General features: G+C 74.9%; 54 protein-coding genes (1 of these 54 only partly in view). 26 read left to right on the forward strand and 28 right to left on the reverse strand.

Annotated elements, in window-relative coordinates:
* Positions 1-138: 138 nt before the first annotated feature.
* Positions 139-1,128: an NAD(P)H-quinone oxidoreductase gene (locus tag BLW63_RS21900; RefSeq protein ID WP_091160981.1), complete on the forward strand. Its 990-nt coding sequence runs from the start codon at positions 139-141 to the stop codon at positions 1,126-1,128.
* Between the two features lie 78 nt (positions 1,129-1,206).
* On the opposite strand, the gene BLW63_RS21905 is transcribed toward BLW63_RS21900, so the two are convergent.
* Positions 1,207-2,430, reverse strand: a complete 1,224-nt coding sequence (locus BLW63_RS21905; protein WP_091160982.1) for a cysteine desulfurase-like protein — start codon at positions 2,428-2,430, stop codon at positions 1,207-1,209.
* A gap of 88 nt (positions 2,431-2,518) precedes the next feature.
* Here BLW63_RS21905 and BLW63_RS21910 point away from each other — a divergent pair, with 88 nt between their 5' ends.
* Both BLW63_RS21910 and BLW63_RS21915 read left to right on the forward strand, forming a co-directional pair.
* Positions 2,519-3,082: a bacterial proteasome activator family protein gene (locus BLW63_RS21910; RefSeq protein ID WP_091160984.1), complete on the forward strand. Its 564-nt coding sequence runs from the start codon at positions 2,519-2,521 to the stop codon at positions 3,080-3,082.
* Positions 3,083-3,387: 305 nt separating this feature from the next.
* Complete coding sequence (locus BLW63_RS21915; RefSeq protein ID WP_091160985.1) at positions 3,388-3,666, forward strand: DUF4190 domain-containing protein; 279 nt, start codon at positions 3,388-3,390, stop codon at positions 3,664-3,666.
* 62 nt (positions 3,667-3,728) lie between these two features.
* Here BLW63_RS21915 and BLW63_RS21920 read toward each other — a convergent pair whose 3' ends face one another.
* The 5 genes from BLW63_RS21920 to BLW63_RS21940 are packed head-to-tail and all read right to left on the reverse strand — an operon-like array spanning position 3,729 to position 8,743.
* Positions 3,729-4,088, reverse strand: coding sequence for a glycerol dehydratase reactivase beta/small subunit family protein (locus tag BLW63_RS21920; RefSeq protein ID WP_091160986.1), 360 nt, complete (start codon positions 4,086-4,088; stop codon positions 3,729-3,731).
* The gene (locus BLW63_RS21925; RefSeq protein WP_091160987.1) at positions 4,073-5,968 is read right to left on the reverse strand and encodes a diol dehydratase reactivase subunit alpha; all 1,896 of its coding nucleotides are present in this window, start codon (positions 5,966-5,968) and stop codon (positions 4,073-4,075) included. The genes BLW63_RS21920 and BLW63_RS21925 overlap by 16 nt, the downstream gene beginning before the upstream one ends.
* Before the next feature lies 1 nt (position 5,969).
* Positions 5,970-6,563 carry a propanediol/glycerol family dehydratase medium subunit gene (locus BLW63_RS21930; protein ID WP_091160988.1) on the reverse strand — a complete coding sequence of 198 codons (594 nt, stop codon included), beginning with the start codon at positions 6,561-6,563 and terminating at the stop codon, positions 5,970-5,972.
* Positions 6,564-6,566: 3 nt separating this feature from the next.
* Positions 6,567-8,261, reverse strand: coding sequence for a propanediol/glycerol family dehydratase large subunit (locus BLW63_RS21935; RefSeq protein ID WP_091160989.1), 1,695 nt, complete (start codon positions 8,259-8,261; stop codon positions 6,567-6,569).
* 35 nt (positions 8,262-8,296) lie between these two features.
* On the reverse strand, positions 8,297-8,743 hold the full coding sequence (locus BLW63_RS21940; protein WP_091160990.1) for a diol dehydratase small subunit: 447 nt from the start codon (positions 8,741-8,743) through the stop codon (positions 8,297-8,299).
* A gap of 269 nt (positions 8,744-9,012) precedes the next feature.
* On the opposite strand from BLW63_RS21940, the gene BLW63_RS21945 reads away from it, so the two are divergent.
* Positions 9,013-10,533 carry a GAF domain-containing protein gene (locus BLW63_RS21945; RefSeq protein WP_091160991.1) on the forward strand — a complete coding sequence of 507 codons (1,521 nt, stop codon included), beginning with the start codon at positions 9,013-9,015 and terminating at the stop codon, positions 10,531-10,533.
* A gap of 96 nt (positions 10,534-10,629) precedes the next feature.
* On the opposite strand, the gene BLW63_RS21950 is transcribed toward BLW63_RS21945, so the two are convergent.
* From BLW63_RS21950 to BLW63_RS28680, 4 genes are read right to left on the reverse strand one after another with little or no spacing between them, the layout of a single operon-like run.
* Positions 10,630-11,433, reverse strand: coding sequence for an HAD family hydrolase (locus tag BLW63_RS21950; RefSeq protein WP_091160992.1), 804 nt, complete (start codon positions 11,431-11,433; stop codon positions 10,630-10,632).
* Complete coding sequence (locus BLW63_RS21955) at positions 11,426-12,352, reverse strand: HAD family hydrolase (protein WP_091160993.1); 927 nt, start codon at positions 12,350-12,352, stop codon at positions 11,426-11,428. Before BLW63_RS21955 ends, BLW63_RS21950 begins: the two co-directional genes overlap by 8 nt.
* Entirely contained in the window at positions 12,342-13,649 is a 1,308-nt protein-coding gene (gene serS / locus BLW63_RS21960) for a serine--tRNA ligase (RefSeq protein ID WP_091160994.1), read from the reverse strand. Before serS ends, BLW63_RS21955 begins: the two co-directional genes overlap by 11 nt.
* Positions 13,646-13,774: a hypothetical protein gene (locus BLW63_RS28680; RefSeq protein WP_280140561.1), complete on the reverse strand. Its 129-nt coding sequence runs from the start codon at positions 13,772-13,774 to the stop codon at positions 13,646-13,648. Before BLW63_RS28680 ends, serS begins: the two co-directional genes overlap by 4 nt.
* A 3-nt stretch (positions 13,775-13,777) precedes the next feature.
* Between BLW63_RS28680 and BLW63_RS21965 the strand changes: the two genes are divergently transcribed.
* From BLW63_RS21965 to BLW63_RS21975, 3 genes are all read left to right on the forward strand, one after another.
* Positions 13,778-16,306: a GuaB1 family IMP dehydrogenase-related protein gene (locus tag BLW63_RS21965; protein WP_091160995.1), complete on the forward strand. Its 2,529-nt coding sequence runs from the start codon at positions 13,778-13,780 to the stop codon at positions 16,304-16,306.
* Positions 16,303-16,650 carry a metallopeptidase family protein gene (locus tag BLW63_RS21970; protein ID WP_091160997.1) on the forward strand — a complete coding sequence of 116 codons (348 nt, stop codon included), beginning with the start codon at positions 16,303-16,305 and terminating at the stop codon, positions 16,648-16,650. The genes BLW63_RS21965 and BLW63_RS21970 overlap by 4 nt, the downstream gene beginning before the upstream one ends.
* 142 nt (positions 16,651-16,792) lie before the next feature.
* The gene (locus BLW63_RS21975; RefSeq protein WP_244522729.1) at positions 16,793-17,119 is read left to right on the forward strand and encodes a GroES family chaperonin; all 327 of its coding nucleotides are present in this window, start codon (positions 16,793-16,795) and stop codon (positions 17,117-17,119) included.
* A 28-nt stretch (positions 17,120-17,147) separates the two neighbouring features.
* Here the strand turns inward: BLW63_RS21975 and BLW63_RS21980 are convergent, their stop codons facing one another.
* Positions 17,148-17,606 carry a MarR family winged helix-turn-helix transcriptional regulator gene (locus tag BLW63_RS21980; protein ID WP_091160999.1) on the reverse strand — a complete coding sequence of 153 codons (459 nt, stop codon included), beginning with the start codon at positions 17,604-17,606 and terminating at the stop codon, positions 17,148-17,150.
* 84 nt (positions 17,607-17,690) lie between these two features.
* Here BLW63_RS21980 and BLW63_RS21985 point away from each other — a divergent pair, with 84 nt between their 5' ends.
* On the forward strand, positions 17,691-19,790 hold the full coding sequence (locus BLW63_RS21985; protein WP_091161002.1) for an MMPL family transporter: 2,100 nt from the start codon (positions 17,691-17,693) through the stop codon (positions 19,788-19,790).
* Between the two features lie 80 nt (positions 19,791-19,870).
* On the opposite strand, the gene pheA is transcribed toward BLW63_RS21985, so the two are convergent.
* On the reverse strand, positions 19,871-20,806 hold the full coding sequence (pheA, locus tag BLW63_RS21990; RefSeq protein WP_091161005.1) for a prephenate dehydratase: 936 nt from the start codon (positions 20,804-20,806) through the stop codon (positions 19,871-19,873).
* A gap of 100 nt (positions 20,807-20,906) precedes the next feature.
* Between pheA and BLW63_RS21995 the strand changes: the two genes are divergently transcribed.
* Positions 20,907-22,562: a GGDEF domain-containing protein gene (locus BLW63_RS21995; protein WP_091161101.1), complete on the forward strand. Its 1,656-nt coding sequence runs from the start codon at positions 20,907-20,909 to the stop codon at positions 22,560-22,562.
* A 104-nt stretch (positions 22,563-22,666) separates the two neighbouring features.
* Positions 22,667-25,399, forward strand: coding sequence for a diguanylate cyclase domain-containing protein (locus BLW63_RS22000; RefSeq protein WP_244522730.1), 2,733 nt, complete (start codon positions 22,667-22,669; stop codon positions 25,397-25,399).
* An 82-nt stretch (positions 25,400-25,481) separates the two neighbouring features.
* On the opposite strand, the gene BLW63_RS22005 is transcribed toward BLW63_RS22000, so the two are convergent.
* Complete coding sequence (locus BLW63_RS22005) at positions 25,482-25,955, reverse strand: VOC family protein (protein ID WP_091161010.1); 474 nt, start codon at positions 25,953-25,955, stop codon at positions 25,482-25,484.
* Positions 25,956-25,982: 27 nt separating this feature from the next.
* Between BLW63_RS22005 and BLW63_RS22010 the strand changes: the two genes are divergently transcribed.
* On the forward strand, positions 25,983-26,831 hold the full coding sequence (locus BLW63_RS22010) for a helix-turn-helix domain-containing protein (RefSeq protein WP_091161013.1): 849 nt from the start codon (positions 25,983-25,985) through the stop codon (positions 26,829-26,831).
* Between the two features lie 7 nt (positions 26,832-26,838).
* On the opposite strand, the gene yczR is transcribed toward BLW63_RS22010, so the two are convergent.
* Positions 26,839-28,269 carry a MocR-like transcription factor YczR gene (gene yczR / locus BLW63_RS22015; RefSeq protein ID WP_091161015.1) on the reverse strand — a complete coding sequence of 477 codons (1,431 nt, stop codon included), beginning with the start codon at positions 28,267-28,269 and terminating at the stop codon, positions 26,839-26,841.
* Positions 28,270-28,327: 58 nt separating this feature from the next.
* Here yczR and yczE point away from each other — a divergent pair, with 58 nt between their 5' ends.
* Positions 28,328-28,954: a membrane protein YczE gene (yczE, locus tag BLW63_RS22020; protein WP_091161018.1), complete on the forward strand. Its 627-nt coding sequence runs from the start codon at positions 28,328-28,330 to the stop codon at positions 28,952-28,954.
* Here the strand turns inward: yczE and BLW63_RS22025 are convergent.
* On the reverse strand, positions 28,947-30,095 hold the full coding sequence (locus BLW63_RS22025; RefSeq protein ID WP_244522731.1) for an MFS transporter: 1,149 nt from the start codon (positions 30,093-30,095) through the stop codon (positions 28,947-28,949). The two genes, yczE and BLW63_RS22025, sit on opposite strands and share 8 nt — an antisense overlap.
* 276 nt (positions 30,096-30,371) lie before the next feature.
* On the opposite strand from BLW63_RS22025, the gene BLW63_RS22030 reads away from it, so the two are divergent.
* The 5 genes from BLW63_RS22030 to BLW63_RS22050 all read left to right on the forward strand — a co-directional run bounded on the left by BLW63_RS22030 (position 30,372) and on the right by BLW63_RS22050 (position 33,898).
* Complete coding sequence (locus BLW63_RS22030) at positions 30,372-30,971, forward strand: TMEM165/GDT1 family protein (protein WP_091161020.1); 600 nt, start codon at positions 30,372-30,374, stop codon at positions 30,969-30,971.
* A 153-nt stretch (positions 30,972-31,124) separates the two neighbouring features.
* On the forward strand, positions 31,125-31,505 hold the full coding sequence (locus BLW63_RS22035; protein WP_091161022.1) for a hypothetical protein: 381 nt from the start codon (positions 31,125-31,127) through the stop codon (positions 31,503-31,505).
* Positions 31,506-31,547: 42 nt separating this feature from the next.
* Positions 31,548-32,510: an ABC transporter ATP-binding protein gene (locus BLW63_RS22040; protein WP_091161025.1), complete on the forward strand. Its 963-nt coding sequence runs from the start codon at positions 31,548-31,550 to the stop codon at positions 32,508-32,510.
* 29 nt (positions 32,511-32,539) lie between these two features.
* Positions 32,540-33,373 (forward strand): ABC transporter permease, encoded by an 834-nt coding sequence (locus BLW63_RS22045; RefSeq protein ID WP_170856912.1) that lies wholly within the window; start codon positions 32,540-32,542, stop codon positions 33,371-33,373.
* A 78-nt stretch (positions 33,374-33,451) separates the two neighbouring features.
* On the forward strand, positions 33,452-33,898 hold the full coding sequence (locus BLW63_RS22050) for a YdeI/OmpD-associated family protein (RefSeq protein ID WP_091161027.1): 447 nt from the start codon (positions 33,452-33,454) through the stop codon (positions 33,896-33,898).
* 93 nt (positions 33,899-33,991) lie between these two features.
* Here BLW63_RS22050 and BLW63_RS22055 read toward each other — a convergent pair whose 3' ends face one another.
* Together BLW63_RS22055 and BLW63_RS22060 are read right to left on the reverse strand one after the other, a co-directional pair.
* Positions 33,992-34,897 (reverse strand): haloalkane dehalogenase, encoded by a 906-nt coding sequence (locus tag BLW63_RS22055; RefSeq protein WP_091161030.1) that lies wholly within the window; start codon positions 34,895-34,897, stop codon positions 33,992-33,994.
* A gap of 11 nt (positions 34,898-34,908) precedes the next feature.
* Positions 34,909-35,520 (reverse strand): DinB family protein, encoded by a 612-nt coding sequence (locus BLW63_RS22060; protein WP_091161033.1) that lies wholly within the window; start codon positions 35,518-35,520, stop codon positions 34,909-34,911.
* Positions 35,521-35,611: 91 nt separating this feature from the next.
* Between BLW63_RS22060 and BLW63_RS22065 the strand changes: the two genes are divergently transcribed.
* Together BLW63_RS22065 and BLW63_RS22070 are read left to right on the forward strand one after the other, a co-directional pair.
* A complete protein-coding gene (locus BLW63_RS22065; RefSeq protein WP_211517230.1) occupies positions 35,612-36,367 on the forward strand; it encodes a MerR family transcriptional regulator in 756 nt (251 codons plus the stop codon).
* A 200-nt stretch (positions 36,368-36,567) separates the two neighbouring features.
* Positions 36,568-36,792: a hypothetical protein gene (locus tag BLW63_RS22070; RefSeq protein ID WP_091161038.1), complete on the forward strand. Its 225-nt coding sequence runs from the start codon at positions 36,568-36,570 to the stop codon at positions 36,790-36,792.
* Here the strand turns inward: BLW63_RS22070 and BLW63_RS22075 are convergent.
* A complete protein-coding gene (locus BLW63_RS22075; RefSeq protein ID WP_091161041.1) occupies positions 36,767-37,372 on the reverse strand; it encodes a hypothetical protein in 606 nt (201 codons plus the stop codon). The genes BLW63_RS22070 and BLW63_RS22075 overlap by 26 nt on opposite strands.
* A 2-nt stretch (positions 37,373-37,374) precedes the next feature.
* Entirely contained in the window at positions 37,375-38,142 is a 768-nt protein-coding gene (locus tag BLW63_RS22080; protein WP_091161043.1) for an SDR family oxidoreductase, read from the reverse strand.
* Between the two features lie 95 nt (positions 38,143-38,237).
* Between BLW63_RS22080 and BLW63_RS22085 the strand changes: the two genes are divergently transcribed.
* From BLW63_RS22085 to BLW63_RS22095, 3 genes are read left to right on the forward strand one after another with little or no spacing between them, the layout of a single operon-like run.
* Positions 38,238-39,458, forward strand: coding sequence for an arginine deiminase (locus BLW63_RS22085; protein WP_091161045.1), 1,221 nt, complete (start codon positions 38,238-38,240; stop codon positions 39,456-39,458).
* A gap of 59 nt (positions 39,459-39,517) precedes the next feature.
* A complete protein-coding gene (locus BLW63_RS22090; RefSeq protein ID WP_091161047.1) occupies positions 39,518-39,844 on the forward strand; it encodes a DMT family transporter in 327 nt (108 codons plus the stop codon).
* Between the two features lie 2 nt (positions 39,845-39,846).
* A complete protein-coding gene (locus BLW63_RS22095) occupies positions 39,847-40,452 on the forward strand; it encodes a TetR/AcrR family transcriptional regulator (RefSeq protein ID WP_170856913.1) in 606 nt (201 codons plus the stop codon).
* Here the strand turns inward: BLW63_RS22095 and araA are convergent.
* From araA to BLW63_RS22135, 8 genes are all read right to left on the reverse strand, one after another.
* Positions 40,449-41,957 (reverse strand): L-arabinose isomerase, encoded by a 1,509-nt coding sequence (gene araA / locus BLW63_RS22100; protein ID WP_091161052.1) that lies wholly within the window; start codon positions 41,955-41,957, stop codon positions 40,449-40,451. The two genes, BLW63_RS22095 and araA, sit on opposite strands and share 4 nt — an antisense overlap.
* Positions 41,958-41,971: 14 nt before the next feature.
* Positions 41,972-42,652: an L-ribulose-5-phosphate 4-epimerase gene (locus tag BLW63_RS22105; RefSeq protein ID WP_091161054.1), complete on the reverse strand. Its 681-nt coding sequence runs from the start codon at positions 42,650-42,652 to the stop codon at positions 41,972-41,974.
* The gene (locus tag BLW63_RS22110) at positions 42,649-44,313 is read right to left on the reverse strand and encodes a xylulokinase (protein WP_091161056.1); all 1,665 of its coding nucleotides are present in this window, start codon (positions 44,311-44,313) and stop codon (positions 42,649-42,651) included. The genes BLW63_RS22105 and BLW63_RS22110 overlap by 4 nt, the downstream gene beginning before the upstream one ends.
* Positions 44,314-44,569: 256 nt before the next feature.
* Positions 44,570-45,622 carry a LacI family DNA-binding transcriptional regulator gene (locus BLW63_RS22115; protein ID WP_244522732.1) on the reverse strand — a complete coding sequence of 351 codons (1,053 nt, stop codon included), beginning with the start codon at positions 45,620-45,622 and terminating at the stop codon, positions 44,570-44,572.
* Between the two features lie 92 nt (positions 45,623-45,714).
* Positions 45,715-46,980 (reverse strand): multiple monosaccharide ABC transporter permease, encoded by a 1,266-nt coding sequence (gene mmsB / locus BLW63_RS22120; protein WP_091161058.1) that lies wholly within the window; start codon positions 46,978-46,980, stop codon positions 45,715-45,717.
* A complete protein-coding gene (mmsA, locus tag BLW63_RS22125; protein ID WP_091161060.1) occupies positions 46,977-48,515 on the reverse strand; it encodes a multiple monosaccharide ABC transporter ATP-binding protein in 1,539 nt (512 codons plus the stop codon). The genes mmsB and mmsA overlap by 4 nt, the downstream gene beginning before the upstream one ends.
* A gap of 166 nt (positions 48,516-48,681) precedes the next feature.
* Entirely contained in the window at positions 48,682-49,833 is a 1,152-nt protein-coding gene (gene chvE / locus BLW63_RS22130) for a multiple monosaccharide ABC transporter substrate-binding protein (protein WP_091161062.1), read from the reverse strand.
* Positions 49,834-50,154: 321 nt separating this feature from the next.
* Positions 50,155-51,090 carry a DUF5926 family protein gene (locus BLW63_RS22135; RefSeq protein WP_091161064.1) on the reverse strand — a complete coding sequence of 312 codons (936 nt, stop codon included), beginning with the start codon at positions 51,088-51,090 and terminating at the stop codon, positions 50,155-50,157.
* Between the two features lie 139 nt (positions 51,091-51,229).
* Here BLW63_RS22135 and BLW63_RS22140 point away from each other — a divergent pair, with 139 nt between their 5' ends.
* The 3 genes from BLW63_RS22140 to BLW63_RS22150 all read left to right on the forward strand — a co-directional run bounded on the left by BLW63_RS22140 (position 51,230) and on the right by BLW63_RS22150 (position 55,553).
* Positions 51,230-52,441 carry a cytochrome P450 gene (locus BLW63_RS22140; protein ID WP_091161067.1) on the forward strand — a complete coding sequence of 404 codons (1,212 nt, stop codon included), beginning with the start codon at positions 51,230-51,232 and terminating at the stop codon, positions 52,439-52,441.
* A 105-nt stretch (positions 52,442-52,546) separates the two neighbouring features.
* Entirely contained in the window at positions 52,547-54,193 is a 1,647-nt protein-coding gene (locus BLW63_RS22145) for a long-chain fatty acid--CoA ligase (RefSeq protein WP_244522733.1), read from the forward strand.
* A gap of 94 nt (positions 54,194-54,287) precedes the next feature.
* Positions 54,288-55,553: a glycoside hydrolase family 6 protein gene (locus BLW63_RS22150; RefSeq protein WP_211517231.1), complete on the forward strand. Its 1,266-nt coding sequence runs from the start codon at positions 54,288-54,290 to the stop codon at positions 55,551-55,553.
* A gap of 142 nt (positions 55,554-55,695) precedes the next feature.
* On the opposite strand, the gene BLW63_RS22155 is transcribed toward BLW63_RS22150, so the two are convergent.
* Positions 55,696-56,025, reverse strand: a complete 330-nt coding sequence (locus BLW63_RS22155) for a rhodanese-like domain-containing protein (protein ID WP_244522736.1) — start codon at positions 56,023-56,025, stop codon at positions 55,696-55,698.
* Positions 56,026-56,109: 84 nt separating this feature from the next.
* On the opposite strand from BLW63_RS22155, the gene BLW63_RS22160 reads away from it, so the two are divergent.
* Positions 56,110-56,262, forward strand: partial view of a PH domain-containing protein gene (locus tag BLW63_RS22160; RefSeq protein ID WP_091161070.1) — the start only. The gene runs 354 nt beyond the window's last position; the window shows 153 of its 507 coding nt (coding positions 1-153); the start codon lies at positions 56,110-56,112; its stop codon lies beyond the right edge, outside the window.

Raw genomic sequence — 56,262 nt, forward strand, 5'->3', positions numbered from 1 at the left:
AGCCCGGTGACGTGCTGGAACGGCCCCTCTGCAGGGCCCCGCCGCGAGCCCGGTGACGTGCTGGAACGGCCCCTCTGCAGGGCCCCGCCGCGAGCGTGCGAGCGGTGGGGGGCAGAGGGGTCCTTCTAGGGTCGGGCCATGCGCGCGGTAACCCTCAGCGGATCCGGTGGCCCCGAGGTGCTCGGCTGGGGCGAGGTCCCCGACCCGGTGCCGGAGCCCGGCGAGGTGGTCGTCGACGTCGTCGCGACCGCGGTCAACCGGGCCGACCTGCTCCAGCGGGCCGGCTCCTACCCGCCACCCCCGGGGGCCAGCGAGATCCTCGGTCTGGAGTGCAGCGGGGTCGTCAGCGAGGTCGGCGAGGGCGTGACCGGCTGGTCGGTCGGCGACGAGGTGTGCGCGCTGCTGTCCGGGGGCGGCTACGCCGAGCGGGTCGCCGTCCCGGCCGGGCAGCTGCTGCCCCGGCCGGCCGGGGTGGAACTGGCCACCGCGGCGGCGCTGCCCGAGGTCGTGTGCACCGTGTGGTCCAACGTCTTCATGCTCGCCGGGCTGCGCCGCGGTGACACGTTCCTGGTGCACGGCGGGTCCAGCGGCATCGGCACGATGGCCATCCAGCTGGCCGCCCGCGCCGGCGCCCGCGTGCTCACGACGGCGGGCACCCAGGCCAAACTCGACGTCTGCCGCGAGCTCGGCGCCGAGGTGGGCATCAACTACCGCGACGAGGACTTCGTCGAGCGGGTGCGGGAGGAGACCGACGGCGCGGGCGCGAACGTCGTCCTCGACAACATGGGTGCCAAGTACCTGGCGCGCAACGTCGACGCCCTGGCCACCGGCGGGCGGCTGGTCTGCATCGGGATGCAGGGCGGCACCAAGGCCGAGCTGGACCTGGGCAAGCTGATGCGCAAGCGGGCCTCGGTGCACGCCACGACGCTGCGGGCCCGGCCGGCGACCGGGCCCGGCGGCAAGGCCGAGATCGTCGCGGCGGTGCGGCACGACGTGTGGCCCGACGTCGAGCGCGGCGTCGTCCGGCCCATCGTCGACCGGCGGCTGCCGCTGTCCCGCGCCGCCGAGGCGCACCGGGTGGTCGACGCCAGCGAGCACGTCGGGAAGGTGCTGCTCATCGCCGAGTAGAAGGACCCTCCTGCCCCCCACCGCTCGCAGGCTCGCGGCGGGACCCTGCAGGAGGGCCGTTCCAGGACGTCACCTCTCTCAGCGGGGGCGCAGGGCCGCGACCGCGTCGATGAGGTACCCGACCTCCTCGGCCGTGTTGTAGTGCATCAGCCCCAGCTGGACGGCGCCGCCCTCCTCGTTGACCCCGAGCGCGTTGAACAGCTCCCGGGCCGAGAGGTCGCCGTCCCACGCGCAGATGCCGCGCCGGGACAGCTCGTGGGCCACCTGCCGCGGACGCATCCCGGCGACGGTGAACGACAGCGTGGGCGTGGTGTTCGGCGCGGAGCCGATCACCTGCACGTGGCGCATCGCGCGCAGCGCCTGGTCCAGCCAGTCGAACAGGCTGCGCTCGTAGGTGGCCACCGCCGTCATGGCGGTGCGCAGCCGCTCCCGCCGGGTGCCGGTGGCGTCCTCGCACAGCGCGGCCAGGTACTCGACGGCGGCGGTGACCCCGGCCAGCAGCTCGAAGGCGTGCCCGCCGCTCTCGAAGCGGTCGGGCACCCGGTCGGGGACCGGCGCGAGCTTCTCCGGTTCCAGGTCCACGAGCAGCCCCGGGTCGGCCACCACCGCACCCACGTGCGGGCCGCACCACATGTCGGCGGCGACGGCGAGGAAGTCCGCCCCCAGGGCCCGCAGGTCTAGCAGGCCGTGCGCGGCGGCGTGCGTGCCGTCGACGTAGACGAGCGCACCGGCCTCGTGCGCGCGCCCGGCGATCGCCGCGACCTCCGGCCGCGTGCCGATGGCGGAGCTCGCCGCCGTCACCGCGACCAGCCGGGTACGGGGGCCGAGCAGCTCGTCGTACTGCCAGTCGGGCAGCTCGCCGGTCTCGATGTCCACCTCGGCCCAGCGCACGACCACGCCGGCGCGGCCGGCCAGCTCCACCCAGGGCCGCACGTTGGCGTCGTGGTCGAGCCGGCTGACCACCACCTCGTCGCCGGGCCGCCAGGTGCGAGCCAGTGCCCGGGCGAGGGTCCAGGTCAGCCGGGAGGGGTCCGGCCCGAGGACGACGCCGGTGGGGACCCCACCGACCAGGTCGGCGACGGCGGTACGGGCGCTGGCGAGCAGCCCCTCGGCACGCGCGGACGCCGGGAACACCCCGCCCCGGTTGGCCACCGGCACCCGCATGGCCTGCGCCACCGCGTGCACGACGTTCTCGGGCAGCAGCGCGCCGGCCTGCCCCTCGGCGTGCACCAGACCGTCGGAGAGACCCGGGAAGAGGCCCCGGACGCGGGCGACGTCCAGCCGCGCCTCCCCCGGTCCCATGGCCCTCGACACTAGACGTTGCCCCTGGCGGCCGGAGGCGACCAGGGCCACCCCGGCAGGCCTCCGCGAGGCCGGGGAGGATGGGGACATGACCGCACCTGACAACGGCAGTGGACGCCCTCAGCAGGTCGTCGTCGTCGGCCCCGACGGCCGGCCCGTCGGCACGATGCCCGTACCCGACGGCGGGCCGCTGGGCGCGCGCGGCGACGACCCGGCCGGCGAGGGCGGCAGCATCGGCGAGATGGTCGAGCAGCCGGCGAAGGTCATGCGGATCGGCACGATGATCAAGCAGCTGCTCGAGGAGGTCCGCGCCGCGCCTCTGGACGACGCCAGCCGCAACCGGCTGCGCGACATCCACGCATCCTCGATCCGGGAGCTGGAGCAGGGCCTGGCCCCGGAGCTACGCGACGAGCTCGAGCGGATCACGCTGCCCTTCAGCGAGGGCGAGACGCCGTCGGACGCCGAGCTGCGCATCGCCCAGGCCCAGCTGGTCGGCTGGCTCGAGGGCGTCTTTCACGGCATCCAGACCGCGCTGTTCGCCCAGCAGATGGCCGCCCGCGCCCAGCTCGAGGAGATGCGTCGCCGCGCGCTGCCCGGCGGCTCGCAGCCGGCGCCGGGGCCGCACCCGCACGCGGGCGGCCAGTACCTGTAGCGACGACATCGTCGGCCTGCCGGCCGACACCGCGGCCAGGTGCCGTCCCCGGCTGTCGCTGAGCCCCGGACCCCCGTCCCTGCTCGGGGGAGCCTCCGGCCCCCCGCTCGCAGGAACCACACCGCAGCCAGGTGCAGCAGGCCGGCGACTGGCACGCGGTCGGTCACGGGGCGGGCACGACACGTGTGGCCGATGTCCTGACCTGGTGAACGGCCCGGTGGGGCGGTTTCGGGCGGTCCGCGGACACCCACCCGAGCCGGTCGACGGCCGGAGATCTCGGCCGTCGACCGACGCGTGGAGGACCCATGACCAGCGAGCAGACGAGCACCGCACGGACCGGGCGCACCGGCGGGTCGAACGGCCTGGCGGTCGCCTCGCTGGTGACCGGCATCGCCGGCATCCTCTTGGCCCTGCTCTTCGCCGTCGTGGGTCTGGCCCTCGGCGTGGTGGCCGTCGGCCTCGGCGCCGCGGCACGGCGCGACGGCGGACGGGGTGGCCAGGCCACGGCCGGGCTGGTGACCGGCACCATCGCCATCGTGCTCGCGATCGTCAACATGGTGGTGGCCTACAACCTGTTCACCTGAGCGGGCACGCACGCTGACGGCGCCGTCCCGCGTGGCGGCGCCGTCGGCGTGTGTGCGGGCGGTCAGACCAGCGGCAGGTGCTTGACCACCCGGGCGGCGATCCGGCCGACCCGTCGCCAGTCCGAGGAGAGCGCCTGGGCCGGCGTCGTGACCACCGGCGTCCCCTCGGGCAGCGTGCCGTGGTGCACGGCGGCGGCACCGGCCGCGTCCAGGCCGATGCCCACGCCCAGCCGGGACTCGCCGGCCGCCGCGTGGGCCAGGGCGGTGGCGTCGTCCGGGCCGGGGACCTCGGTGACGTCCGTGGGCACGCCCTCCTCCTCGACGCCGGCGCAGACCTGCCGCAGCACCACCGCCGGGGCCCCGGGGTGCCGGTACACCAGCACGGCCGGCCGCGGCCCCGGCGCCGTCAGCTGCTCCGGCACCGGGCCTCCTCCGCCACCAGGGCGGCGTGGGCGCGGACCAGACCCGATGCGACCGCGTTGCGGGGTCCCTCGGTGCCGAGCACGTTGCCCGTGCCGCAGACGATCCCGTGCGGGGCGAGGGCGTCGGCGATCATGTCCGGGATCTCGAAGTCCAGCGCCGAGCCGCCGAGCAGGACGACGAACTCCAGCGCCCGCAGGTTGCCCCCCGGCGCCACCTGGCGCAGTGCGCGCAGGGCGTTGACCACGAAGACCCGCCGTTTCGCCTCGCGGCGCACCCGCCGGACGTGGTCCAGGCCGTGCCGGGTGGGGACCGGTGCGGGACCGTCCGGGGTCAGCACCACGACCCGGGCGAAGACGTGCGGCGGCAGCGGCTGATCGACGAACTCCACCGTGCCGTCCTCGTGGCGCAGGTGGAAGAAGCTCTCCACCTTGCCGAGCGGGAACCACTTGACGCCCTCGGCCACTTCTCGGTCGCCCAGCGCCAGCTCGGAGTCGATCAGCTTGGTGACCAGCTCCCCGGCCCCGGCCACGTGGACGGCCGTGCACTCGCCCTCGCGGGTGAGCAGGGCGGCGTCCGTCGAGCCTCCGCCCAGGTCGAGGACGGCGATCGGCCGGTCGACGCCGGGCGTGGTGAGCGCACCGCCCACCGCCATCTCGCCCTCGACCCCGCCGATCCCCGCCGCGGCGCCCAGCCCCTCGGACACCAGGTCGGCGACCAACTGCATCCGGCTGCGGCTGGTCCGCACCATCGCCGCGAGCGCGACCGCGTTCTCCAGGGCCACCTCCCCGGCCAGCCCACCGCGCACCTCGGCCGGGACGAACGTGTCGACCGCGAGCACGTCACGGATGGCGATGTCGGACACCGGCACGTCCGGCTGGCCGGCGACGTCCATGACGTCGGCCATCGTGTCGCGGACCTGGGCGAGCATGCCGCCGACGTGGGTCCCGGGCTCCCCGCGCGCGTCGTCGAGGGGCTGCGCCCGGCCGACGACCTCCATGATCGCCTCCGCGCCGGCGTCGACGTCCACCCGCAGCGTCTTGCCCGCGCCGTGCAGCACCAGCTCGCCGACCGGGATGCGCCGATCGGTGACGTCCCCCGTCGGCGTGCGCACGACCACCGCCGAGCGGTTGCCGGTCAGCGCCCGGGCCACCGGGGACACCTGCCGGGTCTGGACGGGGTCCAGGTCGAAGACGGTGGCCAGGCCGTAGGAGTTGGACAGCGTCCGGATGGTCCGCCCCGGTGCGGCCACCTCGACGGCAGCCAGCATGCCCAGCGGGACCTTCTCCACGGCGGAGACCTCGTCCACCACCGGGATGGGCCGGGCGAGCCGGTTGGTGACCAGGACGGCGTCGTCCCCGGCCAGGATCGCCGCGACGACGTCCACACCGGCGGCGACGGCGGCGTTCAGCGTCGCCGCGACGTCGTCGAAGTCCCACCCGTGCGGCACGACGCACACCACCGGCTCACCGGGCTGCTGCTCTCCCAGCTCCCCGATCGACCGCGTGGTGCCGACGCCGAGACCCCCACCACCCGGGGTGGTGGGGTTGTGCCCGATCATCGTCGACTCGGTGATGATCGTCTCGGTGATCGTCTCCATGGCCAGGCCGCTGATCACCGGCGTCGCCTCGTTCAGCAGCACGGTCTCGACCTGGCCCGCGCTCCGGCCCGCGCTGGCCAGGGCGCCGCGGATCGCCTTGAGGGCGCCCTCGGTGTTGTCCGGGGTGCCCTTCACCCCGGTGGTCCGGGTCAGGTCGGTGCCCAGGTAGGTGATCGAGCCGTCGGGCGCGACGACAGCCAGGCACGCCTCGGTCGTCGAGTTGCCGATGTCGACGCCGACGACGAGCAGCCCCTCCGGCGGGGCGCCCTCGCGTGCGCCCACCTCAGCCGGCGGTGCCCGGACCGAAGACGGCCTCGACCTCCACCGGACCCCGGCCCGCCTCGATGCAGTCGAACTCCTTCAGGTGCAGCAGTGCCGCCTTCGCCTGCCAGCGGGGGCGGGCCATCTGGTCGTTGCGGGTCGGCACCGGCTGCGGGGACTCCCCCTTGGCGTACTGCGCGGCGTTCGAGCCGATCATCCGGAACACCGGGGCGTCGAGCAGCGGGGACTGCGGAAAGAGCTCCAGGTTGCTCAGCCGCGGCAGGTCCTTCTGGTGGATCATCGTCGTGCCGCGGGAGAGCACGCCCACCGAGATCCCCGACCCGGACAGCCTCGCCGCGGTGTGCGAGATAGCCGCCAGGTCCGCGGTGTCGAGCACCCGCACCAGCCGCGCCGTCACGCCCTGTTCCTCGACGCCGGCCATCAGCTGGCGGAGCACCTCGGCGTGCGGGACGTCGACGATCGTCTTGGTGAAGTGCCCGGCGAAGGCCGGGGACAGCGCGATGACGACCTCGTCGGGGCGGGTGCCGCGCCGCGCGGGACCCACCTCCCGGAGGCTGACCGTGCGTTCCGGCGCGGTCGTCGTCGGAGTGGTCATCGTTCAGCCCACCTCGGCCTCGGGGTTGGTCGACGACGTGACGTGGCGCAGCTTCTTGAGCTGCTCCCAGCGCTCGCCCTGGAGCCGGTACCCGGTGCCCGGACCGGCGTAGTCGTTGGGGTCGTTGATCGCCGACAGCGGTGTGAAGTCCGCTGTCAGGACGGCGGAGGTCTGCAGCAGGTCACCGGACACCCGCTGGCGCAGGACGGTGAGCAGGTTCTCCGCGACGTCGTGGAAGCCGGCCGACTCCAGGCCCTTGACCAGGTCCAGGCCGGTGATCTCCCGGTCCATGATGGACTGCGCGCCCTTGAGGTCGGCGAGCACGTCCCGGAGCGGGTAGTCGTTCGAGGAGTTGGCGTAGGTGGCCGCCTCGATCTCGTCGTCGGTGATCGGCGGGAGGTCGAGGTGGGCGAAGACCGCCTGCAGCGCACGGGCCGCCTTGTTGCGGGCGGCGAGGATCTCGTCCTCGCGGACGTGCCGGAGCCCCCCGTCGACCTGGAAGTCCCGCTGGATGGTGTTCCAGTCGTCGAAGTCCTCGGTGTCGAAGTTCGACCCGGCGAACATGTTGTCGGCGTTCGGGACCGACGAGTACCCCGAGCACACGAAGTCGGTGCCCGGGAGCATCTGGGGCATCGCCCGCGCCGTTCGACGCATGGCAGAGTGCGAGAACGACTGATCGTTCCCCGACGCGCACTCCAGGTCGACCATGCTGGCCACCAGGTTCTCCGCGGCCACCGCCCGGAGGCCGCCCGGCACCGCCCCGGGCACGCCGATGCAGCTGATCGAACCGTTCTGCAGCCCCTGCACCCCGGCCCCCTTGGCCATCAGGATGCAGCGGATCTCCAGGTACAGCATCGACTTGCCCTCGGCGTTGCCCATCTGCACCTCCGACCCGGTGCCCGAGGTGAAGCGCATCTTGATCCCGCGCGAGGCGTACGCCGCGGCCAGGAACGACTTGGACCACGGGGTGTCGTCCCCGTCGACGAACACCGACTCGGTGCCGTAGATCGAGATCGTCTCCGCGTAGGCGGTGATGCCGCGCATCCCGAGCTCGAGTTCGGTGGCCTCCTCCAGCGCGCACTGCGTGAGCACGCCGCCCCGGCCGACCTGGGCGCCCACCTGCAACGCGATGGCCACCAGGGGGGCGTACCGCAGGACCCCCAGGGTCGTCTCCAGCTCGGCGAACCCGCGCAGGGCTCCCTCGGCGGCGTCCGCGGCGACCTGGATCGGGTTGTCCCGGGCGCTGGTGGAGTGCCCCTGGTTCGCCGGTGTGCGCCGGGCACGCATCTTCTGCATCCCCTGCATGATCTCCACGACGTTCATCAGCTTGACGACGTCGAGGACCTTGGCCGGCGTGAGGCCGCGGGTCACCGCGAGCACCTCGTCGCGGGAGACCCCCGGGTCGATGAGCATCCGCGCGATCTGGGCCGAGGAGATGGCCATGGACGCCTCCGCCGACGCAACGTCGATCGCGTGGTTGGCGATGAAGGTGTCCATGAAGTCGAAGTCGTCACGCGACCTGCCGTCGAGCTCGACGATCCGGCCGTCCTCGACCCGCACGCTGGGCGCCGGGTCGAAGTCGCTCTCCATCGCGACCAGGCCCTTCTCGGGCCACTCCTCGACGAACCCGTCGAGGTTCACCGGGCGGCTCTCGAGGACCTCGGTGCGCGTCGAGGTGCGGGGTTTCGTGCTGGTCATGGGCGGGACGTCCCCTCTCGGTCCTGCGGAACGGGTCAGCCGACGTCGGCGGTCGGGCGGGCCAGGAGGTCGCGGCGCGCGTAGACCTCGGCGGCCTCGCGGACCAGGGCGGCACAGACCGGCGCCCCGTACGTCCCCTCCAGGCGGTCGGCCAGCTCACCGAGCTGCGCTGCCGTGGACGCCCGCGGGCGCAGCGCGTTGTACATGCCGAGGACCTCGTCGTCCGGGATGGCCGTCATCTCGGCGGCCCGGCGGAAGTTGGCGGCCAGCTGGGGACGGCCGCTGGCGTCGGCGAGCTGCGCCTGCAGCTGGAGGGTCTCGGGCGCGATCCGCAGGTCCTCGGCCGAGAGCTCACCGGAGACGACCGCGTCCATGGTCAGGGCCGTGATCGGCTTGCCGGTGGGGGTGCGCAGCAGCTCGGGACGGTTGATCGACAGGGGGTAGTCCGCAGCGGTCAGCTCGGGCGGCCGGGGGGCGCTCATCGCAGGCTCACTCCTCGGTGGGTCGGCGCATCGGGACGTCGCAGCGTCGCGCCACTGTGGCACGCGCCACGTTGCACCGACGTTGCATCGACCCGGCCGCCGTCCGGACCTCTCCACCCGGCCGGGCCGGCACCTGCCCGGCCGGGCAGGGGACCCGGTGACCTTCCCGGTGGCGGGACCGCCCGGCGCGCCTTGCTGGCCGGACGGGCATGGGTGATGATCCGCGGCAGGCCGGGGCCGCCCGCCCGGCCAGGACGCTCGGGGGTGTCATGACCCGTTCCGCCCGGCACCGGCTCCCCCGCACCGGCCGTGACCTGGCCGGTACCGACCCGGCCGCGCACGCCAGGCGGCTCGCCGAGACCTTCGACGCCGTGCTCGGCGACGGTCCGGTCCGCCGGGCGCCCCGTCCGGTCGTCTCCGCGTCCTGGGAGCGCAGCCTGGCGGCCCGCGTGGACCCCGACCGCCGCACGCCGCCGGTGGTGCACGCCCCGAACGAGCTGCGCGACATCCGATCGGCCCACCCGCTGGGCGCCGTCATGCCGCTGCTGCGGAACAGCCTGGCGGGCGTCGCCGAGGAGGCGGTGCACCTGCTGCTCGTCACCGACGCCGCGGGCCACATCCTCTGGCGGGAGGGGGCCGTCGAGCTGCTGGGCCCCGCGGACCGGGTCGGCCTGTTCCCCGGCACGGACTGGAGCGAGACCGCCATCGGGACCAACGCGATGGGCACCACGCTGGCGGTGGACGCGCCGGTTCAGATCCACTCCGCCGAGCACCTGGTCCGCACGTACCACTCGTGGACGTGCGTGGCCGCGCCGGTGCACGACCCCGACACCGGGGCGGTCCTGGGGGCGGTCGACCTCAGCGGGCCGCTGCGGGTGATGCACCCGTCGCTGGCACAGCTGGTGTCGACCACCGCGCAGCTGGCCGAGGCCGAGCTGCGGGTCCGCACGGCCGAGGCCGACCAGCGCTTCCTGCTGCGCAACGCGCCGCACCTCGCCCAGCTAAGGGGCACGGCCGGCGCGCTCGTCACCCCCACCGGCCGGGTGCTCGCCCCCGACCCGTCCGGCGGGTGGCCCGACCGCGTCGACCTGGACGGGGCGACCGACCGGGTGCTGCTGCCCGACGGCCGGGAGGTGCTGGTCGAGCCGCTCGCCGAGGGCCACCTGCTGCGGGAGCCGCAGCGCCCCTCCCGGACGACGGGCCCGTCGCGCACCTCGGCACTGGCGCTGCGGGTCACGGGCAACGGCACGCCGAGCGCGGTGCTCGACGGTCGCGCCGTCCCCCTGCCGCTGCGTGCGGCGGAGATCCTCACCGCCCTCGCCCTGCACCCGGAGGGCCTCACCGGGGAGCAGCTCGCCTACCTGCTCTACGGGGACGACGGCAACCAGACGACCGTGCGCGTGCAGATGCGCCGGCTGCGCTCGCTGCTGGGCGCCGACGTGCTGCGCACCCGCCCCTACCGGCTCGCGGGCGCGGTGGACAGCGACTTCGGGTCGGCCCGCCGGGCACTGCGCGCCGGGCAGGTCGCCGCCGCCCTGCGGACGTGCGCCGGCCCCCTGCTGCCGCGGTCGGACGCGACCGAGATCCGGCAGCTGCGCGAGGAGCTGACCGCCGGGCTGCGGTCCGCGGCGCTGGCCACCCGCGACGTGGGGGTGCTGCACGCCTTCGTCCTGCACCCCCAGGGCGAGGACGACCTCGACGCCCACGACCGGCTGCTCGCCCTGCTGCCGGCCGGGGACCCCCGGGCCGCCGGGGTGGCCCTGCGCGCGGCCCGCCTCCGCGCCGAGTGAGGAAGCGCCACCGTGATCATCGGCAGGTGGTCGTCCGACACGCCGACGGGATCAGCCACCCGCCGATGATCACGGCGCGCTGGGCGGCCGACGGTGTCACAGCGAAGCGAGGAAGGCCGCGACGCCGTCGTCCTCGTTGGTGCCGGTGACGTCCGTGGCCGCGGCGAGCAGGTCGGGGTGGGCGTGGGCCATCGCCACCGCCCGGCCACCGCCCTCGCGCACCCAGTCGAACGCGGCGATGTCGTTGGGCATGTCACCGAAGACGACGACGTCCTCGGGGCCGACGCCGTGCTCGGCAGCCACCTTGGCGATGCCGGTGGCCTTGGTGACGCCGCGCGCGGAGATCTCGGCCAGCGCGTCGGTGGAGGAGTTGGTGACCGTGGCGGTCTCCCCCACGACCCGCTCCACGAGCGCGATGAAGTCGTTCCGCGGCAGCGTCTCGTGGCGGGCCAGCAGCTTGGCCACGGGCGCGGCAACCATCTCCTCCAGCGTCGCCACCGCCACGCCGGGCGCGTCGACGTCCCACCGCGGCTGGTAGACCGGCTCGTGGCGGAACTCCAGGCCGTACTCGACGGCGAACCAGGTGTCGGGCTGGTGCCGGCGCAGCTCGGCGGTGACCTGCTGCAGCACCGCGGGCTCGAGGGCGTCCTCCTCGAGCACCTCGAAGCCGGCCAGGTCCAGCAGGACGGCGCCGTTGCAGCACACCGCCGTGCCGTGGCGCAGCACCTCGCGGATGCGGACCATCCAGCGCGGCGGCCGGCCCGTGGCGAGCACGACCGGTACGCCCTCGGACCGCCAGCGCTCCAGCTCAACCACCGTCGCGTCGCTGACGGTGTCGTTCCCGCGCAGCAAGGTGCCGTCCATGTCGGTCGCGATGAGCCGCGGTTGCCAGTCAGACACCCGGCCGCCTCCCGTCGAGCAGTGCCTCCAGGTAGCGGGCGACGCCGTCGACGTCGTGCCCGCTGGTGAGCAGCGGGGTGGCCGCCCGGACGGCGGGGTGCGCGTTCGCCACCGCGACCGCCCGGCCGCCGGCGTCCCGCACCGCCTCGATCATCGGCAGGTCGTTGGGCATGTCGCCGAAGACCAGCACGTCGCCGAAGCCGACCCCGTAGCGCTCCAGCGCGATGGCCAGGCCGGTCGCCTTGGTGATGCCCGGCGGGAGCACCTCGATGAACCCCAGCCCGGCGTGGGTGACCTCGGCGCGGGACGGGTCGACCACCTCGCGGGCCCGCGCCAGCAGCTCGTCCTGGCCGAGGGTCTGCGAGCGGAGGAAGACCTTGAGCACCGCCCCGGTGGGCAGCACCTGGTGCCGGGGCAGCAGGTGCGCCGGTTCCGGGTAGGGCCAGTCGAAGCCGTGCTGGACCCGCAGCGGGGAGTGCACCTCGCCCTGCTCGGCGGCGTCCTCCACGGCGATGACGAGCTCGCCGGCGACCGACTCGATCTGCTCGATGACCGCGGTCGCCTGCTCGCGCGGCAGGCCGACCGTGCGCAGCACCTCGTCGCGCTCCAGGTCGACGACGAAGCCGCCCTGCGCGAGGACGGCGATGCCGCGCCCGTCGAGGGCCGCGCGCACGCTGTCGAACAGCCGCGGGCCGCGGCCGGTCACCCCGACCACCGGGATGCCGACGTCCCAGCACGCCGTCAGCGCCGCCCGGGTGCGCGCGCTGACCTCGCCGTCGGAGGTGAGCAGCGTGCCGTCGAGGTCGGTGGCGACCAGCTCGGGCCGCCAGGTACCGAGGTCCCCGAGCTCGACGACGTCCTCCGCCCTGGCGCCGGCGGTCCCGGTGCTGGGCAGCACGTCCGGCCGGTCAGCCCTCATGCGACCGGCCCGGCGCGGGCGCCACGAGCGTCATGCCGGGGGTGAGCGCCTCGACGCCGCCGAGCAACGGGCGCAGCGCCTCCGGCACGTGCACCGACCCGTCGGCGCGCTGGTGCACCTCGAGCAGGCAGGCGATGGTGCGGGCGATCGCACAGAGCGTGCCGTTGAGCGTGGCCGCGGTCTGGTTCCTCCCGTCGGCGTCGCGGTATCGGGTGTTCAGCCGGCGGGCCTGGAAGGTGGTGCAGTCCGAGGTCGAGGTGAGCTCCCGGTAGGTGCCCTGCGAGGGGAACCAGGCCTCGATGTCGTACTTGCGGGCGGCGCTGGTGCCCAGGTCGCCCGCGGCGATGTCGACGACGCGGTAGGGCAGCTCCAGGGCCTGCAGGAACTGCTCCTCCCAGGTCAGCAGCCGCAGGTGCTCCGCCGCGGCGTCCTCCGGCCGGCAGAAGCTGAACATCTCGACCTTGTCGAACCAGTGCACGCGGATGATGCCGCGGGTGTCCTTGCCGTAGGAGCCGGCCTCGCGGCGGAAGCAGGACGACCAGCCCGCGTAGCGCAGCGGCCCGGCCGAGAGGTCGAGCACCTCGTTGCTGCGCATGCCCGCCAGCGCGACCTCGGAGGTGCCGACGAGGTAGAGGTCGTCGCGCTCGACCCGGTAGACCTCCTCGTCGTGCTCGCCGAGGAAGCCGGTCCCCTCCATCGCCTCGGGCCGCACCAGGGCGGGGGCGACGACGGGGGTGAACCCGGCCGTCACCGCCTGGCCGATCGCCAGCTGCGCCAGCGCGAACTCGAGCATCGCGCCCGGGCCGGTCAGGAAGTAGAAGCGGGCGCCGGAGACCTTGGCCCCGCGCTCCGTGTCGATCGCGCCGAGCGCCTCGCCGATCGCCAGGTGGTCGCGCACCGGGAAGTCGTGGGCCGGCACCTCGCCCACGGTGCGCAGGGTCACCGCGTCGTCCTCACCGCCGGGCGGGACACCGTCGTGGACCACGTTGGGGATGCGCAGGTGCGCCCTCCGCAGCGCCGCGTCGGCGGCCCGCAGCGCCTCCTCGGCGTCCTTGACCTCGGCGGCGAGCGCCTTCGCCTTCTCCAGGACGGCCGGCCGGTCCTGCGGCGTCGCCTTCCGCACCGCCTGCGAGGCCGCCTTCTGCTCGGCCCGCAGGTCGTCGGCGCGCTTGACCGCCTCACGGCGGGCGGCGTCGGCGGCGAGCAGCTCGTCGACCCGGGACTCGTCGGCCCCGCGGGCTCGCTGGCTGGCCTTGACGAGGTCGGGGTGCTCACGCACCAGGCGCAGGTCGATCACCGCTCGATCGTAGGTGGCCCGTCGGCGGCGTCCCGGCCACCCGACCCGACGGCGCTCAGCAGCTCGGTGACCGCGGCCCGCACCCGGGCGCGCTCCAGCTCCAGGGTGGCCAGCGTGTCGCCCACGGCGTGGGTGCCGGGGTCGGCGGTCTCGACGCGCTGAACGCGGCGCTCAACGTCGCCCGGCACCCGCTGGTACGCATGGTCGCCGCCGACTCGCTGCTCGAGCCCGAGGCGCTCGTGCAGGTGGCCCGCCCGTTCGTCGAGGACCGGGCCAACGTGGTCGCCGCCGGCGGCGTCATCCGGGCGGCCAACGGCGCGCGGGTGGCCCGCGGCAGCGTCCTGGAGCCGCGGCTGTCCTCCCGGTGGGTGGTCCGCTTCCAGGTGGTCGAGTACCTGCGCTCGTTCCTGCTCGGCCGCACCGGCTGGGCCGACGCCAACGCGCTGCTCATCATCTCCGGCGCCTTCGGCCTCTTCCGGCGCGACCTGGTCGTCGAGGTCGGCGGCCTCGACGCGCTCTCCCTCGCCGAGGACGCCGAGCTGGTGGTGACCCTGCAGGAGCACCTGCGCCGGCAACGCCGCCCGCACCGGGTGGTGTTCGTGCCCGAGCCGGTCTGCTGGACCGAGGTGCCCGAGACCCTCGCCGTCCTGGGCCGGCAGCGCCGCCGCTGGTCGCACGGCCTGGCCCAGCTGCTGTGGAAGCACCGGCGGATGATCGGCAACCCCCGCTTCGGCCCGGTCGGCGTCCTCGGGCTGCCGTTCTTCCTGCTCTTCGAGCTGCTGGGGCCGGTCGTCGAGGTGGTCGGCCTGGCGTCGGTGGCGCTGGCCGCCGGCCTCGGGGCGCTGGACGTCCCGACCGCCCTGGTGATGTTCGGGCTGGCCCTGGGGCTGGGCACGCTGCTGTCGACCGCCGCCGTCGCGGTCGAGGAGTTCTCCTACGCCCGCTACACGCGCGGCCGGGAGGTCGGCGCGCTGCTGCTGGCCGGGCTGATGGAGAACGTCGGCTACCGGCAGCTGCACGCCTGGTTCCGGCTGCGCGGCCTGGTCGCCGCCCTGCTGCGCCGCACCCCGGTGTGGACGGCGATGCCGCGCACCGGCTTCACCGAGGCCGAGCCGGTCGCCGTGTCCTGGTCCGGCGAGATCGCCGATCTCGCACGGATGCCGGCCCGCGAGCGTGCGAGATCGCCGATCTCGCCGGGCTCGGCGTGCGGGACAATGGCCGTCATGCGGTTCCTGAACGGCCAGCGCCCGGCCACCGACCTCACCTACGCCGACGTCTTCATGGTGCCCAACCACAGCACCGTGGGCTCCCGGCTGGAGGTCGACCTGACCACCCCCGACGGGGTGGGGACGACGATCCCGGTCGTCGTCGCCAACATGACCGCGATCTCCGGCCGGCGCATGGCCGAGACCGTGGCTCGCCGCGGCGGGCTGGCCGTGCTGCCGCAGGACATCCCCGCCGACGTCGTCGGCGAGGTGGTCGCCTGGACCAAGGCCCGCCACCCGGTCTACGACACGCCCATCACCCTGTCGCCGACGTCGACCGTCGGGGAGGCCCTCGCCCTGCTGACCAAGCGGGCGCACGGCATCGTCGTGGTCGTCGAGGGCAGCTCCCCGGTCGGCGTGGTCACCGACGGCCAGTGCCAGGGCGTCGACCGGTTCACCCAGCTCTCCCAGGTCATGACAGAGGACCCGCTCACCGTCCCGGCCGGCACCGACCTGCCGAAGATCTTCGACGTGCTGTCCGGGGAGCGGGTCAGCGCGGCACCGGTGGTCGAGGGCGACCGGCTGGTCGGCGTCGTCACCCGCAAGGGCGCGCTCCGGTCGGCCCTCTACCAGCCCGCGGTGGACGCGAACGGCCTCCTGCTCACCTCGGCGGCCGTCGGGATCAACGGCGACGTCGCGGGGAAGGCCGGTGCCCTGCTCGCCGCGGGCGTCGACGTGCTCGTCGTCGACACCGCGCACGGGCACCAGGAGAAGGCGGTCGAGGCGGTGCGCGCGGCCCGCTCGGTGGCCGGGTCGATGCCGGTCGTGGCGGGCAACGTGGTCACCGCCCAGGGCACCCGCGACCTGATCGAGGCCGGGGCGGACGTCGCCAAGGTCGGCGTGGGTCCCGGTGCCATGTGCACCACGCGGATGATGACCGGCGTCGGCCGGCCGCAGTTCTCCGCGGTCGAGGAGTGCGCCGCGGCGGCCCGCGCGCTCGGCAAGCACGTCTGGGCCGACGGCGGCGTCCGCCACCCGCGCGACATCGCCCTGGCCCTGGCCGCCGGCGCGGCCAGCGTGATGGTCGGTTCGTGGTTCGCCGGCACGTACGAGAGCGCCGGGGACATCCACGACGACGGCTCCGGCCGGCTGTACAAGGAGTCCTTCGGCATGGCCTCGGCCCGCGCGGTCAAGGCCCGGACGTCGACCCAGAGCGGCTTCGACCGGGCCCGCGCCGGGCTGTTCGAGGAGGGCATCTCCTCCTCGCGGATGTACCTGGACCCCGCGCGGCCGGGCGTCGAGGACCTGGTCGACCAGATCGTCGCCGGCGTCCGCTCGTCGTTCACCTACGCCGGCGCCCGCACCGTCGACGAGTTCCACGAGCGCGCGGTGGTGGGGGTGCAGAGCGCGGCGGGCTACGAGGAGGGCCGCCCCCTGCCGACCTCCTGGTGAGGCCGCTCCCCCTCCCGGTCTTCGAGGGGCTGGTCGCCGACGCCCTCGACCAGGTGCCGCCGGAACTGCTGGCGCTGATGGACAACGTCGTCGTCCTGGTGGAGGACCGTAACGAGGAGGAACCCGACCTCCTGGGCCTCTACGAGGGCCACGCGCTGACCGAGCGTGGCTGGGAGTACGGCGGCGCGCTGCCCGACCGGATCATGGTCTACCGCGAGGCGATCTGTGCCCTCTGCTCGACCGCCGAGGAGGTCGTCGAGGAGGTCACCATCACCGTCGTCCACGAGATCGCGCACCACTTCGGCATCGACGACGACCGGCTGCACGAGCTCGGCTGGTCGTAGGAGGAGGACCCCCCTGCCCCCCACCGTGGAAGGACCCCGTCCTCATCCCTCGCAGGCTCGAAACGAGCCTCTGGACGGGGCCGGCGGCGGGGCCCTGCAGGAGGGCCGATCCCGGAGGTCACCGCCGCGTACCGTGATCGGCGTGCCAGAAGCCGCCGGGAAGCTGCCGATCAAGATGCTGCACGACCGCATCCTGGTCGCACTGCGCCGGGAGGACGGCGAGCGGCGGTCCACCGGCGGCATCCTGATCCCGGCGACCGCACAGGTGGCCAAGCGGCTGGTCTGGGGCGAGGCGCGCGGCGTGGGGTCCGGCGTCCGCCAGGTGAAGGTCGGCGACCAGGTGCTCTTCTCCCCCGAGGACCAGCACGAGGTCGAGGTGCACGGCGAGGAGCTGGTCATCCTGCGCGAGCGCGACGTGCACGCCGTCGCGGCCGAGCGGATCGAGGAGTCCACCGGCCTCTACCTGTAGGAGCGGTCCCGGTCCGGGCGCGCGGCGCTCAGTCGACGGCGCGGGCGTGGCGGACGATCACGTCGGTCATCTCCTCGAGGAACCGGTGGACGACGGCGAGCTCGTCCTCGGAGTGGCCCGCCATCGCGGCGAGCAGGTCGCGGTTGAGCCCGCCGAAGAACTGCGCGCCGGCGGCCATCGCGGACGCCGACATCTCCAGCGCCACCCGACGACGGTCGGCGGGGTCGCGCACCCGGCGCACGTGACCGGCCTTCTCCAGCCGGTCGACCAGCGCGGTCACCGACGCCGAGCTCAGCTCGACCGCCTGCCCCAGCGTCCCGGCAGTGAGCGCCTCGCCGCGGCGGGCGGCATCCATGATCGCGACGAGCGCGCGCACGTCGGTCCGGCCCAGCCCGTGGATCGTGGCGAACCGCTGCCCGACCGCGTCGAGCTCTACGCTCAGCCGGCGCAGCAGCAGTGCGACCTCCTGCCGCGGGTCGTCAGCCACCGCCCACCTCCCGGGGTTGCGCCGGCTGGGCCGGGTCCCTAACCTCTCGATCGTCGAGATTATCGCTGATCGAGGGATGACACCATGGCCCGGCTCCGCTGGCTGCTCCCCGCACTCGTCCTCCTCGTCTGGCTCGGCGCCGCCGGCCCCCTGGGTTCCCTCAGCAGCCGGCTGACCGGCCTGCAGGAGAACGACACCGCCGCGTTCCTCCCGGACAGCGCCGAGTCCACCAGGGTGGCCGACCTGCAGCAGGGCTTCTCGCGGACCGAGTCGATCCCCGCCGTCCTGCTCTGGGAGAGCACCGACGGGCGGCTCGACCAGCAGACCCTGGCCACCATCGGCGAGCGGGTCCAGGAGGCCGCCCGCGTCGCCGAGGAGGCCGGCGCCCTGGCCGGGCAGCCGACGCCGCCCATCCCCGCCGAGGACGGCGAGGCCGTGCAGGCGCTGCTGCCGATCACCCCGGACGTCGGCGACGAGATCGTGACGCTGGTCGAGGACCTGCGCGAGACGCTCCCGGTCGAGGGCACCGACGCCTTCGTCACCGGCCCCGGCGGCATCTTCGCCGACTTCGCCAACGGCTTCGCCGGCATCGACGGGCTGCTGCTGCTCGCCGCCTTCGGCGTCGTCCTGCTGATCCTGCTCGTCGTCTACCGCAGCCCGCTGCTGCCGTTCCTGGTCATCGGCACCGCCGGCCTGGCGCTCACCGCCGGCAACGCGGTCGCCTACCTGCTGGCCGACGCCGGGGTCATCACCGTCAACGGGCAGAGCCAGGGGATCGCCTCGATCCTGGTGGTCGGCGCGGCCACCGACTACGGCCTGCTGCTGGTCGCCCGCTTCCGCGAGGAGCTGCGGCGGGAACGGTCGAAGTACGCCGCGATGCGCACCGCGTTACGCCGGTCGTGGGAGCCGATCGTGGCCTCGGGCGCCACCGTCGTCCTCGGCGTGCTCTGCCTGCTGTTCTCCGACCTGGCCTCCAACCGCGGCCTGGGCCCGATCTCGGCGGTGAGCGTCACGCTGTCGGTGGTGGCCGCGCTGTCGTTCCTGCCGGCCGCGCTGGTGCTGCTCGGCCGCGCCGCGTTCTGGCCGTTCCGCCCGCGCTACGGCATCGAGCCGCCGGAGGGCCGCGGCTGGCAGCGGGTCGCCGCCGCGGTGGGCCGGCGCCCGCGCCGGGTGCTCGCGCTGAGCACGCTGGCACTGGTGGCCGCCGCCGTCTTCGCGCCCACCTACGACGCCTCGGGCATCACCTTCTCCGACGCGATCCGGGGCGAGTCCAACGGCGTCGCCGGGCAGGAGGCGCTGGCCCGGCACTTCGACGCGGGCTCGGGCAGCCCGACCGTCGTCGTCACGCCGGAGGCGACCTGGCCGGCGGTGGCCGAGGCGGCCACCGGCACGGACGGCGTCGCGACGGTGGTGCCCTTCACGGGGGGAGCCCCCGGTGGCCCGCCGGTCGCCGCCGACGGGCTGGTCCGGCTCGACGTGGTGCTCGACGTCCCGGCCGACAGCACCGAGGCCATCGACGTGGTGCAGCAGCTGCGCACCGAGCTGGACGCCGCCGACCCGGACGCGCTGGTCGGCGGCGACACCGCCAGCAACCTCGACGCCCGGGAGACCGCGGCCCGCGACCTGCGGGTGATCGTGCCGAGCGTGCTCGTGGTCATCACCGTCGTGCTGGCGCTGCTGCTGCGCGCGCTGGTCGCCCCGCTGCTGCTGGTCGCGACCGTCGTCCTCAGCGTCGGGGCGACGGTGGGCGTGGCCGCGCTGCTGTTCGACGGCGTGTTCGGCTTCCCGGGCAGCGACCCCGGCATCCTGCTGATCGCCTTCGTGTTCCTCGTCGCGCTGGGGATCGACTACAACATCTTCCTCATGACCCGCGCCCGCGAGGAGTCGCTGCGGCACGGTGCGAAGGACGGCGTGCTGCGGGCGCTGGCGGTGACCGGCGGGGTCATCACGTCGGCCGGGATGGTGCTCGCCGCGACGTTCGGGGCGCTGTCGGTGCTGCCGCTGCTGTTCCTCGTGCAGCTGGCGTTCCTGGTCGGCTTCGGCGTCCTGCTCGACACCTTCGTCGTCCGCTCGCTCGTCGTGCCGTCGGCGGTCTCGCTCCTGGGCGACCGCACCTGGTGGCCCGGCCGGTTGGCCCGCCGGCCCTCGCCCGAGGAGCCGGAGCGCGAGCTCGAACGGGTGTGATGCCGGTGATCATCGGCGGGTGGCTGCCCGACACGCCGACGACGCCCGCCAGACGCCGATGATCACGGCGGAAGCCGGCCTCACACGCGGCCGGCGCGCACCCGCTCGAGCCAGCCGGCGGCCTCGCCGAACGCCGCGTCGGTCGACACCGGCGTCACCGGCTTGTTGTGCCGGCCGTCGGTGCGCGGGTAGGAGCCGAGGAAGCGCAGGTCGTCGCAGACGCGGTGCAGCGCCGAGAGCGCCTCCCCCACCCGGGCGTCGGCGACGTGCCCTTCGCAGTCGAGGGAGAAGGAGTAGACGCCCAGCCGCTCCCGGGTGGGGCGTGACTCGATGCGGGTCAGGCTGATGCCGCGGACGGCGAACTCGCCCAGCAGGTCCAGCAGCGCGCCGGTGCGGTCCCCCACGACGGCGACCAGCGAGGTCTTGTCGTTGCCCGTCGGCTCGGGCAGCGGCCCGGGCGGGGCGACGAGCACGAACCGGGTGACGGCGCCGGGCCGGTCGGCCACGTCGTCGGCCAGGGCGGCGAGGCCGTACCGCTCGGCGGCGATCGGCGCGCAGACCGCGGCGTCGTGCTCGCCGGCCGCCACCTGCCGCGCGGCCTCCGCGGTGGAGGTGGCCGGCAGCGGGACGACGCCGGGCAGCAGCCGCGCCAGCGAGCCGGCGGTCTGGGCCAGCGCGTGCGGGTGGCTGGCGACCGAGCGGACGTCGGCCAGCGTCGCCCCCGGGCGGCCGGCGAGGACGAAGGAGACCGTCAGGAACACCTCGCGGGTGATCAGCAGCGGGTCGCCGTCGGCCAGGCCGTCCATGGTGGCCGGCACGGAGCCCTCGACGGAGTTCTCCAGCGGCACGAGCGCGGCGTCGACGTCCCCCGCACGGACGGCGGCCAGCGCGGCCGGCACCCCGGCAGCGGGGTACCGGGCGCCCTCCGGCGGGGCGACGGCGCTGATCAGGGCCGCTTCGGCGAAGGTACCCTCGGGTCCCAGAAAGGCGTACCGCGTCGGAGGCGTCCCAGGCACCCGACGAGGGTAGAACGGTGCGGACGTCCCGCCCGGAGGAGCCGCCACGCCGGCCGCCGGACCCGTGGCCGCGCAGCGGCCGGACCGTGTGGAGGACCGCGTGACCCCCGGCCCGGAACGCCTGACCGTGGGGGACCTCGACGGTGCGCTCTGGCGTCTGCTGTCCGCCAGCGACCGGGACGACCCGGCCGCCTTCACCGCCGAGCACGACCGCGCCGCCGCGGCCCTGGACGCCGCGACCGACCCCCGGTGGATCGCCTGGCGGCACGCGCTGGCCGCCCGCCGCGCCCTGGTCGAGGGCGACCCCGAGGCCGTCGCGGCCGGCGTGTCGGCCGCCCGCGACGCCCTGGGCCGGTGCCTGCCCTGCGCGCAGACCGCGCTGACCCTGGCGTACCTCGGGGCGGTCGAGGGCGCCGCCGACCACGCCGACGCGGCGATGGTGCTCGCCATCGACGGCAGCCTGCTGGCCGAGACCGCGGCGGCCGACGGGCCCTCCCGCGCCCTGCACCAGGCCCACCTGTGGCTCTCGCTGACCCTGGCCGCCCTCGACCTCGAGGAGCTCGCCGTCGGCCAGGCGCTGCAGGGCTCCCGCGTGGCGGACGCGCTGCCGGGCCTGCCCGACCGCTGGCGACTGCTGCAGCTGTGCGCCCAGCAGCACGCCGAGCTGGCGCAGACGCTGCACCGCCGGGGCCGGGACGAGCCCGCCCGCGAGCTGGCCGCGACGGCGGTGGAGTGCGCCGAGGCCGCCCGCGCCCTGGACTGGGAGGCCGAGCCCGGCGACCAGGACCTGCTCGACGTCGTGCAGGCCTGGGCCATGGCCGGCCGCGGCGACCTGGCCGACGCCGTCGGACCGCTGCGCCGCGCGCGCAAGCGGGCGCACCGGGACGGCGGGACGTGGCTGCGCGGCTACGCGGACCTGGTGCTCGCCCGGCTGCTGACCCGGCTGGCCCGCGACCGGTCCGGCGGGGGGCACGACGCCGAGGCCGGCGACCTGCTCGTCGACGCCGCCGGGTCCTTCGCCGCGGCCGGCGACCGCCGCCGCTACCGGCAGTGCCTGCTGGAGCTGGGCCAGGGCACCGCGGCGATGGGCCGCCCGGCCGAGGCGCTGCACTGGCTGGAGGCCTACCGCGCCGACACCGGCCGGGCGCACGCCCGCGGCCGGGAGCTGTGGGCGGAGATGTTCGTCCGGCGCAGCCGGCTGCGCGAGGCCGAGCGGCAGACCGCCCACCTGCGCCGGGTCGCGCTGGAGGACCCGCTCACCGGGCTGGGCAACCGGCGCAGCGCCGAGCGGCGGCTGGGCGGCATGCGCGTGGGCGCCGAGCCGGTGTCGCTGGCGGTCGTCGACATCGACCGGTTCAAGGCGGTCAACGACGACACCTCGCACTCGCACGGCGACGAGGTGCTGCGCCGGGTCGCGGACCTGCTGCGGGAGCACTGCCGCACCGGCGACGAGGTGTACCGGTGGGCCGGCGACGAGTTCCTCGTCGTCCTGCCGACGGCGACCGAGGCCCAGGCGCTGGCCGCCGTCGACCGGCTGCGGGCCGCGGTGGCCGACGCCGACTGGGGCGACCTGCAGCTGCCCCAGCCGGTGACGGTGAGCATCGGCGTGGCCACCGCCCCGGGGGCGGCCGGCGAGCCGCTGGGCTGGCGCTCGCTGTTCGACACCGCCGACCTGCACCTGTTCACCGCCAAGCGCGGCGGGCGCAACCGGGTGCGCGCCCACGGCGGCCGGGGCGCCGGCGAGGGCGGCCCGTGACGGCGCGGCCCACGAGGGACGGGTGGGACGGGAGTGCCGCCGACGCGCGGCGTGCCCCCGGTCCGGTGCTCGACTCCATTGACAGCGGAGGGCACAGTGCGCTCGTGCCTCCCGGAGCCCTGCACCACCGGGTGACCGCCGCCCTCTCCAACTGGCAGCTCGACGACGCCGAGGAGCTGCTGGCCGACGTCGGCACCGACTCCTCCCCCTACGCGGCTCCCGCGCCGCGCGACGGCGGCCCCCGCCCGGCCGACCTGGGCCGCGCCTGGGTCGACACGCTGCGCGCCGAGCTGCTGGTGCGGCGGCTGCGGAGGGCCGGCTTCACCCTCGTCGGCGACCCCGTCGCGCCTCCGTCGGGCCCCGGCCCGGCCGTCGCACTGGACCTGCACGCGGGTGTGGCCGAGCTGATCGACGGCGTCCCCACCTCTGGGGACGGCGACCCGCGGGCGTCGCACGCGGCCCTGGCCATCGCGCTCGTCCGCTCCGCGAAGGCCGCCTTCGACGCCGCCGAGGACGAGCTGCAGCGGGCCGCCGGCCTGGCCCGGCACGCCCGCATTGAGCTGCTCTCGCGCCGCGTCGACGCCGCCATGGACGAGGCGGTGGAGGCGGCCAGCCTGCTCGACCCGGCGCTGCCGCCCTCCGCCCTGCTGGTGGAGACGCTGACCACCCTCGCCGGCGTGCTCGCCGACCTCGAGCTGATGCCGCTGGCGTTGGACTACCAGCGGCGGGCGCACGAGACCGCGGTGGCCGCGGCCGCCGTCCCCGGCGCGCTGCGGCACGAGGACGGCGCCCCCGACGTCCTGGCCGCCCGCACGGCCAGTGGCCTCGGCGAGCTGTGCGCCGAGCTCGGGGACGCGCTGCTCGACGACGGCCTCCCCGAGGCGGCCGCCCCGCACTTCGCAGAGGCCCGCGAGCTGGCCGAGCAGGCGCTGGCGCTGCTGCCGCCGGAGTCCGCCGAGGCGGTCGTGGCTGCACAGGTGGTGCACGGCTGGGCGCTGGTGGGCCTCGGCGAGCACGCCGCCGCCGTGGGGCCGCTCCGGGCCGCCGTGCGGGCCACGGCCGGCGGCGACGGTGCGCTGCAGACCGCGTCGCTGCTGGCCCTGGGCCGCGCGCTGCGCCGGGAGGGCGATGGCGCCGGTGCCGACGAGCAGCTGGCCCGCGCCCTCGCCACGGCGACCGAGCACGGCCTGCCGCGGCTGCGCCGGGCGGCGCTGCGCGAGCTGTGCACGCTGCACGCCGAGCTCGACGACGCCGGGCGGGCGCTGCCCTACCTGCAGGCCTACCTGGCCGACGAGCTGGACCGGGTCGACGAGCGGCGCACCCGCTGGGTGGAGCTGTTCGGTCGGCGCAAGAGCCTGCTGGAGACCGAGCGGGCCGCCGGGCAGCTGCGCCGGCAGGCCTACGAGGACCCGCTCACCCACCTGCCCAACCGCCGCTACGCCGAGGCCACCCTCGACGGGCTGATCGGCAGCGGGGCGGCGCCCGCCCTGGCCGTGGTGGACGTCGACCGGTTCAAGGAGGTCAACGACGCCGTCGGGCACGCCGGCGGGGACGACGTCCTGCGCCGGGTGGCCGACCTCCTCGTGGCCGGGTGCCGCGACACCGACGACGTGTGCCGCTGGGCCGGTGACGAGTTCGTCGTCCTGCTCCCCGACACCACCGCCGAGCAGGCCGAGCGCGCGCTCGAGCGCTGCCGGCGCGCGGTCGCCGGGACCGACTGGGCCGCGCTCGGGGTGCCCGTTCCGGTGACGATCAGCGTCGGCATCGCCTCGGCCACCCGCGGCGACGACCGCCGCACCCTGTTCGCCGCCGCCGACGGGGTCCTCTACGACGCCAAGCGCACCGGCCGCGACCGCGTCGTCCGGCTGTCGGCGGTGACCCAGACCCGGGCCGCCGGCGGCCCGCCGGAGGCGATCCCCGGGCCGCCGGCGCTGCAGCCTGGGACGGCTGTGACGGACGGGTCCTCCCGGGACGACACGGCCCCCGCCGGCTCCCCGGAGCAGGTGGCCCCGGCCCCTAGGGTCCCTGCCGTGCAGCCTTCCCCGCTGACCGACCCCACCGCCGTCACCAGCGGTTTCGCCCCCCTGCTCGTCGAGCCGGCCGACCCGCCGCTGGGCCTGGGCAGCCCGGCCGAGCCGACGCTGGCCCCGGCGCCGCCCGCTGCCGCGCCGGCCGCTGAGCCGCCCCTCCCGCCGGCCGCCCCGGCGGGCGGGCGGGCGGCCGAACCCGACGTCGTCTGGGCCCCGGGGCGCAGCACCGAGCAGGTGCTCGCGCTGGTCCGCGAGGCACGCCGGCAGTTCCCGGACCGGCCGGCGGTCGTCGTCCGGGCCCCCGCCGAGACGCTCGTCGCGCTGGCCAGCGAGCACGACGCCTACACGACCGTCGACGCCGCGGCCATGTCCGCGGCGGTCGGCCCGCTGCCCGAGCCCGCGGGCCGCATCGCCGTGCTGTGCGGCCTCGGTGGTGACCCCGCGGTGGCCGCCGAGGCCGCCTTCGCCGCGCGCGTCGCCGGTACCGCGGTGGTGCGGGTGGACGACGTCGGCGCCGGCCGGCTCCGCACCGGGCTGCCGGGCGACGCGCTCCCCGAGGACGTCGACTGCCTGGTCGTCGTCGCGGGGCTGGACGCCTCGCTGGCCGGCCTGCTCGGTGTGCTGACCGACGTGCCGATCGTCGCCGTCCCCACCTCGACCGGGCAGCCCGGCTCCTTCGGCGGGTTCAGCGCGCTGCTGACGATGCTGAACTCGGCCTCGCCCGGCGTCGTGGTGAGCAACATCGACAACGGCCACGCCGCCGGCGTGTTCGCCGCCCGCATCGCCCGCCGGACCCGCAGGGGCTGATCCCCTCCGCCGTGATCATCGGCGAGTGGCTGCCGCCCTCGGCGTGTCGGGCAGCCACCTGACGATGATCACCGCGAGTGCGTCACTGCTGTGCGCCCCACTCGGCCAGCCGCCGCTCCTGCTCCTCGGGGCTGACGTCCTCCACCTTGGTCATGACCGCCCAGCGGTGGCCGAACGGGTCGTAGACGGAGGCGAAGCGGTCGCCGGTGACGAAGGTGGCCGGCTCCTCCCGCACGGTGGCGCCGCGCTCGACGGCGCGGGCGAACACCACGTCGACGTCGGCGACGTAGACGCAGGTCGAGCTGCTCACCCGGTCCCCCTCCTGCCCGGCGGGCGTGGTCAGGCCGTACGCGTCGTTGGGGTCGCCGAGCTGCAGCCGGCCGAAACCGAAGTCGAGCTCCGCGTGCACGACCGTGCCGTCGGGACCGTCCATCCGCTGGACGAGGGTGGCGCCGAAGACGTCGGCGTAGAAGCGGATCGCCTCGGCCGCGGGGGAGCAGACGAGGAACGGGGTCAGCGCGGTGTAGCCGTCGGGACGGCCGTTCGTGATCGCCATGTCCCCGAGCCTGCCTAGGCTCCGGCCGTGCCGTCTTGGACGAACGCGACAGGTCCGGCGAGCGGCCTGCTGCGGCCGGCCGAGACCGTCCGGGAGGCCGGCCTGCGCCGCGACGCCCCGGTGTCCCCGGCGCTGGCCCCGTTCGTCGAGCGGTACTGGTCGGTGCGGTGGAACCGGACCGGCCGACCGCCGCACCGCTCGGAGGTGCTCAGCCACCCCAGCGTGAACCTGTCGGTGGAGTTCGGCTCGCAGCCGCGGTTCGGGCAGGCGCTGCCCGCCGTCCTGGTGCACGGCGTCACCCGGCGTCGCTTCACCATCGACCTCGTCGGGACCGGCCGGGTCACCGCGGCCAAGTTCCGCCCGGGCGGCTGGGTCGCCTTCGGCGGCCGGCTGCCCGGCCGGGCCTCGGTCACGCCGCTGGACTCCGCGCTCGGCCTGGACGCCGGCCTGCTGCTGGACGCCGTGCTCGCCGAGGAGGACGACGACGCCCGCGCGGCGGTGCTCGACGCGGCCCTCGCCCCGCTGGCCCCGGACCCGCCCCCGGCGTACCGGGAGCTGCTCGCCCTGCTCGAGCGGATGGCCGCCGACCGGTCGCTAATCCGCGTCGAGCAGGTGGCGGCGCTGGGGGCGATGAGCGTCCGGTCGCTGCAGCGGCTGTTCGCCGGCTACGTCGGGCTGAGCCCCAAGGCGGTGCTGGCCCGGTTCCGCCTGCAGGACGCCGCGGCGACGATCGACGCCGGCGAGGTCGGCGACCTGGCGGGCCTGGCGGCGTCCCTGGGCTGGTTCGACCAGGCGCACTTCAGCCGCGACTTCCGGGCGGTCACCGGGACGACGCCCTCGGCCTATCTGCGGCGGGCCCGCGCGGCCTCCGGCTGAGCCGGCCTCAGACCACCGGCTGCGGCTCGTCGGCGTCCGCCGGCGGTGGGGCCCCGGTCGCCTCGGCGTCTGCCCGCGCGAGCAGCCCCACCGCCCGGCGCAGGACGTCCGGCGGCTGGGTGTAGGGCAGCCGCAACCGGTCGTCCAGCGCGTGCCCGGTGCCGAACAGCGGACCGGCCGCCAGCCGCAGCCCGAGCCGCTCGGCGGCGGCCACCACCGCGCGGGAGCGCGGGGACGGCAGCCCGCACCACAGCACCAGACCCCCGGCGGGTTCGGGCACCCGCCACTCCGGCAGCCGCTGCCGCAGCTCGCCGGTGAGCACCGCCCGCCGCTCGCGCAGCTGCTCGCGCAGGGCGGTCAGCGACTCGTCGAGGCCGTCCAGCAGCGCACAGGCGGCCAGCTGCTCGACGACCGGCCCGGACATCGACGTCCGGACGGCGACCGAGGTCAGCCGGCGCACGACGTCGGCCTCGGCGCGCACCCATCCGACCCGCAGGCCGCCCCAGGCCACCTTGCTCAGCGTCCCCACGGAGAGGTGGCCGGCGCCGAAGGCGGCCAGTGGCGCCGGTGCCGCCGTGTCGAGCCCGAGCTCGGCGAACGTCTCGTCGACCACGGCCGGGGTGCCGGTGCGGCGCAGCGCGCGGGCCAGCCGCTCCCGGCCGGAGGCGTCGAGGAGGACGCCGGTCGGGTTCTGGAAGTCCGGCATGAGGTAGGCCGCCGCGGGCCGGACGGCGGACAGGGCGCGCTCGGCGGCGTCGAGCCAGGCCGCGGGCTCGTCGGGGTCGAGCGCGACGGGGAGCACGCGGGCGCCGAGGGCCCGGGCGGCCTGCAGGGCGTTGGGGTAGCTCGGCTGCTCGACCAGCACCCGCCGCCCGCGCCCCAGCAGGCCTGCGAACCCGATCGACACCCCGTGCAGGGCACCGTTGGTGACCAGTACCTGCTCGGGCGCCGTGGGCAGGCCGCGGGCGGTGTAGCGCGCCGCGACCCGGGCGCGCAGGTCGGGCAGGCCGGCGGGGTGGTAGCCGTGGGAACCCAGGAAGCGGGGCAGTTCCTCGAGCGCCGCGGCCAGGGCGGCCGGCACGGATGCGGGCGCCGCCGGTGCGGCGTGGGCCAGGTCCACGGCACCGTCGTCCGGCGGGCCGGGGACCCACGCGCCGCGGTGCGGCCCCGCAGGCAGGGCCGCGAAGGTCCCGGCGCCCTGGCGCGCGGTGGCCCAGCCGTCCTCGCGCAGCCGGGTGTAGGCGGCGGTGACGGTGGCCCGGCTGAGCGCCAGCGCCGTCGCCAGCTCCCGCTCGGCCGGCAGCCGGGTGCCCAGGGGCACGCGACCGTCGGCGACGAGCCGGCGGATCCGCCCGGCCAGTGCCGCGTAGCGCGGCGGCCGGTCGGAGGCGAGGTCGCCCACGAGAGCGGCGAGCGCGCGGGCCGACGTGGTCTCCATGCCACCTCCTGCGGATTGGCCCGGGATCCCCAGGCCGATCCTGGCGCAGGATGGACTCATGCACCAGCTCCGCACCCGGCCGGCCCGTCGCCTCGTCCAGCTGTACGCGGGCCTGGTGCTCTACGGCCTCTCGATGGCCCTGCTCGTGCGCTCGGGGCTGGGCGTCATGCCGTGGGACGTGCTGCACCAGGGGCTGGCCCGCCAGCTCGGCTGGTCGCTCGGGACGGTCACCATCGTGGTCGGCGCGCTGGTGCTGCTGGCCTGGGTCCCGCTGCGCGAGCGGCCGGGGCTGGGCACGGTGAGCAACGTCGTCGTCATCGGCCTGGCGCTGGACGCCGCCCTGGCCGTCCTCCCCGAGCCCTCCGCACTGCCGATCCGGGTCGCGCTGGTCCCCCTCGCGATCGGGCTCAACGCGGTCGCGACCGCCGCCTACATCGGCGTGCACCTCGGCCCCGGTCCGCGGGACGGGCTGATGACCGGCCTGGTGCGCCGCAGCGGTCGCTCGGTGCGGCTGGTGCGCACGTCGATCGAGGTCGCGGTCGTCGCCCTGGGCTGGCTGCTCGGCGGCACCCTGGGCGTCGCCACCGTGCTGTACGCGCTGGCGATCGGCCCGCTGGTGCACGCCCTGCTCCCCCGGCTGTCGGTGGAGGTGCCCGCCGCGCGGGCGGTCCAGCCGGTCAGCTGACCACCGTCCGCCGCAGGCCGGCCGCCACCACGGGGACGACGGCCACGACGAGCACCGCCACCGCCACGACGCCGCCCAGCGCCCACGCCGCGAACACCAGCAGCCCGGCCAGCTCGATGCCCAGACCCGCGACCGAGGTGACCGTGGCCCGCCGGCCGCTGTCGATCCGCTCCTGCAGCCGGGCCTCGGCGACCACGAGCACCGCCAGGTACAGCGCGTAGGCGACGGCCACCACCGCCAGCGCCCCCGGCCCCGGCACCACGGCCGCCGCCCCGAGCAGCACGCCGGCGAGGAGCAGCAGGACGGGCAGCGCGCGGTCGGGCAGCCGGTCGGCCCGGCCGCCCAGCGCGGCGCCGAGCGCCCCGGCCAGCGTGATGCCCAGGACTGCGGCCGGGACGACGGCCGTCGGCACCCCGCGGTCGCCGGCGAGCACCGGGAAGTACTCCTCCACCGCGTCCAGCCCGCCGACCAGCGCGGCCGCGAGCACGGCGAGGCGCAGCGCGGGCACCCGGGCGACCTCGGCCACGCCGCTGCGCAGGGTGCCGAGCAGCGACTCGCCGTCGGGCTCCCGCGGTGGCTCCGGGAACCGCAGGGCGAGCGCGGCCCAGACCAGGCAGATCGCCGCGCTGGCCCAGCCGACCAGCGGGTAGCCGCCGAGGGCGTACAGCAGGCTGGCCGCGGCCGCCGTCGGCACCTGGACGAGCAGTTCGGCGGAGGTCATCCAGCCGTTGACCCGCGCGAACCAGGCCTCGGCGCCGACCTCGGCCAGCCCGTCGTAGACCAGCGCCTCCACCGTGCCGGAGACCAGCGCGCTGGCGACACCCCAGACCGCGAAACCGGCGGCGAACCCCCAGAACCCGGGCGCGAGCGTCCACACGACGAAGGCGATCGCCTCCAGGACGCCGCCCAGGACCAGCGCGCCCCGGCGGGACCACCGGTCGGCCAGCGCCCCGGCCGGGACCTCGGTGACCAGCCCGGTGACCGACCAGGCGGCGAACAGCAGCGACAGCTCGGCGGCCGAGACGCCGGTGTCGAGGAACAGCAGCGCGTAGAGCGGGTAGAGCGGCACCAGCTCGGACAGCGCGGTCCAGCCCACCGCCAGGCGGGCGAGCGACCGGGCGGCGGGCGGCAGGGGCGTCACGGCCGGGCGTCAACGGAACGGCACGGCGCGGACCGTAGCGCGGGTCACCCCGGCTCGCAGCCGGATTACCGGCCCCGCTGGGCTAGGCTCGTCGGTCGAGAAGGGGAGTAGCCCCCCGTCCGCTGGTCGACACGCTGGCGCCCCCGGGCGCCCGGTCAGCGGGCCCACGCTCGGCCGTGGGTGGGCGAGACCTTCGACCGCAGCAGCCATCGCCGCGCTGCCGGTCGGAGGCTGCCCGCATCCGTCCGGCAGCGCCCTGACGGAAGTGAGAACCCCGTGTCCCTGACGGTCGTGCTGACCGCCTTCGTGCTCGTCCTGCCGGTCGAGCTGCCGGACAAGACGCTGTTCGCCAGCCTGGTCCTGGCCACCCGCTTCCCGCCGCTGCCGGTGTTCGTCGGCGTCGGAGCGGCGTTCGGGCTGCAGGTCGCCATCGCGGTGACCGCGGGCTCCCTGCTGTCCCTGCTGCCCGAGGCGCTGGTCAGCGGGGTGGTCGCCGTGCTCTTCCTGGTCGGCGCCGTCCTGCTGTGGCGCAGCGCGGCGGAGGGCCCGGAGGACGCCGAGGACGTGGCGGCCGACCGCGAGGGGACGTCGTTCCTCCGGGTCGCCGCCATCTCGTTCGGCGTCCTGTTCGCCGCCGAGTGGGGCGACCTGTCCCAGCTGGCCACCGCCGGCCTGGCCGCCCGCCTGGACGACCCGATCTCCGTCTTCGCCGGCGCCTGGGCCGCGCTGCTGACCGTGTCGGGCCTGGCCGTCTTCCTCGGCAAGAAGCTGGCCGACCGGCTGCCGGTGGCGATGATCCGCCGGGTGGCCGCGGTGCTCTTCCTCGTCTTCGCCGTCGTCGCGGCGGTGGAGACGGTGCGCACGCTCGCCGGCTGAGAGGAACCCCCGGCCCCGTCCAGGGACCCGCCCCGAGCTCGCGAAGGGTGGGGAGGACGGTCCTGCTGCCTGCGGGGGGCCCGAAGCCTCTCCATCCCGGTGGAGCAGGGACCTAACCTGGCTCCGCACGGGGGAGGGACCGAGGAGGTCGCCGTGCCACTCATCCCCGACCTGCCGTGGACCGCCGAGGACGTCGGCGACGGCCCGGGCATCGTCATGGTCACCCACCTGCACCTGCGCCGGTTCCGCGACGTCCCGGCGTTCCTGCGCGACTCACTGGCCATCCGATCCCAGACGATGGCCGCCCCGGGCGCGCGGTCGCTGTACCTGCGGGCCCAGCCGCTGGCCCGGCACTTCACCACCGTGTCGTGGTGGGACGACCAGGCCGTCGTCGTCGCGTTCGTCCGCACCGACCCGCACCGCGCGGCGATGCGCCGCTGGGGCCCTGAGATGCGGGAGTTCAGCAACCGGGCGTACCCCGGCACCGAGGGCGTCGTCCCCACGCTGAAGACGGCTGCTGCGCTGTCGGCGTAACGCGCACGGCCCCGACCCGTCCCGGTGGCAGCATGGCCACCGATGGATGCGGCCGTGCAGGTGACCGACCTCGTCAAGCGTTACCCCGGCCGGCCGGTCAACGCCGTCGACGGGATCTCCTTCACCGTGGAGAGCGGCGAGGTCTTCGGCCTGCTCGGCCCCAACGGCGCGGGCAAGACCACGACGATCGGCGTCCTCACCACCCGGGTGCTGCCCACCTCGGGCACCGCCAGCGTCGCCGGAGTCGACGTCGCCGCCGACCCGGTCACCGCACGCAGCCGGCTGTCGGTGGTGCCGCAGCGGTCCAACCTGGACCGCGCGCTCACCGCCCGGCAGAACCTGGTCTTCCACGCCGCCTACCACGGCGTCGGCCGGGCCGAGCGCAACCGGCGGGCCGACGCGCTGCTCGAGCAACTGGGTCTGGGCGGGCGCGGCGGCGACAAGGTCGACGACTACTCCGGCGGGATGGCGCAGCGGCTGCTCATCGCCCGCGCGCTCATGCACGCACCGCAGGTGATCTTCCTCGACGAGCCGAGCACCGGGCTGGACCCCCAGGCCCGGCTGTTCGTGTGGGACCGGGTGCGGGAGCTCCGGGCCGGCGGGGTCACCGTCGTCCTCACCACGCACGACATGGACGAGGCGGCCGCGCTGTCCGACCGGGTCGGGATCATGGACCACGGCCGGCTGCTCGCCCTCGACACACCCGGCGCGCTCACCCGGTCGCTGCCGGGCAGCGCGACGCTCGACATCGACGTGGCGCGCGCGCCCGAGGACACCGACGACGCCGTGCTGGCGGCCCTCGCCCCGCTGGCCGAGCGCGTCGAGCCGGTCGCCGACGGCTCGACGCTGCGCGCCCGGCTCTACCTCTCCGGGGACGCCGCGGCGCTGGTGGGGCCGGTGTCGGAGGCGCTCGGTGCGCGGCGCGCCCGGCTGACCGGCGTGCGCATCGGCGAGCCGAGCCTCGAGGACGTCTTCCTCTCCCTCACCGGGCGGGAGCTGCGATGAGCACGGACACACTCAGGACGGGAGCTGCGATGAGCACGGACACGGCCGCACCGGGGCTGGTCGTCGAGGTCGGCGCCCCCGCACCGGGACGGCCGGACGTCGGCCGTGCGTTCCGGGCGCTGCTGTGGCGCGACGTCTTCGTCACCGGCCGCGAGCTGGTGCCCTTCCTGCTGCAGGTCGTGCTGCAGCCGGTGTTCCTGCTGTTCGTCTTCGGCAAGGTGCTCGTCGAGCTCGGCTTCGCCACCAGCCAGTACTCCGACGTGCTGCTGCCCGGCGTCATCGCGTTGACCGCCTGCCTCACCGCGCTGCAGAACACCGCTTTCCCGCTGGTCATCGACTTCTCCTTCACCAAGGAGATCGAGGACCGGCTGCTCGCGCCGCTGCCCACCGACCTGGTCGCCGTCGAGAAGATCGTGTTCTCGCTGCTGCGGGCGCTGGTCGCCGCGGCGGTGATGTTCCCGATCAGCTGGTGGGTGCTCGGCGCGCTGCCGGTGCAGTGGGGCGACCTGCCGGTGCTCGCCGCCTTCCTCGTCCTGGGCTCGCTGGTCGGCGCGGTGATGGGCATGACGCTCGGGACCCTGGTGAAGCCCAACCGGATCAACGTCGTCTTCGCCGTCGTCCTGACACCGCTGCTGTTCACCGGGTCCACCCAGTTCCCGTGGCAGTCGCTGGACACGCTGCGCTGGTTCCAGGTGGTCTGCGCGCTCAACCCGCTGACCTACGTCAGCGAGGCACTGCGCGCCCAGATGGCGCCGGCCGTGCCGCACCTGCCGCTGTGGCTGTGCGCGCTGGCGCTGGCCGGCTTCCTCGTCGTGTTCGGGGTGACGAGCCTCCTCGGCTTCCGCCGCCGAGCGCTCGACTAGAAGGAGGACCCCGTCCTCCCCACCCCTCGCAGGCTCGCGGCGGTGCCCTGGACGGGGCCGCCCTCTACGCTCCCGGCCGTGGAGTTCCGGACGACGGTCGTGCAGAGCGGGAAGACGGCGACGGGGCTACAGGTGCCCGACGACGTCGTCGCGGCCCTGGGTGGCGGCCGGCGGCCGCCGGTGACCGTGACCCTGGGCGGGTACGGCTACCGGACGACGATCGCGCCGATGGGCGGGGCGTTCTGGATCCCGCTGTCCGCTGAGCACCGCGAGGCCGCCGGCGTGCGGGCCGGCGAGGAGGTCGACGTCCGGGTGGAGCTGGACACCGCGCCGCGGGAGACCCCGTTGCCCGAGGACCTCGCCGCCGCGCTGGACGAGGACGCGCGGGCCTTCTTCGACGGCCTGGCCCCCTCGCACCGCAAGGAGTGGGTGCGCTGGGTCGTGGAGGCCAAGAAGCCCGAGACCCGCGCCGCCCGGATCGAGAAGACCGCCGAGGCGCTGAAGGCGGGCCGCAGGACGCGGTGAGAGCGGGCCCACGCCTCCCCACCCCTCGCAGGCTCGGGGCGGTGGGTGCCCTCGAGGGGGCCGAAGGGACCGGCAGTGCGCCGGAGACGTCGCTCAGCGCAGGGTCGGGATCCACTCGGCCAGCGCCCGGCCGATCTCGTGCGGGGAGTCCTCCGGCACGAAGTGCGCGCCGGGCACGGTGACCTCGGTCAGTGCCCGCCACTTGCGCACGAACGCGCGCGGCCGGCCGACCAGGATCGAGCCGGGGTCGGCGTTCAGGAACAGCTTGGGGACGTCGCTGGTGCGCAGCCACTGGCCGTAGCGGGCGACGACGTCGCGCACCTTGGGCGGCACGTTCTCGATCGGCAGCTGCCGCGGCCACTCCAGCGTGGGCCAGCGGTGCGCCGGGTCGGCGAAGGGCTCGCGGTAGCGGGCGTGCGCCTCCGGGCTCAGGCCGCGGGCCACCGACGCCGGCAGGATCCGCTCCACGAAGGCGTTCTTCTCCAGCACCGCGGCCTCGCCGTCCGGCCCGCGCATCGTGTGGAAGATCCCGCGGGCCGCGGCCGGCCAGTCCGCCCAGTTCAGCGGGACGACCAGCGCCTCGGTGAACGCCAGCCCGCGCACCGCGCCGGGGTGGCGGTGCGCCCAGTCGAAGCCCAGCGCCGAGCCCCAGTCGTGCAGCACGAAGGTGACCCGCTCGGTCGCGCCGACCTCGTCGAGGAACCGCTCGAGGAAGCCCGCGTGGGCCGAGAACGAGTAGGTGCCGCGGCCGGGGTCGGGCAGCTTGTCCGACTCCCCCATCCCGATCAGGTCCGGCGCCAGGCAGCGGCCGAGATGCTGCACGTGCGGGATGACGTTGCGCCACAGGTAGGACGACGTGGGGTTGCCGTGCAGGAAGACGATGGGGTCGCCCGCCCCGGCCTCGACGTAGGCCATGTGCAGGTTGCCGTCGGCCCGGCGGTCGACCCGGACGCGCTGGCGGGGGAACGGGTCGTCGGGCGAGACGTCGGCGGCGGCCATGCCTGCGATCCTCACCCATCCCCCGGCGCGGCACCGCTCGGGGGCGGGGTCCCGGCCGCCTGCCGGGCGGCGGCCTCGACCCGCTCCCGGAACGCCGCCCACTCCTCCGCCGTCCGCTCCGGCAGGTTGCTGTTGGCCGGGCTCATGCCGGCCGAACCGTCGATGAGCTCGCGCAGCACGTCGGCGTGCCCGGCGTGCCGGGCGACCTCCACGCCCAGGTGCACGAGGACCGTGTGCAGCGTCGGGTGCCGGCGCTCCGCCCGCCACCAGGGCACCTCCCCGACGGCGTCCAGCGGTAGCGCCCCGACCGTCGCGTCGGCGTGCGCGGCCGAGAACGCGTACAACTCGAGGACGTCGGCGCGGGACTCCCCGGGCGCCGCCCACATGTCGGCGTCCTGCTCGCCGCCGTCGTCCCACGGGTACCGGCGGCCCGACGGCCGGCCGAACACGTCGCCGAGGTAGCCCAGCTGCACGTACGCGACGTGCTTGACCAGACCGAGCAGGTTGGTGCCGGTGGGCGTCATCGGCCGCCGGACGTCGTACTCGCCGAGCCCGTCGAGCTTGGCCAGCAGGTCGGCCCGGCGGTCGCGCAGGTAGCCCAGCAGCGCACTCTTCTCGTCCATGCGGGCACCCTGCCGCACCGGGGGGACAACGAGCTTGACCCCGACGCGACGTCAGGCCGTGCACTGGTCGGCGTCAGGGAGGAGGGACACCGTGAACGTGGGCGAGGTCGCGGCGCTGGCCGGGGTGACCGTGCGGACGCTGCACCACTACGACCGGATCGGGCTGCTGTCGCCGTCCGGCCGGACGGCCGCGGGATACCGGCGGTACGCGCCGGCGGACCTGGACCGGCTGCACCGGGTGCTGGTCTACCGGGAGCTCGGGTTCCCCCTCGAGGAGGTCGCGACCCTGCTCGACGACCCCGCCGCCGACCCGGTCGAGCACCTGCGCCGGCAACACCGGCTGCTGCTCGACCGGCTGGAGCGGACGCGGGCGATGGTCGCGGCCGTCGAGAAGGAGATGGAGGCGAGACAGATGGGGATCGCACTGACCCCGGAGGAGCGGTTCGAGGTCTTCGGAGAGCACGACCCGGCGCAGTACGAGGCCGAGGCCGAGGAGCGCTGGGGCGACACCGAGGCCTGGCGGCAGTCCCAGCAGCGCACCCGCGGCTACACCAAGGCGGACTGGGTCCGCATCAAGGCCGAGGGCGAGGACGTCGAGCGGCGCTTCGCCGAGGCGCTGCGGGCCGGCGTCCCGGCCGACTCGGAGCAGGCGATGGACGTCGCGGAGGAGCACCGGCAGCAGATCAGCCGCACCTTCTACGACTGCCCGCCCGGGATGCACGCCGGCCTGGGCCGGATGTACGTCGAGGACGAGCGGTTCACCGCCCACTACGAGCGGATCGCGCCGGGCCTGGCGCAGTACGTGAGCACCGCCGTCCAGGCCAACGCCGCCCGCCAGGAGGGCTGAGGAAGGACCATCCTGCCCCCCGCCGGGGGGCCGCTCGTCCTCCCACCGTCCGCGGCGATCAGCTGGGATCACGGCTGCGGGTCCTGGCTCACCACGCGAGGTGAGCCAGGACCCGCGGTGATCAGCTGAGCTGATCGTCGCTCAGCTGCGCGGGGACTGGGCGTAGCCGTGCGAGAAGACGCCACCGGGGTCGACGGCCGGTGCTGGGCACGCCGTCGCTCACGCTGGGCGCCTACGACGAGCTGCTCGGCCGGATCGCCGAGCGCAGCGGGGACCGGGCCGCGGCGCGGCGGTGGTGGCAGGCCGCCCGGCGGCAGGGCCGGCAGGTCGGGTCGCCGCACCAGGTGGCGCTGGCCGAGGCCCCCCTGGCGCTGGTGCCCGGGGCGCCGACGGCTCCGGTCAGGGCAGCTGCACCGTCGTCGTGACCCGCGCCAGGCTGGGCCGCGGCGGCACCGACCCGAACCCGAAGGTGACCGGCGGGTGCACCGCGGCCAGCGCGCCCAGCGGATCGCCGTCCCACGTCGCGTCGAGCGCGGCCACCGCGTGCAGGTCCTGCACGCCGTACCACTCGGTGCGGCCGTTGCCCGCCGACCCGGTGGTGCGCAGGCCGGTCAGCAGCCGCGCCGGGCGGTCGAGCAGCCCCGCCCACGCCGGCGTGCGGGCCAGCGGCGGCGGGACGGCGCGCAGCAGCCACCCCAGCGGCGGCCGGTGGCCGGTGGTGACCCGCAGCCGCAGCGGGCCGGCGTCGACCGCCCAGGTGCGCGGGTCCGGCCGCCGCACCGTCACCGGTACCAGCCGGACCTCGTCGAAGGCGTAGGTGGCGGCGATGAAGTCCGCGGCCGTGCGGGTGGGGGCCAGCAGCACCCGGACGCCGTCCGGCTGCTGGACCATGACGTCGGAGAGCGGCCCGAGCGGGGAGCGCGGCCAGTGGCCGACGACGACGCGGGTGCCCGACGCGGTGCCGGCACCGAGGATCCAGCCGTCGAAGCGGAGCCGCCGGGCCACCGTCAGAGGGTGGTGGCGCGGCCGCCGTCGACGGGGATGACCGCCCCGGTGACGTAGGCACCGGCCCGGCTGGCCAGGTACACGGCGACGCCGGCCATGTCGTCGGGCCGGCCGATGCGGCCCAGCGGGGACGACGCGGCGATCTCGTCCCCGTGGGCGGCGAGCGTGGCGGCCATCATCTTCGACTCGAACGGCCCCGGGGCGACGGCGTTCACGGTGATCCGCTTGGGACCCAGCTCCTTGGCCAGCACCCGGGTGAGGTGGTGCACCCCGGCCTTGCTCGCCGAGTACGAGTAGGTGGGCAGGGACGGCGCGTGCAGCCCGTCGATGCTGCCGACGTTGACCACGCGGGCCGGGTCGTCGTCGGTGCCGGCGGCCTCGAGCAGCGGCAGGAACGCGCGGGTGAGGAAGAACGGCGCCTTGAGGTTGAGGTCGAGCACCTTGTCCCAGGCCGATGCGGGGAAGGTCGCGAACGGCTCGCCCCAGGTGGCGCCGGCGTTGTTGACCAGCACGTGCAGCCGCTCCTCGCGGCGGCCCACCTCCGTGGCCAGCCGCAGGCACTCCGCCTCGGTGGAGACGTCGGCGGGGATCGAGTCGACCGTCCCGAACTGCGACAGCTCGGCGACGGCCCGCTCGCCGGCCTCGGGCTTGCGGGAGGAGACGTAGACCGCCGCGCCGGCCTGCAGCAGCCCGCGGGCCATCATCAGGCCGATGCCGCGGGTGCCCCCGGTGACGACGGCGACCTTCCCCGTGAGGTCGAACAGGTGCACGCTGGCCCTCCGCAGGCGTCGTGGGGGACGTCGTCGGCCCCCGGCCGGAGCACCGTATCCAGCGGCCGCGACGCCTCCTGTGCCAGCCTCGCCCCATGACCGCACCTGCCGTCGGGGGCGCCACCAGCGAGGTCGGGGCGCTGCGGACGGTGCTGCTGCACCGGCCGGGCGCCGAGCTGCGCCGGCTGACCCCGCGCAACAACGACCAGCTGCTGTTCGACGGCGTGCCGTGGGTGCGCCGCGCCCAGGAGGAGCACGACGCGTTCGCCGCGGCGCTCACCGCTCGTGGCGTGGAGGTGCTCCACCTGGACCGACTGCTGGCCGAGGTGCTCGCCGTCCCCGCGGCCCGGGCCGAGCTGGTGGCCGCCGCCGTCGACGACCCGCGGCTGGGCGCCACGCTCAAGCGCACCGCGGCCGCGCACCTGGCCGACCTCTCCCCCGAGGACCTCGCCCGCGCGCTGGTCGCGGGGCTGGCGCACGACGAGCTGCCCGGCGCGCGCGGGCTGTCCTTCGAGCTCATGCGGCGCGGCGACTTCGTCGTCCCGCCGCTGCCCAACCTGCTGTTCACCCGCGACTCGTCGGTGTGGGTGGGCGACCAGGTCGCGGTGGCCTCGCTGACGATGCCGGCGCGGCACCGGGAGAGCACCATCACCGCCGCCGTCTACGCCCACCACCCCCGCTTCACCGGTGCCGAGCAGCTCTACGACGCGTCGCTCGAGCACCTCGAGGGCGGCGACGTGCTGCTGCTGGCACCGGGGGTGGTCGCCGTCGGCGTCGGCGAGCGGACGACGCCCGGCGGCGCGGAGCGGCTGGCCCGCCGCGTCTTCGCCCGCGGGCTGGCGCGCACGGTGCTCGTGGTCCCGATCGCCCAGCAACGGGCGACCATGCACCTGGACACCATCGCCACGATGGTCGACGTCGACGCCATGGTGATGTACCCCGCCGTCGCCGACTCACTGGTCGCCTGGACGGTCACCGCGGACGTGCCACCGGACGACGACGACACCACCGACCTCGTCGTCCGCGGCCCCGCGCCGTTCCTCGAGGCCGCGGCCGCCGCGATGGGCATCGAGCGGCTGCGGGTGATCGACACCGGGCTCGACCCGGTCACCGCCGAGCGCGAGCAGTGGGACGACGGCAACAACACCCTGGCGCTGGCCCCGCGGCTGGCCGTGGCCTACGAGCGCAACACCGTCACCAACGCCGCGCTCGAGGCGGCCGGGATCGAGGTGGTGCCGATCGCGGGCTCGGAGCTGGGTAGCGGCCGCGGGGGGCCGCGGTGCATGTCGTGCCCCGTCCGCCGCGACCCCATGTGATTGGTACGGCTGTACCAGATTGTGGTACGGTTGTCCCAGTCGAGATGAGGAGGCCTGCAGTGGCGTGGGCGATGGTGATCGTGGCCGGACTGTTCGAGACGGCCTTCGCGGTCTCGCTGAAGCTGTCGGAGGGGTTCAGCCGGCTGGGCTGGTCGCTGGCGTTCGCCAGCTCCGCCGCCGTCAGCTTCGGGCTGCTGTCGTGGGCGCTGCGGAGCCTGCCGGTGGGCAGCGCGTACGCGGTGTGGACCGGCATCGGCGCGGCCGGGACGGCGATCGTGGGGATGGTCTTCCTGCGCGACCCGGTGACGACCCTCCGGCTGGTCTCGATCGCGCTCATCGTCGGCGGGGTGGTCGGCCTGAACCTGTCCTCGTCGTCGGCCCACTGACCGTGGCCGCGACGGGCGGGCCGGCCCGGGCGGCGACGGCCAAGGGCGCGGCCCGCCGGGAGGCGATCGTGGCGGCGGCGGCCCGGCTCGTCGCGACGGAGGGCCCGGACGGGACGTCGCACCGCGCGGTGGCGGCCGCCGCGGGCGTCCCGCTCGCCGCCACCACCTACTACTTCCGCTCGCTCGACGACCTGCTCGTGGCCGCCGTCGAGCGCGCCGCGGACGACGAGCTGGGCCCGGTCACCGAGCTGGTCGCCGCACTCCCCCGGCGTCGCACGTCGGCCGACCGGGTCGCCGGCATCGTCCTGGACGTCGTCCTCGGCCCCGACCGGCTGGCGGACGCCGACCTCCAGGCCCACTACGAGCGGTTCCTCGCCGGGGGCCGCCACCCCGCGCTGCGGCCGGTCCTGCAGCGCACCCGGCGCCGGGTGGATGCGCTGCTCACCGAGGCGCTGGACCGCTGCGGGCACGCCGGCACCGACACGGCCCGGCTGGTCGCCGTCCTGGACGGGACCGTGATCTCCGCACTGGTGGAGGGCGACGGCCGCGCCCGGGTCCGGGCCCGGGCCGCGGTCGCCGCCCTCCTCGGGAACCGCCCGCCGGCCTAGAGGCCCTGGGCCAGCCGGTGGTAGGCCGCCCCCCAGCGCAGTTCCCTGGCCAGCGACCGACGCGTGGTCTCCGCGTCGATGAGCACCAGCTCGGTCGCGAACACCTCGGCCAGGTCGGTGAGCTCGTCGGCGCCGACCGCGGTCGAGAGCACCGTGTGGTGCGGTCCCCCGGCGGTCAGCCAGCCCTCGGTCGCCGTCGCGAAGTCCGGCCGGGGCTGCCAGACGGCGCGGGCCACCGGCAGGTTGGGCAGCGGCTCGTCGGGCTCGACGACGTCGACCTCGTTGGCCACCCAGCGGAACCGGTCGCCCAGGTCGCACCAGCCGACGACGACGCCCTCGCCCGGGGCCGCGGTGAACACCAGCCGGGCCGGGTCCTCGCGGCCGCCGATCGACAGCGGGTGCACCTCGACCCGGGGCCGGTCGCCGGCGATGGTCGGACAGACCTCGAGCATGTGGGCCCCGAGGATCTTCGGCGTCCCGGTGAGGTCGTAGGTGTAGTCCTCCATGAAGGAGGTGCCGCCGGGCAGCCCCGCCGCGGCGACCTTGAGGGTGCGCAGCAGCGCCGCTGTCTTCCAGTCGCCCTCGCCGCCGAAGCCGTAGCCGTCGGCCATCAGCCGCTGGACGGCGAGGCCGGGGAGCTGGCGCAGCCCGCCGAGGTCCTGGAAGTTCGTGGTGAACGCGGTGAAGCCGCCGTCCTCGAGGAAGCGGCGCAGCGCCGCCTCGATGCGGGCCTGGTAGCGCACCGCCTCGTGCCGCTCGCCGCCCGGCCGGCAGTCGTCGGCCCAGTCGTAGCGGTCGCCGTACTCCTCGACGAGGGCGTCGACCGCCTTGTCCTCCACGGCGTCCACCACGGCGACCAGGTCGTTGACGCCCCAGGTGTTCACCGACATGCCGAAGCGGATCTCGGCCTCGACCTTGTCGCCCTCGGTCACCGCGACGTTGCGCATGTTGTCGCCGAAGCGCGCCAGCCGCAGCGACCGGGCCGCGGCCGCCGCCGTGGCCGCCCGCGCCCACGAGCCGACCCGGGAGCGGACCCGCGGGTCGGACACGTGGCCGGCGACCGTCGTCCGCGGCATGCGCAGCCGGGTGAGGACGAACCCGTACTCCCGGTCGCCGTGGGCGGCCTGGTTGAGGTTCATGAAGTCCATGTCGATCGTCGCCCACGGCAGGGCGGCGTCGGCCTGGGTGTGCAGGTGCAGCAGCGGCTTGCGGAGCGCGTCCAGCCCGGTGATCCACATCTTCGCCGGCGAGAAGGTGTGCATCCAGGTGACGACGCCGACGCAGGAGGGGTCCTCGTTGGCCTCGCCCATCGCCCGCCGGATGGCAGCGGCGTCGGTGAGCACCGGCTTCCACACCACCCGGACGGGCACCTCGGCGGCCTCGTCGAGCGCCACAGCGACCCGCTGCGACTGCTCGGCGACCTGCTGCAGGGTCTCCTCGCCGTACAGCCCCTGGCTGCCGGTCAGGAACCAGACCTCGTGCCCCTCGAACGGGTCGTCGACCACGGTAGCGGCTCTCCTCACTGCCCGTAGGCGTTCTGGTAGCGCGCGTAGAGCGAGTCGATGTCCGACTGCGCGATGGGCAGGGGCTCGCCGAGCTGGCGGGACAGGTGCACGGTGCGGGCGACGTCCTCGGTCATGACCGCGGCCTTGACCGCTGCCAACGCCTGCGGCCCGATGGTGAAGACGCCGTGGTTCTGCATGAGCACCGCCGGCGACCGGGAGTCGCGCAGCGTCTCGACGATGCCGCGGCCGATCGAGTCGTCGCCGATGAGCGCGAACGGGCCGATCGGGATCGGCCCGCCGAACTCGTCGGCCATGGCGGTGAGCACGCACGGGATCGGCTCGGCCCGCGCCGCCCAGGCCGTGGCGTAGGGGCTGTGCGTGTGCACCTGGCCGTTGACCTCGGGCACGTGCCGGTAGACGTAGGCGTGCGCGTCGGTGTCGCTGGAGGGCTTCTTCACCCCGTCGACGGCGTTGCCGTCGAGGTCGCAGACGGTGATGCCCTCCCAGGTCAGCTCGTCGTAGAGGACGCCGCTGCCCTTGATGACGAACAGGTCCTCGCCGGGCACCCGCTCGGACACGTTGCCCGAGGTCCAGGTGACCAGCCCGTTGCGGGTCAGCTCGGCGTGCAGGGCGGCGACGTGCTCGCGCTGCGCGCGATGGGTGCCCCGCTCGGTACGGGGCTGGGTGGCGGTCATTCCGGTTGCTCCTCGGGACGTGCGGCGGAGGTCGTCTCGGTCTCGGCGGCCCGCGGGTGGCCGATCCCCACGTGGTCCACGGCGGCCCGCTCGACCGGGAGTCCGGCGACGTACCGCTGCATGAACGCGTCGAAGCCCGCGACGTCGTCGGGCTCGGGCTGCGCGGTCTGCAGGCTCGTGCCGCTGAAGACCGCGGTGTCCAGGTAGTCGGCCAGGCTCTGCCCCGGCGCGCGTCCGGTGGCGAAGGCGGCGAGGACGGCCATCCCCCAGGCGCCGCCCTCGGACGCGACGTCGCCGACGGAGACCGGGGTGTCGATCGCCGCGGCCAGGAAGCGCTGCGCCACGCCCTCGGTCTTGAAGAGGCCGCCGTGCGCGAACATCCGGTCGAGCCGCACGCCCTCGGCCTGCTGCAGGACGTCCATGCCGATCCGCAGCGTGGCGAGGGACGCGAACAGGTGCGTCCGCATGAAGGTGGCGAGGTCGAACCTGCTGTCCGGGGACCGCACGAACAGCGGCCGGCCCTCCGCGAGGTCGGTGATCGGCTCCCCGGACAGGTAGTTGTAGGCGAGCATCCCGCCGCAGTCGCTGGCGCCACCGAGCGCGGCGGTGAAGAGCGTCTCGAAGACCTGCGACGGGTCCACCTCGGCACCCATCGCCCGGGCGAACTCGGCGAACAGCCCGGCCCAGGCGTCCAGCTCACTGGCGCCGTTGTTGCAGTGCACCATGGCCACCGGGTCGCCGGCCGGCGTGGTGACCAGGTCCAGTTCGCGGTGCGCCCGGGTGAGCTCCCGCTCCAGCACGACCATGGCGAAGATGCTGGTCCCCGCCGAGACGTTGCCGGTGCGCGGAGCGACCGAGTTGGTGGCGACCATGCCCGTGCCCGCATCGCCCTCCGGGGGGCAGAGCGGGGTGCCGGGACGCAGCCGCCCGGCCGGGTCGAGCAGCTGCGCGCCGGCCTCGGTGAGCGTGCCGGCCGGCTGGCCGGCGGACGCGATCCTGGGCAGCAGGTCCGCGAGGGTCAGCTCGACCCCGGCCTCGGCAGCCAGCTGGTCGAACCGGGCCAGCATCGTGGTGTCGTAGCCGCCGGTGTCGCTGTCGATCGGCAGCATGCCGCTGGCGTCGCCGATGCCGAGCACCTTCTCGCCGGTGAGCTGCCAGTGCACGTACCCGGCCAGGGTCGTCAGGTGGTCGAGCCGACCGACGTGGTCCTCGCGGTCCAGGATCGCCTGGTAGAGGTGCGCGACGCTCCACCGGTGCGGGATGTTGACGCCGAACTCCGCGCTGAGCCGCTCCGCTGACCGACCCGTGTTCGTGTTGCGCCAGGTGCGGAACGGCGTGAGCAGCTCACCGTCGGCGTCGAACGCCAGGTAGCCGTGCATCATCGCGGACACGCCGAGGGAGCCGACTCCTGTCAGCTCGACGCCGTGGCGTCGCCGCACGTCCTCCGCCAGAGCCGCGACGCTCCGCTGCACGCCCGCCCAGACGGACTCCAGCGAGTACGTCCACCGCCGCTCGACGAACTGGTTCTCCCAGTCGTGGCCGCCGACCGCGAGCGGAGCATGGTCCGGGCCGGCGAGCACCGCCTTGATCCGGGTCGAGCCCAGCTCGATCCCCAGGGCCGTGCGACCTGCGGTGATCGCCTCGCCGGCGTCCGTCGTCATCGCTCGCGCCCCGCTCGCCACGGGGTGGCGGGCTCGCCCGGGGCCCCGGTGAGCGTGGCACCGCCGGTCCCCGATTCCCGCCCGGCGCGGGCGACGTCCGCCCGGTCCGGCGACGTCCCGGAGCGCACTCCGACGACGACGGGGGTGTCGCCCGTTCCTGCGGTGTCCGGCATGGTCCCTCCTGCGCCCGGCGGCTCCGACGACGGCCGGACGGCCACGTCGCCGCCCGGGATGTTAGCGCTAACAGCGGCGGGCGTCACACCCCGGCCGGCATCCTCCCCACCGGCACCGGGCCGCTGCTGGCGCGGGTCAGCAGCACCGTGGGCACCGGCTGCAGGTGCAGATCCCGCCCGGCCAGCCGGGCCAGCACGAGCTCCACCGCCCGGTGGCCGAGCTCGGCGAAGTCCTGCCGCACGGTGGTCAGCGGCGGGGTCAAGTAGGGCGCCTCGGGCAGGTCGTCGAAGCCGACCACGCTGATGTCCCGCGGCACCTCCAGGCCCTCCTCGTGCAGCGCCGCGAGCAGGCCCAGGGCCATCTGGTCGTTGGCGAGGAAGACCGCGGTGATCTCCTCACCGGCGCGCCTGCGCTCGGCGAGCCGGCGGCCGGCCGCGTACCCCGAGGACGGCGTCCAGTCGCCGTGCAGGCACACCGGGACGTGCGCGCCGGCCGCGGCCAGCTCGGCACGCCAGCCCTCGACCCGGTCGCGGGCCTCCTGGGAGTCGGCCGGGCCGGTGACGTGGTGGACGGTGCGGTGGCCGAGGTCGAGCAGGTGGCGGGTGGCCAGCCGGGCACCGGCGACCTGGTCGACGCCGACCGCGGGCTCCTCGAGGGCCCCGCCGCTCTGCACGGTGACCAGCGGCAGCGGGGTGTGCACCAGGTGCAGCGCCTCGACCGCGTCGTCGTAGGTGGCCAGCGCCAGGACGGCGTCCACCGACTGGGCGACGAACCGGTCGACGGCGTCGCGCATCGCGTCGGCGGTGGCCTCGTCGAGCACGGTGACGCTCAGCGAGTAGCCGGCCGCCCGCGCCGCGCGCTCCAGGCCGACCAGGGTCTGCGCCGGGCCGTACTGGTTGATGTTCACCGTGACGAACCCGATGGTCCGGGTGGAGCCGGTGACCAGGGCCCGCGCGGCGGTGTTCGGCCGGTAGCCCAGCTCGCGGATGGCCCGCTCGACGCGCTCGCGGGTCTGCGGCGCGACGTTGGGGTGCCCGTTGATGACCCGGGACACCGTCTGGTGCGAGACGCCGGCCCGAGCCGCGACGTCCGACATGACCAGCGCTCGGCTCGGCCCCTCGGGCTCCACCGTCACCCCTCCCCGTCGAGGAGCCGGCCCGTGGCCGGCTGGCGTCGATGCCCTGCCGGGCGGCCCCGCGGGAGCTCCGCGGAGCCGCCCCCAGGGCGTCAGCGGGACGCGCCGGCGCGCCGCTTGTTGTAGACGTCGAAGGCCACGGCCAGCAGCAGCACCAGGCCCTTGACCACCGACTGGATGGACTGGTCGACGCCCATGAGCTGCATGCCGTTGCTCATGACGGCCATGATCAGACCACCGACCATGGCGCCGACGACCGTGCCGACGCCGCCGGTGACGGCCGCACCGCCGATGAACGCCGCGGCGATCGCGTCGAGCTCGAACATGTTGCCGGCGCTGGGCTGGGCACCGTTGGACCGCGACGAGAAGACGACGCCGGCGACCGCGGCCAGGAAGCCCATGTTGACGAAGATCCAGAAGTTGACCGCCCGGACCTTCACACCCGACAGCGTGGCCGCCGCCAGGTTGCCGCCGATCGCGTACACCTGGCGCCCGAAGACGGTGCGCGTGGTGATGACGCTGTACGCGATGATCAGCACGGCCAGGATGATCAGCACGATCGGGAGGCCGCGGGCGGTCGCCAGCTGCCAGGCGAAGGCCATGACCACCGCGCCGACGAGCACGATCTTGAGCACGAACAGCGGGAACGACTCCACCGGCTGCTCGTAGCGGATGCGCGCGATCCGGCTCCGGTACTGGCTCACCGCGTACCCCGCGACGGCGATGGCCCCGATCAGCAGGGTGAAGGCGTCGTACCCGTTGCCGCCGAGCAGGCCGTTGAGGAAGCCGCTGGCGATCCGGCTGTACCCCTGCGGGAACGGCGAGAGCGAGATGTTGTCGAGCACCTGCAGGGTGAGACCGCGGAACAGCAGCATGCCGGCGAGGGTCACGATGAACGCGGGGATGCCGACGTAGGCGACCCAGAAGCCCTGCCAGGCACCGATCGCGAGGCCGACGGCCAGGGCGGCGAGCACGCCCACCCACCACGGCATGCCCTGCTGGATGACCAGGACGGCTGAGGTGGCGCCGGTGAGCGCGACGACGGAGCCGACGGAGAGGTCGATGTGGCCGGCGATGATCACGATGACCATGCCGATGGCCAGGATCAGGATGTAGCTGTACTGCAGGACGATGTTCGTGACGTTGCCGGGGGACAGCGACGTGCCCCCGGTGAGGACCGCGAACAGCCCGATGATGACCACGAACGCGACGTAGATGCCGCTCTGCCGCAGGTTGCTCGTCAGCAGGGCGCGGACGTCGCTCGTCCCGGTGTGGAGGGCGACGGCGGGTGCGACGTCCTTGGGCCCCGTCGAGGTCTGGGCCTCCGGCTCCGACGAGGGGGGCACGGTCCTGGTCATGCCGCCAGCTCCTTCTCCTTGGTCATGAGCTCCATCAGGTTCTCCTGGGTCGCCTGACCGACGGGCACCTCACCGGTGATCCGGCCCGCGGACAGGGTGTAGATCCGATCGCAGATCCCCAGCAGCTCGGGCAGCTCGGAGGAGATGACCAGCACCGCCTTACCGGATGCGACCAGCCGGTTGATGATCGTGTAGATCTCGTACTTCGCACCCACGTCGATACCGCGGGTGGGCTCGTCGAGGATGAGCACTTCGGGGTCGGTGTACAGCCACTTGGACAGCACGACCTTCTGCTGGTTGCCGCCCGAGAGCTTCCCGACGACCGAGGCGACGCTCGGGGCCCGGACGTTCATGCTCTTGCGGTAGCCCTCGGCGACCTTGATCTCCTCGTTGCCGTTGACGAAGCCCCTGCTGGCGAGCTTGTCCAGGGCGGCGGCGGAGACGTTGCGTCGGATGTCCTCGATGAGGTTGAGGCCGTAGTGCTTGCGGTCCTCGGTGGCGTAGGCGATCCCGGCGTCGATGGCCTCGGCGACGTTCTTGGGCCGGACCTCCTTGCCGTGCACGAACATCCGGCCGGTGATGTTGCGGCCGTAGGCCCGCCCGAAGACGCTCATCGCCAGCTCGGTGCGCCCGGCGCCCATCAGGCCGGCGATGCCCACTACCTCCCCGGCCCGGACGGTGAGGTTCGCACCATCGACGATCTTGCGCTCCTGGGTCGGGTGCCAGACGGTCCAGTCCTCGACCCGCAGCACCTCCTCGCCGGGGTGCGACTCGCGCTCGGGGTAGTAGCTCTCCAGGTCGCGGCCGACCATCCCTCGGATGATCCGCTCCTGGGTGACCTCGCCGGCGTGCAGGCTGAGCGTCTCCACCGTCTTGCCGTCGCGGATGACCGTGACGTTGTCCGAGACCGCGGTGATCTCGCCGAGCTTGTGCGAGATCATGATGCTGGTGATCCCGCGCTCGCGGAGCCGGCGCATCAGGTCCAGCAGGTGCGCGGAGTCGTTGTCGTTGAGCGCGGCCGTCGGCTCGTCGAGGATGAGCAGCCGCACGTCCTTCGACAGCGCCTTGGCGATCTCCACCAGCTGCTGCTTGCCCACACCCAGCTGCCCGACCGGGGTCACCGGGTTCTCGTCCAGCCCGACCTCGGCCAGCAGGCGGGCGGCCTCGGCGTTGGCCTTGTTCCAGTCGATGAGCCCGCCGCGGCCGCGCCGCTCGTTGCCCAGGAACATGTTCTCCGCGATGGACAGGTAGGGCACCAGCGCGAGTTCCTGGTGGATGATCACGATGCCCACGTGCTCGCTGTCGCGGATGCCGTTGAAGCGGACCGGCTGGCCGTCGTAGACGATCTCGCCGTCGTAGCTCCCGGCGGGGTAGACACCCGACAGGACCTTCATCAGGGTCGACTTGCCGGCGCCGTTCTCGCCACAGATCGCGTGGATCTCGCCCCGGCGGACCGCCAGGTTGACGTTCTCCAGCGCCTTCACGCCCGGGAAGGTCTTGGTGATGCCGCGCATCTCCAGGATGTGGTCGTCCATGGGACCTCGTCGTCCTGTCGTCGGCGCCTCCCGGGCGCCCGCGGATGGTGGAGAGAGTGTGCGCTCACCCGGCGGGGTCGGCCAGGGGCGCGGCGGGTGACCGGGTGGTACCGGCCGGGCCCGACAGCAGGTGCTGCCGGGCCCGGCCGGGCTCGGGGGCGGAGGGTCAGTCCGACTGGCCGCTGGCGACCTCTTCGGCCGTCCAGTAGCCGGAGTCGACCAGCACGGACTGGATGTCGTCCGCGAAGACCGTCTCGACCGGGAGCAGGTAGGACGGGACGACCTTGACGCCGTTGTCGTACGTCTCGGTGTCGTTGGCCTCCGGCTCGCCACCCTCGGCGAAGGCGGACGCGGCGGCGACGGCCTGCTCGGCAAGCAGGCGGGTGTCCTTGAAGATCGTGGAGCTCTGGACACCGTCGGCGATCAGCTTGACCGAGCCGATCTCGGCGTCCTGACCGGTGACGACCGCCATCGGGTTGGCGGCGTCGAGCGCCGGGCCGTAGCCCGCGTTCTGCAGCGCGGTGATGACGCCGCGGGAGATGCCGTCGTAGGGCGAGAGGACGCCGTCGACCCGGGTCCCGTCGTTGTAGGAGGAGGTGAGCAGGTCCTCCATCCGCCGCTGGGCGGTCTCCTGCTCCCAGCGCAGGATCGCGGCCTGCTCGATGCCGGTCTGGCCGGACTTGACGACCAGCGTGCCGTCGTCGATCAGCGGCTGGAGCACCGACATCGCGCCGTCCCAGAAGAAGAAGGCGTTGTTGTCGTCCAGCGATCCGGCGAACAGCTCGATGTTGAACGGGCCGGTCGCGGTCCCGGGCGAGCCGTCCTCGTTCTGCAGGCCCAGGCCGGTCAGCAGCGCGTTGCCCTGCGCGACGCCGACCTGGAAGTTGTCGAAGGTGACGTAGAAGTCGACGTTCTCGCTGTCGCGGATGAGGCGGTCGTAGGCGATGACCGGGATGTTGTTGGACGCCGCGTTCTCCAGCTGGCCGGAGAGGGCGGTGCCGTCGATCGCCGCGATGACGAGGATGTCGGCACCCTCGGTGATCATCTGGTCGACCTGCTGCGACTGCGTGGGGATGTCGTTGTTCGCGTACTGCAGGTCGACGGTGTACCCCTCGCCCTCCAGCTGCTCCTTGACGTTGTCGCCGTCGGCGATCCAGCGCTCGGAGGTCTGGGTCGGCATCGAGACGCCGATGGTCAGGTCCTCTGCCTCACCTCCGCCGCCGGCGCCACCGCTCCCGCCGGCGCCCTCGCCGCCACAGGCCGCCAGGGTCAGCGCCATGCCGGCGCCGAGGGCGGCGAAGCCGAGCCTCTTGCTCACGTGATCTCCTCCTCGAGAACTCTGCGCGCTCCGACCCGGCGCAGGCCCGCCAGTAGCGAGCGGCACAAGTGTGAGCGTTAACAACCCACTGCCGTCAACCCCTGACGGCCACCTCGGTGTCACGGTCTCGTAACGCTGCCCCCGGGGCGCACCTCTCCGGGGCGACGCGATCCCGAACCGTGATCCGGCGGAAACGTGGTGTCGACAGCGGATACGGCACGACGGCCGGGCGGACGGACGTCGTCCACCGGGCCGTCGTGCCGTGGTGTCCCGTCAGATCTCGCCGCGAGCTCGCGAGCGTAGGGACGGGGAGGCCCTCCCTCAGCGCAGGGTGATCTGGCGGGAGAGCAGGCCGGCGCGGGCGCGGCGCTCGTCGGCGGTCAGCGGGCCGGTCACCCCCAGCGCCAGCTCCAGCCGCGCCTGGAACGCCGTGGCCGCGTCGGTCCAGTCGGCGGCCGGGACGTCGGCGGGCAGGTCCCACACCGGCACGAGCAACCCGTGCGCCCGGAAGGCGCCGGCGTAGCGGGTGCCCTCGCCCAGCACGATCTCGCCCGAGGCGCGCAGCCGGGCCAGTGCGTCGAGGAGCCGCTCCTCCGGCTCGGGCCGCACCCACCGCAGGTGCGCCCGCTCGGCACCCGGCCGCACCCAGTAGGCGGCACCGAGGCCGGGCAGCAGCACGGTCGGCAGGATCGCCGCGTTCGCCTGCTCCAGCCCGGCGCGGGCCGCCGCGCCGGCCTCGACGCCCTCGAGCCAGAAGCCGAAGTCCTCGTGCACGGTCACCTCGAGCGGCGCCGCGGGATCGACCAGCTCCTGCAGCCGCGGGCCCGCCGAGCCCGCACCGCCGAGCGGACCCGGTTCGACCGGCGCACCGGCCGGGGCCTGGAGCGCCGCGGCCAGTGCCGTCCCCAGGTCGCGGCTGACGTCGTCGGAGGCGCCCTGGAGCTGGACGCCGAGCAGGATCTCGCCGTTGGCGCGGACCAGGGCCGGGGCGCCGCCGGGCAGCACGCTGGCGAGGGTGACGTCGCGACCGTCGGTCGTTCGCAGCGGCGCGGTCGCCGCCGGGACCAGCTCGCGCAGCGCGACCCAGTGCTCCTCGCCGGGCAGCCCCTCGAACGGCCGGGTCACCGGCGGGGCGTAGCCCGAGCCGTGGCAGTGCTTGTACCGGCGACCCGAGCCGCACGGACAGGGCGCCTTGGGGTTGACGCCGTCGCCGGCGGCAGGGGCAGCGGGACGCTTGCGGGTCGCGGAGCGGGCCATGGCCCGAGCCTAAGCGGCCCCCCGCGCAGCGGCTCCGGCCCCGTCCAGAGGCTCACCCCGAGCGTGCGAGGGGTGCGGAGGACGGGGTCCTTCGACGAGTGGCGGGGGCGAGGGGGTCCTCTTACTACGCTGCTCGGCCGTGGCACTCGCGGCCCCGCCGATCGACCTCACCGACCCCGCCGTCGTCGCCGACCCCTACCCGTCCTTCGCGCGCGCCCGGGCCCAGGCGCCGGTTCAGTGGCACGAGGGCCTGGGGCTGTGGCTCGCGTTCACCCACGCCGACAGCAACGCCGTCCTGCGCGACCGGCGGCTGGGCCGGCTGTGGCGCGACCGCGAGCCGGCCGAGCGGTTCGGCAGCTTCAACCTGATCCACCGCAACGCGCTGCTGGAGATGGAGCCGCCGGACCACACCCGGCTGCGCCGGCTGGTGAGCGCCGCCTTCGCCCGGGGGCACGTCGAACGGCTGCGGCCCTGGGTGCAGCGGCTGGCCGGCGAGCTGGTCGACGGCCTGGCCGAGCGCTCCGGCGGCAGCGAGCCGGTCGACGTCCTCTCCGGGATGGCCGAGGAGCTGCCGGTCGCGGTGATCGCTGAGCTGCTCGGCGTCCCGGACGGCGACCGCCCGCTGCTGCGGCCGTGGTCCAACGCGATCGTGAAGATGTACGAGTACGGCCGGACGGCGGCGGTCGAGGACGCTGCCGAGCGTGCGGCGGACCAGTTCGTCACGTACCTGCGCGGACTGGCCGCCGACCGCCGCCACGCCCCTGGCGAGGACCTGCTCTCGCACCTGGTCACCGTCCGGGACTCCGACGGCGACCGGCTCAGCGAGGACGAGCTGGTCACCACCTGCATCCTGCTGCTCGACGCCGGGCACGAGGCCACGGTCAACGTCAGCGGCAACGGCCTGCTGGCGCTGCTCGAGCACCCGGACCAGCTGACGCGCCTGCGCGACGACCCGGGCCTGCTGCCGACGGCGGTCGAGGAGCTGATGCGGTTCGACTCGCCGCTGCAGCTGTTCGAGCGGACGGCGACCGCCGACGTGGAGCTCGGTGGGGTGACGGTGCGGGAGGGGCAGAAGGTCGCCGCGCTGCTCGGTGCGGCCAACCGGGACCCGGCGGTCTTCCCCGACCCGGACGTCCTCGACGTCGGCCGCACCGACAACCCGCACATCACCTTCGGGGCTGGCGTGCACTTCTGCATCGGCGCACCGCTGGCCCGCGTGGAGCTGCAGGCGTCGTTCGGGGCCCTGCTGGAGCGCACGTCGCGGCTGGAGCTCGGCGGGGAGCCGGTGCGCCCTCCGGAGTTCGTCATCCGCGGCCTCGCCGAGCTACCGGTCGTGGTCGCCGGGACCTGACCCCTGTCCTCACCCCGCGGTCGCCCTCCTCGCGCTGCAGCACGGTGTCGGCGACCGAACGGCGAGGTCGGCCGGGGTGATCGGGGTCCGGGACACCTGTGGATCGTGAGCGCGGTCACTGGCACCATGCCGCTCATGCGCGGCCTCATGCAGGACTACCCCCTCACCATCGACGCGATCTTCCGGCACGTCGAGCAGCACTACGGCGACGGGACCATCGCCACCGCGGGCCCCGAGGGGATCACCCGGGTCACCTACGCCGAGTGGGCCGAGCGCACCCGCCGGCTCGGCGGCGTGCTCGACACCCTCGGCATCTCCGCCGACGGCCGGGTCGGCACCTTCGGCTGGAACAGCCAGCGCCACCTGGAGCTGTACTTCGCCGCACCGAGCACCGGCCGCGTGCTGCACACGCTGAACGTCCGGCTGTTCCCCGAGCAGCTGACCTACATCGCCAACCACGCCGAGGACGAGGTCGTCTTCGTCGACCGCTCGGTGCTGCCGCTGCTGTGGCCGCTGGTCGACACGATGAAGACGGTCCGGCACGTCGTCGTGATGGACGACGGCGGGGACAACGAGATCCCCGACGACCCGCGGGTGTCGGACTACGAGACGCTCCTCGCCAGCGCCCAGCCGGTCGACTTCGGTGTCACGGACGAGAACTCGGCCGCCTACATGTGCTACACGAGCGGCACCACCGGCAACCCCAAGGGGGTCGTCTACTCGCACCGCTCGACCTGGCTGCACACCATGGGCGTGATGGCCCCCAACGCCTTCGGGCTGGGCATCCAGGACGTCGCGATGCCCGTTGTGCCGATGTTCCACGCCAACGCCTGGGGCATCGCGCAGGCCGCGCCGGCCGCCGGTGCCTCGCTGGTCATGCCCGGTCCGATGATGCAGCCCGAGGCGCTCGCGAAGCTGATCGTCGACGAGGGGGTCACCTTCACCGCCGGCGTCCCGACCATCTGGCAGGGCGTCCTCCCGCACCTCGCCGGCAAGCCGCACAAGCTGCGCGAGATCGGCTGCGGCGGCTCCGCGGTGCCCAGGGCGCTGTCGGAGGCCTACCGGGAGCAGGTGGGCCTGGCGATCCTGCAGGCCTGGGGTATGACCGAGACCCACCCGGTCGCCTCCTCGGGCATCCTGCCGCGCCGGTACGCCGACGCCGACGAGGAGACCAAGGCGGCCCAGCGCGCCCGCGCCGGCATCCCGTTCCTCGGCGTGGAGGCGCGCATCGTCGACGCCGAGACGCTGGAGCCGCAGCCGTGGGACGACCAGGCCACCGGGGAGCTGCAGGTGCGCGGCCCGTGGTGCGCGCAGGACTACTACAACCCGGACGCCGGCGTGCAGCTGACCACCCCGGACGGCTGGATGCGCACCGGCGACGTCGCCGCGATGGACGCCTTCGGCTCGATCCGGATCGCCGACCGCACCAAGGACCTCATCAAGTCCGGCGGTGAGTGGATCAGCTCGGTGGACCTGGAGAACGCGATCATGAGCCACCCGAAGGTGAAGGAGGCCGCGGTCGTCGGCATCCCGCACCCGAAGTGGGACGAGCGCCCGCTGGCCTGCGTCGTCCTGAAGTCGGGCGAGACGGCGACGGAGGAGGAGATCCTCGAGCACGTCCGGCCCCAGGTGGCCAAGTGGTGGCTGCCCGACGCGGTCGAGTTCATCGACGAGGTGCCCAAGACCAGCGTCGGCAAGTTCTCCAAGAAGGACCTGCGCGCGCGGTTCGCGGAGTTCCCCGCGAAGGACTGAGCGCGGGGGTGGGTCCGTCCGCGACGGGGCGGACCCACCCGGGACCCGGCTGCCCGGCAGTGCACGGACACGCTGTGCGCACCAGCGTCGTCACGTGAAGGAACCGTCCGACTACTTTGTGTATGTGCTTACTGCTCCGACCCGGTCCAGCGGCTCGTCCACCAGCGCTCCCGGCCGGCACCGGGCGGGGCGCGGCCGCCGCCGGCTGTGGACCTCCGCGCTCGCCGCCGCGGTGGTCGGCGCCGGGCTGCTCGCGCCGTCACTGCTGGTGTCCGAGACGCCGGCTGCCGCGGTCTCCGCCGTCGAGCAGGCCCGCAAGCGCAGCACCCTCACCACGACGCCGGCTCCCGCGCCGACGACGGTCGCCCCCGCGCCGCGCGCGTCGGCGCCGAGCGCGGCGACCACCGCGCCGGCGGCCACGGGCACCCCCGCCACGACGACCGCCTCGAGCGCCGCCGCACCGAGCACCACCGCGGCCCCCGGCTCCACCACGGTGCCGCCCGCCACGACGGACAACCCGCTCGCCGGCATGGCCTTCCACGGCCTCAACACCGCCGCCGCCCGGGCCGCCGGGCAGCCGGGCCGCAGCGCCGAGGACACCGCGGCGCTCGCGGAGCTGGCGGCGGTGCCGACCGCGACCTGGCTGGGCGCGTGGAGCGGCGACCTCACGACGGCGGTCCGCCAGGAGGTCGCCTCCGCGCGGGGCGTCGGTGCCGTGCCGGTCTTCGTGACCTACAACGTCCCGGAGCGGGACTGCGGCGGATACTCCGCCGGCGGCGTCGGCTCCTCGGCCGAGTACCTGCGCTGGGTGCAGGCGGTCGCGGCCGGCATCGGGACGGCGACGGCGGTCGTGGTGGTCGAGCCCGACGCGCTCGCGCAGCTGTGCGGCGACCCTGCGGCGCGGCTGTCGCTGCTGCGGTCGGCGGTCGAGCTGCTCGAGGCGAATCCCGGCACCCACACCTACCTCGACGCCGGCAACCCGACCTGGATGAGCGCCTCGACGATGGCCGAGCGGCTGCGCGCCGCGGGCGGGACCACCGCGGACGGCTTCGCGCTGAACGTCTCCAACTTCCAGACGACGGCGGCCAACGTGGCCTACGGCCAGCAGGTGTCCGCGCTGCTGGGCGGCGCGCACTTCGTCGTCGACACCAGCCGCAACGGCAACGGCGCGGGCAGCGACTGGTGCAACCCCCCGGGCCGCGCCGTGGGCGAGCGCCCGACCGCGCAGACCGGGCAGCGCGGCGTGGACGCCTACCTGTGGATCAAGCGCCCCGGCGAGTCCGACGGCACCTGCAACGGCGGTCCGGCGGCCGGCACCTTCTGGGACGCCTACGCGATCGGGCTGGTGCGCGGCGCGTAGCGGTCAGCCGCCCGCGCCGGCGCGCTCACCGGCCGGTGGCAGTGCGCTGCAGCCGACACCTCAGCGCACGACCACACCGGTGCGCCTCCGCGCCGCGGTCCGCTCCTCGCTCGCAGCGCTCGCTGCGATGCTCCCGCGGCTGTCAGCGCACGAAGGGCTGCTGGCCGGTCTCGCTCACCATCGGCCGTCCCGCCGCCTCCCACTCCCCCATGCCGCCACCCACGTTGACCGCGTCGTAGCCGTTGGCGTTCAGCCAGGCGGCCACGCGGGCGGAGCGCCCGCCGCCGCGGCAGGTGACGTAGAGCGGGTCGGCCTCGGGGAGGTCGTCCAGCCGCGCCGGGACCTCGCCCATCGGGATGTGGGTGGCGCCGTCGATGTGGCCGGCCACCCACTCGTCGTCCTCGCGGACGTCGAGGACGACGGCGTCCTCGGGGACCTCGCTGGCGGGGACGGTCGGGACCTGCTGCGGCATCACGTCCCCCATCGTGCCACCGGCGTGGTGCACGGCGGGGCGTCGACCGGCCCTCCGGCACGCTGCGCTGCGAGGATGGCGCCGATGAGCACTCCCGCCCCGCCCGTCCGCGACCCCGCCTGGTCGCTGTCCCGCTCGGCGATCGGGCTGTGGGTGACCGAGGGCGTGATCGGCACGCTGGTCTACGGCGCGCTGGTGGCGGTCTTCGTCCTCTTCGTGCCGGACGGTGGCCCGGTG

Source organism: Geodermatophilus africanus, assembly GCF_900107105.1.
In the GTDB taxonomy this organism is placed as follows: Bacteria; Actinomycetota; Actinomycetes; order Mycobacteriales; family Geodermatophilaceae; genus Geodermatophilus; species Geodermatophilus africanus.

What these genes read in the sequence shown, in the direction of transcription:
- BLW63_RS22005 (WP_091161010.1), bottom strand. Translation starts at nt 25,955, where the DNA reads ATGGCGATCACGAACGGCCGTCCCGACGGCTACACCGCGCTGACCCCG.
- yczR (WP_091161015.1), bottom strand. Translation starts at nt 28,269, where the DNA reads ATGGAGACCACGTCGGCCCGCGCGCTCGCCGCTCTCGTGGGCGACCTC.
- BLW63_RS22155 (WP_244522736.1), bottom strand. Translation starts at nt 56,025, where the DNA reads ATGCCGCAGCAGGTCCCGACCGTCCCCGCCAGCGAGGTCCCCGAGGAC.
- BLW63_RS22045 (WP_170856912.1), top strand. Translation starts at nt 32,540, where the DNA reads ATGAGCACGGACACGGCCGCACCGGGGCTGGTCGTCGAGGTCGGCGCC.
- BLW63_RS21905 (WP_091160982.1), bottom strand. Translation starts at nt 2,430, where the DNA reads ATGGGACCGGGGGAGGCGCGGCTGGACGTCGCCCGCGTCCGGGGCCTC.
- yczE (WP_091161018.1), top strand. Translation starts at nt 28,328, where the DNA reads ATGCACCAGCTCCGCACCCGGCCGGCCCGTCGCCTCGTCCAGCTGTAC.
- BLW63_RS22055 (WP_091161030.1), bottom strand. Translation starts at nt 34,897, where the DNA reads ATGGCCGCCGCCGACGTCTCGCCCGACGACCCGTTCCCCCGCCAGCGC.
- BLW63_RS21910 (WP_091160984.1), top strand. Translation starts at nt 2,519, where the DNA reads ATGACCGCACCTGACAACGGCAGTGGACGCCCTCAGCAGGTCGTCGTC.
- BLW63_RS22085 (WP_091161045.1), top strand. Translation starts at nt 38,238, where the DNA reads ATGACCGCACCTGCCGTCGGGGGCGCCACCAGCGAGGTCGGGGCGCTG.
- BLW63_RS21945 (WP_091160991.1), top strand. Translation starts at nt 9,013, where the DNA reads ATGACCCGTTCCGCCCGGCACCGGCTCCCCCGCACCGGCCGTGACCTG.
- BLW63_RS21900 (WP_091160981.1), top strand. Translation starts at nt 139, where the DNA reads ATGCGCGCGGTAACCCTCAGCGGATCCGGTGGCCCCGAGGTGCTCGGC.
- BLW63_RS22105 (WP_091161054.1), bottom strand. Translation starts at nt 42,652, where the DNA reads ATGACCGCCACCCAGCCCCGTACCGAGCGGGGCACCCATCGCGCGCAG.
- BLW63_RS22060 (WP_091161033.1), bottom strand. Translation starts at nt 35,520, where the DNA reads ATGGACGAGAAGAGTGCGCTGCTGGGCTACCTGCGCGACCGCCGGGCC.
- BLW63_RS21940 (WP_091160990.1), bottom strand. Translation starts at nt 8,743, where the DNA reads ATGAGCGCCCCCCGGCCGCCCGAGCTGACCGCTGCGGACTACCCCCTG.
- BLW63_RS22040 (WP_091161025.1), top strand. Translation starts at nt 31,548, where the DNA reads ATGGATGCGGCCGTGCAGGTGACCGACCTCGTCAAGCGTTACCCCGGC.
- BLW63_RS22135 (WP_091161064.1), bottom strand. Translation starts at nt 51,090, where the DNA reads ATGGCCCGCTCCGCGACCCGCAAGCGTCCCGCTGCCCCTGCCGCCGGC.
- BLW63_RS21915 (WP_091160985.1), top strand. Translation starts at nt 3,388, where the DNA reads ATGACCAGCGAGCAGACGAGCACCGCACGGACCGGGCGCACCGGCGGG.
- BLW63_RS21930 (WP_091160988.1), bottom strand. Translation starts at nt 6,563, where the DNA reads ATGACCACTCCGACGACGACCGCGCCGGAACGCACGGTCAGCCTCCGG.
- BLW63_RS22110 (WP_091161056.1), bottom strand. Translation starts at nt 44,313, where the DNA reads ATGACGACGGACGCCGGCGAGGCGATCACCGCAGGTCGCACGGCCCTG.
- mmsA (WP_091161060.1), bottom strand. Translation starts at nt 48,515, where the DNA reads ATGGACGACCACATCCTGGAGATGCGCGGCATCACCAAGACCTTCCCG.
- BLW63_RS21935 (WP_091160989.1), bottom strand. Translation starts at nt 8,261, where the DNA reads ATGACCAGCACGAAACCCCGCACCTCGACGCGCACCGAGGTCCTCGAG.
- BLW63_RS21985 (WP_091161002.1), top strand. Translation starts at nt 17,691, where the DNA reads ATGGCCCGGCTCCGCTGGCTGCTCCCCGCACTCGTCCTCCTCGTCTGG.
- mmsB (WP_091161058.1), bottom strand. Translation starts at nt 46,980, where the DNA reads ATGACCAGGACCGTGCCCCCCTCGTCGGAGCCGGAGGCCCAGACCTCG.
- BLW63_RS21955 (WP_091160993.1), bottom strand. Translation starts at nt 12,352, where the DNA reads ATGAGGGCTGACCGGCCGGACGTGCTGCCCAGCACCGGGACCGCCGGC.